The 57,671-nt window shown below is 71.6% G+C and carries 46 protein-coding genes and 4 pseudogenes (2 of these 50 cut by a window edge); 23 read left to right on the top strand and 27 right to left on the bottom strand.

Annotated features, from left to right (window positions below; all coding sequences use genetic code 11):
* Together A8W25_RS13280 and A8W25_RS13275 are read right to left on the bottom strand one after the other, a co-directional pair.
* Window positions 1-130, bottom strand: the start of a protein-coding gene (locus A8W25_RS13280) for an NUDIX hydrolase (RefSeq protein ID WP_067160185.1). 641 nt of this gene lie to the left of the window's left edge; only the first 130 of its 771 coding nucleotides appear in the window; the start codon lies at window positions 128-130; the stop codon falls past the left edge of the window.
* A 209-nt stretch (window positions 131-339) separates the two neighbouring features.
* Entirely contained in the window at window positions 340-2,256 is a 1,917-nt protein-coding gene (locus tag A8W25_RS13275; RefSeq protein ID WP_067161205.1) for a glycogen debranching N-terminal domain-containing protein, read from the bottom strand.
* A gap of 1,045 nt (window positions 2,257-3,301) precedes the next feature.
* Here A8W25_RS13275 and A8W25_RS13270 point away from each other — a divergent pair.
* The gene (locus A8W25_RS13270; RefSeq protein WP_067160182.1) at window positions 3,302-4,411 is read left to right on the top strand and encodes an ADP-ribosylglycohydrolase family protein; all 1,110 of its coding nucleotides are present in this window, start codon (window positions 3,302-3,304) and stop codon (window positions 4,409-4,411) included.
* Between the two features lie 7 nt (window positions 4,412-4,418).
* On the opposite strand, the gene A8W25_RS13265 is transcribed toward A8W25_RS13270, so the two are convergent.
* Together A8W25_RS13265 and A8W25_RS13260 are read right to left on the bottom strand one after the other, a co-directional pair.
* Window positions 4,419-5,993, bottom strand: coding sequence for a sodium:solute symporter family protein (locus tag A8W25_RS13265; RefSeq protein WP_067160179.1), 1,575 nt, complete (start codon window positions 5,991-5,993; stop codon window positions 4,419-4,421).
* A 344-nt stretch (window positions 5,994-6,337) separates the two neighbouring features.
* Window positions 6,338-7,120, bottom strand: a complete 783-nt coding sequence (locus A8W25_RS13260; protein WP_067160175.1) for an SDR family oxidoreductase — start codon at window positions 7,118-7,120, stop codon at window positions 6,338-6,340.
* Between the two features lie 81 nt (window positions 7,121-7,201).
* On the opposite strand from A8W25_RS13260, the gene A8W25_RS13255 reads away from it, so the two are divergent.
* Entirely contained in the window at window positions 7,202-8,044 is an 843-nt protein-coding gene (locus A8W25_RS13255; RefSeq protein WP_067160173.1) for a hypothetical protein, read from the top strand.
* Between the two features lie 97 nt (window positions 8,045-8,141).
* Here the strand turns inward: A8W25_RS13255 and A8W25_RS13250 are convergent, their stop codons facing one another.
* The 3 genes from A8W25_RS13250 to A8W25_RS13240 form a co-directional block, all read right to left on the bottom strand.
* Window positions 8,142-8,351, bottom strand: a complete 210-nt coding sequence (locus A8W25_RS13250; RefSeq protein ID WP_067160171.1) for a DUF397 domain-containing protein — start codon at window positions 8,349-8,351, stop codon at window positions 8,142-8,144.
* 203 nt (window positions 8,352-8,554) lie between these two features.
* Window positions 8,555-9,412 (bottom strand): helix-turn-helix domain-containing protein, encoded by an 858-nt coding sequence (locus A8W25_RS13245; RefSeq protein WP_067160168.1) that lies wholly within the window; start codon window positions 9,410-9,412, stop codon window positions 8,555-8,557.
* 315 nt (window positions 9,413-9,727) lie between these two features.
* Complete coding sequence (locus tag A8W25_RS13240; RefSeq protein ID WP_067160165.1) at window positions 9,728-10,480, bottom strand: GOLPH3/VPS74 family protein; 753 nt, start codon at window positions 10,478-10,480, stop codon at window positions 9,728-9,730.
* 144 nt (window positions 10,481-10,624) lie between these two features.
* Between A8W25_RS13240 and A8W25_RS13235 the strand changes: the two genes are divergently transcribed.
* Together A8W25_RS13235 and A8W25_RS13230 are read left to right on the top strand one after the other, a co-directional pair.
* A complete protein-coding gene (locus A8W25_RS13235; RefSeq protein ID WP_234386417.1) occupies window positions 10,625-13,264 on the top strand; it encodes a D-alanyl-D-alanine carboxypeptidase in 2,640 nt (879 codons plus the stop codon).
* A gap of 368 nt (window positions 13,265-13,632) precedes the next feature.
* On the top strand, window positions 13,633-15,360 hold the full coding sequence (locus tag A8W25_RS13230; RefSeq protein ID WP_420708460.1) for an MFS transporter: 1,728 nt from the start codon (window positions 13,633-13,635) through the stop codon (window positions 15,358-15,360).
* Window positions 15,361-15,582: 222 nt separating this feature from the next.
* On the opposite strand, the gene A8W25_RS13225 is transcribed toward A8W25_RS13230, so the two are convergent.
* The 5 genes from A8W25_RS13225 to A8W25_RS13205 form a co-directional block, all read right to left on the bottom strand.
* On the bottom strand, window positions 15,583-17,436 hold the full coding sequence (locus A8W25_RS13225) for an amidohydrolase (RefSeq protein ID WP_079125995.1): 1,854 nt from the start codon (window positions 17,434-17,436) through the stop codon (window positions 15,583-15,585).
* Window positions 17,433-18,416 (bottom strand): WxL protein peptidoglycan domain-containing protein, encoded by a 984-nt coding sequence (locus A8W25_RS13220; protein WP_234386416.1) that lies wholly within the window; start codon window positions 18,414-18,416, stop codon window positions 17,433-17,435. The genes A8W25_RS13225 and A8W25_RS13220 overlap by 4 nt, the downstream gene beginning before the upstream one ends.
* 59 nt (window positions 18,417-18,475) lie before the next feature.
* Entirely contained in the window at window positions 18,476-19,798 is a 1,323-nt protein-coding gene (locus tag A8W25_RS13215; RefSeq protein ID WP_067160159.1) for a beta-xylosidase, read from the bottom strand.
* Window positions 19,799-20,059: 261 nt separating this feature from the next.
* Window positions 20,060-20,536: a hypothetical protein gene (locus A8W25_RS13210; protein ID WP_067160156.1), complete on the bottom strand. Its 477-nt coding sequence runs from the start codon at window positions 20,534-20,536 to the stop codon at window positions 20,060-20,062.
* A gap of 603 nt (window positions 20,537-21,139) precedes the next feature.
* A complete protein-coding gene (locus tag A8W25_RS13205; protein WP_067161198.1) occupies window positions 21,140-22,450 on the bottom strand; it encodes a M6 family metalloprotease domain-containing protein in 1,311 nt (436 codons plus the stop codon).
* Between the two features lie 297 nt (window positions 22,451-22,747).
* Between A8W25_RS13205 and A8W25_RS13200 the strand changes: the two genes are divergently transcribed.
* Together A8W25_RS13200 and A8W25_RS13195 are read left to right on the top strand one after the other, a co-directional pair.
* Window positions 22,748-23,404 (top strand): TetR/AcrR family transcriptional regulator, encoded by a 657-nt coding sequence (locus tag A8W25_RS13200; protein ID WP_067160152.1) that lies wholly within the window; start codon window positions 22,748-22,750, stop codon window positions 23,402-23,404.
* A 68-nt stretch (window positions 23,405-23,472) separates the two neighbouring features.
* On the top strand, window positions 23,473-25,005 hold the full coding sequence (locus tag A8W25_RS13195; protein ID WP_067160149.1) for an MFS transporter: 1,533 nt from the start codon (window positions 23,473-23,475) through the stop codon (window positions 25,003-25,005).
* Between the two features lie 69 nt (window positions 25,006-25,074).
* Here the strand turns inward: A8W25_RS13195 and A8W25_RS13190 are convergent, their stop codons facing one another.
* Window positions 25,075-25,587, bottom strand: a complete 513-nt coding sequence (locus A8W25_RS13190; protein WP_420708448.1) for a MarR family winged helix-turn-helix transcriptional regulator — start codon at window positions 25,585-25,587, stop codon at window positions 25,075-25,077.
* A gap of 168 nt (window positions 25,588-25,755) precedes the next feature.
* Between A8W25_RS13190 and A8W25_RS13185 the strand changes: the two genes are divergently transcribed.
* Both A8W25_RS13185 and A8W25_RS13180 read left to right on the top strand, forming a co-directional pair.
* A complete protein-coding gene (locus A8W25_RS13185) occupies window positions 25,756-26,514 on the top strand; it encodes a dioxygenase (protein WP_067161196.1) in 759 nt (252 codons plus the stop codon).
* Window positions 26,515-26,884: 370 nt separating this feature from the next.
* The gene (locus A8W25_RS13180) at window positions 26,885-27,880 is read left to right on the top strand and encodes a sigma-70 family RNA polymerase sigma factor (RefSeq protein WP_067160143.1); all 996 of its coding nucleotides are present in this window, start codon (window positions 26,885-26,887) and stop codon (window positions 27,878-27,880) included.
* Window positions 27,881-27,952: 72 nt separating this feature from the next.
* On the opposite strand, the gene A8W25_RS13175 is transcribed toward A8W25_RS13180, so the two are convergent.
* Window positions 27,953-28,540 carry a class I SAM-dependent methyltransferase gene (locus A8W25_RS13175; RefSeq protein ID WP_067160140.1) on the bottom strand — a complete coding sequence of 196 codons (588 nt, stop codon included), beginning with the start codon at window positions 28,538-28,540 and terminating at the stop codon, window positions 27,953-27,955.
* 9 nt (window positions 28,541-28,549) lie between these two features.
* On the opposite strand from A8W25_RS13175, the pseudogene A8W25_RS33405 reads away from it, so the two are divergent.
* The 3 genes and pseudogenes from A8W25_RS33405 to A8W25_RS32295 all read left to right on the top strand — a co-directional run.
* A pseudogene (locus tag A8W25_RS33405) lies at window positions 28,550-28,966 on the top strand (pyruvate formate-lyase 1-activating enzyme); the annotation flags it as partial.
* A 119-nt stretch (window positions 28,967-29,085) separates the two neighbouring features.
* A complete protein-coding gene (locus tag A8W25_RS13165; RefSeq protein WP_067160137.1) occupies window positions 29,086-30,132 on the top strand; it encodes an MFS transporter in 1,047 nt (348 codons plus the stop codon).
* Window positions 30,129-31,862: pseudogene (locus A8W25_RS32295) on the top strand (molybdopterin oxidoreductase family protein); the annotation flags it as partial. The gene A8W25_RS13165 and the pseudogene A8W25_RS32295, both read left to right, overlap by 4 nt.
* Before the next feature lie 9 nt (window positions 31,863-31,871).
* On the opposite strand, the gene A8W25_RS13140 reads toward A8W25_RS32295, so the two are convergent.
* From A8W25_RS13140 to A8W25_RS13125, 4 genes are all read right to left on the bottom strand, one after another.
* The gene (locus A8W25_RS13140; RefSeq protein WP_067160122.1) at window positions 31,872-32,729 is read right to left on the bottom strand and encodes an S-methyl-5'-thioadenosine phosphorylase; all 858 of its coding nucleotides are present in this window, start codon (window positions 32,727-32,729) and stop codon (window positions 31,872-31,874) included.
* Window positions 32,730-32,870: 141 nt separating this feature from the next.
* Window positions 32,871-33,185, bottom strand: a complete 315-nt coding sequence (locus A8W25_RS13135) for an FmdB family zinc ribbon protein (RefSeq protein ID WP_067160119.1) — start codon at window positions 33,183-33,185, stop codon at window positions 32,871-32,873.
* Between the two features lie 68 nt (window positions 33,186-33,253).
* Window positions 33,254-34,531, bottom strand: a complete 1,278-nt coding sequence (locus A8W25_RS13130; protein ID WP_067160115.1) for an MFS transporter — start codon at window positions 34,529-34,531, stop codon at window positions 33,254-33,256.
* A 249-nt stretch (window positions 34,532-34,780) separates the two neighbouring features.
* A complete protein-coding gene (locus A8W25_RS13125) occupies window positions 34,781-36,349 on the bottom strand; it encodes a potassium/proton antiporter (protein WP_079125993.1) in 1,569 nt (522 codons plus the stop codon).
* A gap of 202 nt (window positions 36,350-36,551) precedes the next feature.
* Here A8W25_RS13125 and A8W25_RS13120 point away from each other — a divergent pair, with 202 nt between their 5' ends.
* Window positions 36,552-39,296: a penicillin acylase family protein gene (locus A8W25_RS13120; RefSeq protein WP_067160109.1), complete on the top strand. Its 2,745-nt coding sequence runs from the start codon at window positions 36,552-36,554 to the stop codon at window positions 39,294-39,296.
* Window positions 39,297-39,363: 67 nt separating this feature from the next.
* Here A8W25_RS13120 and A8W25_RS13115 read toward each other — a convergent pair whose 3' ends face one another.
* Entirely contained in the window at window positions 39,364-39,927 is a 564-nt protein-coding gene (locus A8W25_RS13115) for a 5-formyltetrahydrofolate cyclo-ligase (RefSeq protein WP_420708447.1), read from the bottom strand.
* A 123-nt stretch (window positions 39,928-40,050) separates the two neighbouring features.
* Here A8W25_RS13115 and galU point away from each other — a divergent pair, with 123 nt between their 5' ends.
* From galU to A8W25_RS34850, 5 genes and pseudogenes are all read left to right on the top strand, one after another.
* On the top strand, window positions 40,051-40,962 hold the full coding sequence (gene galU, locus A8W25_RS13110) for a UTP--glucose-1-phosphate uridylyltransferase GalU (RefSeq protein ID WP_067161191.1): 912 nt from the start codon (window positions 40,051-40,053) through the stop codon (window positions 40,960-40,962).
* Window positions 40,959-42,260 (top strand): gephyrin-like molybdotransferase Glp, encoded by a 1,302-nt coding sequence (glp, locus tag A8W25_RS13105; protein ID WP_067160103.1) that lies wholly within the window; start codon window positions 40,959-40,961, stop codon window positions 42,258-42,260. The genes galU and glp overlap by 4 nt, the downstream gene beginning before the upstream one ends.
* A 59-nt stretch (window positions 42,261-42,319) precedes the next feature.
* Entirely contained in the window at window positions 42,320-42,820 is a 501-nt protein-coding gene (moaC, locus tag A8W25_RS13100; RefSeq protein WP_067160100.1) for a cyclic pyranopterin monophosphate synthase MoaC, read from the top strand.
* 110 nt (window positions 42,821-42,930) lie between these two features.
* Window positions 42,931-43,437 carry a MogA/MoaB family molybdenum cofactor biosynthesis protein gene (locus A8W25_RS13095; RefSeq protein WP_067161189.1) on the top strand — a complete coding sequence of 169 codons (507 nt, stop codon included), beginning with the start codon at window positions 42,931-42,933 and terminating at the stop codon, window positions 43,435-43,437.
* Window positions 43,434-43,571 (top strand): annotated as a pseudogene (locus A8W25_RS34850) (GNAT family N-acetyltransferase); the annotation flags it as partial. The gene A8W25_RS13095 and the pseudogene A8W25_RS34850, both read left to right, overlap by 4 nt.
* A gap of 33 nt (window positions 43,572-43,604) precedes the next feature.
* On the opposite strand, the gene A8W25_RS13090 reads toward A8W25_RS34850, so the two are convergent.
* The gene (locus A8W25_RS13090; RefSeq protein ID WP_067160097.1) at window positions 43,605-45,179 is read right to left on the bottom strand and encodes a flavin-containing monooxygenase; all 1,575 of its coding nucleotides are present in this window, start codon (window positions 45,177-45,179) and stop codon (window positions 43,605-43,607) included.
* A 224-nt stretch (window positions 45,180-45,403) separates the two neighbouring features.
* Here A8W25_RS13090 and A8W25_RS13085 point away from each other — a divergent pair, with 224 nt between their 5' ends.
* Entirely contained in the window at window positions 45,404-46,033 is a 630-nt protein-coding gene (locus A8W25_RS13085; protein WP_067161187.1) for a MerR family transcriptional regulator, read from the top strand.
* 48 nt (window positions 46,034-46,081) lie between these two features.
* Here the strand turns inward: A8W25_RS13085 and A8W25_RS13080 are convergent, their stop codons facing one another.
* Window positions 46,082-49,369 (bottom strand): S41 family peptidase, encoded by a 3,288-nt coding sequence (locus tag A8W25_RS13080; protein WP_420708446.1) that lies wholly within the window; start codon window positions 49,367-49,369, stop codon window positions 46,082-46,084.
* Between the two features lie 255 nt (window positions 49,370-49,624).
* Here A8W25_RS13080 and A8W25_RS13075 point away from each other — a divergent pair, with 255 nt between their 5' ends.
* On the top strand, window positions 49,625-50,200 hold the full coding sequence (locus A8W25_RS13075; RefSeq protein ID WP_067160094.1) for a TetR/AcrR family transcriptional regulator: 576 nt from the start codon (window positions 49,625-49,627) through the stop codon (window positions 50,198-50,200).
* A 97-nt stretch (window positions 50,201-50,297) separates the two neighbouring features.
* Window positions 50,298-52,529, top strand: coding sequence for an MMPL family transporter (locus tag A8W25_RS13070; protein WP_067160091.1), 2,232 nt, complete (start codon window positions 50,298-50,300; stop codon window positions 52,527-52,529).
* A gap of 119 nt (window positions 52,530-52,648) precedes the next feature.
* Here the strand turns inward: A8W25_RS13070 and A8W25_RS13065 are convergent, their stop codons facing one another.
* A complete protein-coding gene (locus A8W25_RS13065; protein ID WP_067160088.1) occupies window positions 52,649-52,999 on the bottom strand; it encodes an SsgA family sporulation/cell division regulator in 351 nt (116 codons plus the stop codon).
* A 201-nt stretch (window positions 53,000-53,200) separates the two neighbouring features.
* On the opposite strand from A8W25_RS13065, the gene A8W25_RS13060 reads away from it, so the two are divergent.
* The 3 genes from A8W25_RS13060 to A8W25_RS13050 are packed head-to-tail and all read left to right on the top strand — an operon-like array spanning window position 53,201 to window position 55,810.
* On the top strand, window positions 53,201-54,262 hold the full coding sequence (locus A8W25_RS13060) for an energy-coupling factor ABC transporter permease (RefSeq protein WP_067160086.1): 1,062 nt from the start codon (window positions 53,201-53,203) through the stop codon (window positions 54,260-54,262).
* A 1-nt stretch (window position 54,263) separates the two neighbouring features.
* Window positions 54,264-55,025: a cobalt ECF transporter T component CbiQ gene (cbiQ, locus tag A8W25_RS13055; protein WP_067160083.1), complete on the top strand. Its 762-nt coding sequence runs from the start codon at window positions 54,264-54,266 to the stop codon at window positions 55,023-55,025.
* Window positions 55,001-55,810, top strand: coding sequence for an energy-coupling factor ABC transporter ATP-binding protein (locus A8W25_RS13050; protein ID WP_420708459.1), 810 nt, complete (start codon window positions 55,001-55,003; stop codon window positions 55,808-55,810). Before cbiQ ends, A8W25_RS13050 begins: the two co-directional genes overlap by 25 nt.
* 6 nt (window positions 55,811-55,816) lie before the next feature.
* Here the strand turns inward: A8W25_RS13050 and A8W25_RS13045 are convergent.
* The 5 genes and pseudogenes from A8W25_RS13045 to A8W25_RS13025 form a co-directional block, all read right to left on the bottom strand.
* Window positions 55,817-56,326: pseudogene (locus A8W25_RS13045) on the bottom strand (serine hydrolase); the annotation flags it as partial.
* Between the two features lie 33 nt (window positions 56,327-56,359).
* The gene (locus A8W25_RS13040; RefSeq protein ID WP_067160080.1) at window positions 56,360-56,833 is read right to left on the bottom strand and encodes a hypothetical protein; all 474 of its coding nucleotides are present in this window, start codon (window positions 56,831-56,833) and stop codon (window positions 56,360-56,362) included.
* Between the two features lie 17 nt (window positions 56,834-56,850).
* Window positions 56,851-57,033, bottom strand: coding sequence for a hypothetical protein (locus tag A8W25_RS13035; protein ID WP_067160077.1), 183 nt, complete (start codon window positions 57,031-57,033; stop codon window positions 56,851-56,853).
* A 3-nt stretch (window positions 57,034-57,036) separates the two neighbouring features.
* Window positions 57,037-57,330: a hypothetical protein gene (locus tag A8W25_RS13030; RefSeq protein ID WP_067160074.1), complete on the bottom strand. Its 294-nt coding sequence runs from the start codon at window positions 57,328-57,330 to the stop codon at window positions 57,037-57,039.
* A gap of 141 nt (window positions 57,331-57,471) precedes the next feature.
* On the bottom strand, window positions 57,472-57,671 hold the 3' portion of the coding sequence (locus A8W25_RS13025; RefSeq protein ID WP_079125992.1) for a cell division protein FtsK. Its footprint extends 2,035 nt past the window's final position; only the last 200 of its 2,235 coding nucleotides appear in the window; its start codon lies beyond the right edge, outside the window — the gene reads right to left on this strand; it ends in the stop codon at window positions 57,472-57,474.

Genomic DNA, 57,671 nt, shown 5'->3' with positions numbered 1-57,671 from the left:
ACCGCCCCTGGAAGGGCGGCTCCCCTCGGCGGACGACCAGTGCGCACAGGGCGTGGCGACGCACGGTGAGCACGACCAGGTCGACGGTCACGGCGAAGGGCGGGAAGGCCGACGGGTCGTAGGGAGACATGAAGCGATCATAGTCGTCTCCCTGACGATAAACACGCCCCCGGGCACGGCCGGTCGCACCGTCTTCACCAGCCGCCCCACGGGTTCCTGCCGAGGTGCCCCGCGCACGACTCCTCACCGCATCCGGCTCACCGCCTTCGGGACCCGCCGCCCGCGCCGTGACGACCGGCGCGATCTCTTCCTCGGTACCGGATTCACTCAGCACTCCGTTCAGCCTCCCAACTGGAGCCGGCCGGCGGCCTGCTCGACCATGCCGACGCCGAGCCTGCTGACCCGCACGGCGAACGGCTCCCCCGCGACGCTCAGCCCCGACAGCCGCACCGCGCCGAGCGGCGCCGACCGTACGGGGCAGAGGGCGACCGTGCCCGCCGGGGCGTCCGGGCGGATCCCGGCGAGCGTGGTGAGCAACTGGACCGCCGAGGCCGCGGCGACGGCGGCCGGGCGGCACGCGGTCGGGTGCGGCAGCGGGGCGCTGTCGGCGGTGCGCTGCTCGCCCGCGTACATCTCGGGCAGCCGGTAGCCGAACGCCTCGGCCGCGTCGAGCAGGCCGCGCAGCAGCGCGCTCGCCTCCTTCTCGTACCCGGCGGCCACCAGGCCCGTCACGGCGACGGCCGTGTCGTACACCCGCACCGCGCCCGCGCGGTGGCCGAACGGGTTGTAGCCCGCCTCCTTGGCGCCGAGACCGCGCAGGCCCCAGCCGGAGTCCATGGCCGGGCCGCCGAGGAGCCGGGCGAGCTGTTCTGTCTGCACCTTGTCGAGCAGCCCGGGGGCGAGCCGTCCCGCGCCGAGCAACCCGGTGTCCAGGAGGTGGGCGGCGCCCGCGCCGAGCGCCGGGAGACGGCGGCCGTCGGCGGTGCGGGCGACGGCGGGGCGCCCGCCCGCGAGGTCCTCGATCCAGAACTCCTCCCGGAACCGCTCGCGCAGCCCCGCCGCCCAGGACGCGCACTCCTCGGCGCCCGGTCGGCCGCACTCCCTCAGCAGCTCCGCGCCCAGGACGGCGGCGCGGTGGGCGTGGGCCTGGGTCTCGGCCCGCGCCAGGCCCGCCGCCGGGCCCGGCTCGCCCAGATAGCCGTCGTCACCGGCGCAGGTACGCAGCCAGCGCAGACACCGCTCGGCCGTCGGCAGCAGCTCGGCCACCTCGGACTCGGCCAGCCCCCAGCGACGGGCCTCGGCGAGCACCACCGGGAACGCGAGCGTGGCCTCCACTCCGGTGCAGCTGGGCGGCAGATGGGGTCCGGCGTCCCGCAGCGGCCCGGGGATGCGGCCGAAATCCCTTTCTCCACCGGACAGTTGGGTACGCGAAACGGCGCGCAGGGTCGCCGCCGCCAGCCGGGTGGAGAGCGGCAGGGCCATCCGCGCCGCCCACAGTGACTCGGCCGGGGCCGGACCGGTGCGCCAGGGGATGCCCGCCGCCGCGTACACGTCCACCGGGTGGGCCGGGTCCCGGACGAGCAGGGCCCGCAGGTCGTCGAGGCCGTTCCGGAGCAGTGGCCCGACCCGGGGGTCGTCGCCCTCCGCCTCGGCCTGCGGCAGCGGGTGGGTGGCGGCCTGGCCGGGCGGCCGGGTGGGACGGTCGGTGCGGATGTGGAGCTCGATCGTGTACGAACCGCCCGGGGGCAGCTCCACGTCCCAGCGCAGCACGCCCGCCGAGGCGAGCGCGTCGGCCGGGGGCGGGTGCGCGCTCACCACCGCGTGCGCGCCGGGGGCCGTCCAGCGCATGCCCGAGTCGTGGACGCTGCCCGGCAGTTCGGGTCCGGCCCGGCCCGCCGCGACGGCGCCCAGATCGGCGAGGTCGGTGCCGAGCGCGATCTCCACGGGCAGCCGCAGGGGGCGGGGCGCCGAGCTGCGCAGGGTGATCCGCTCGCTGCCGTCGGCCTGGCGCAGCCGCTCGATGGCGATCTCGGGGTCGGGGCCGCTGTCGGCCGGGGTGCGCACCACCGCGAAGAAGCGGGCGCGGTCGGCCGATATCGGTCTGCCCTGGAGGGCGATCGGCTCCCGCCCGGCCACCTTCAGCTGACAGCGCGCGAGCAGCCGGCGGCCGTGCCGGTAGAAGCCCTCCAGACCGTGGCCGGTGAGCTGCCCGTGCTCCGCCGAGACGACGAGGCCGGGCAGGGCGACGGAGATCAGCGCGGCGTGGAGCGGAGGGAGCGCGCCGAATCCGGGACCGGGTCCCGGGCCGGGTCCGCCGACCGGGCCGGAGGCCCGGGGCGCCGGCGCGGGCCGCCGCCCCGGCCTCGGGCCTGGCCCGGTTCCGGACCCCGCGCCGGGGAAGACCGGACCGCTTACGCCGGGGGCCCGAGGCGGGATGCGACCCCGGGACGGGGCGTCGGGCCGGGGTGACGTGTCTTCCCAGGAAGGAACTTCACCCCGGGACGAGGCATCCGGCCGGGGGGAGGCGCCTGTCTCGGGAAGGACGGCACCCCGGAGAGGAACGTCGGCCCGGGGCTGGGATTCGACCCGGGACGCCGGGTTGGCCCGGGACGAGGCATCGCCCCCGGGAAAGGGGTCCGCCTGGGAAAGGACACCTTGCCCGAGAGGGACGTCGGCCCTGGACGCGGGGTTGACCCAGGAGGAGATTTCGCCCCAGGAAGGGGTGTCCGCCTCGGGGAAGACGTCACCCCCGAGAGGAACATCGGCCCGAGACGGGGAGTTGGCCCGGGACTGGGCGTTGGCCCGGGGAGGGACATCGAACGTCATACCTTGCCTTCCGAGCACTCCGGCCGCATTCGCGGATCGGGCGGACCGCCCTCGCGCGGCGCCCCCCTCGTGAACGCGGCGGGCCGTGCACGGGTCACGGAGCGATACGGCGCGGCGTCGGCCCGGTGTCATCGGCCGCTCCCTTCCCGTCCGTCCGGCCGGCTCGACCGCCGGGCCCCGCGCCGGACCGGAGCGGTCGCCGAGGAGCCGCCCTCGACATCCTCGGGACGGGTGGAGGCCGAGACGTCATCCCTCCGGTTCGCCGGAGAGGCTGCGGCCGCGCTGTGCTTCCGGTTCGCCGGAGACCTGCGGCGGAGCTTGGGCCGACGTGCGGGCGCGGCTGCGGCGGACGCCTGCTCTTCCGCGGCCGCCGCGAACCGGGGCGGGGTGGGGAACAAAACTCGCCAAAGTGCGAACCGTTTCAAATCGATCGCGGTCTTATTCACCCGCACCCAATCAATTACAGTGCTGCGCCATGACCGCAGCAGCCACCGGACCCACCACGTCCATATGGGGCCGCACCGAGCAACAGGACTTCCGCAGCCGAGTCCGCGGCAGCCTCCTCGGCGGCGCGATCGGCGACGCGCTCGGCGCCCCCGTCGCCTCCCTCACCCTCGACGCCATCCGCACCCGGCACGGCGCGGAGGGCGTCACCGGCCCGGGCGCCCGGATCACCGCTGCCACCCAGCTCACCCTCTTCACCGTCGACGGCCTCATCCGCGCCCAGGTCCGCCGGGACACCGGCGCCTGGCACCCGCCGACCGATGTGCACCGGGCGTATCTGCGGTGGGGCGCCACCCAGCGGGACTGGGGGCCGGACGAGCGGCGCAAGGACAACGGGTGGCTCGCCGCGGAGGAGTGGCTCTACAGCAGACGCGACCCGGCCCGCCCCTGCCTGCTCGGGCTCGCCGACGACGTCATGGGCACCCTGGACCGTCCCAAGAACCCCGACGCCCGCGACCCCGCCGCCCTCACCCGCTCCGGCCCCTTCGGCCTGCTCGTCGGCTGGGAGCCGCAGCTCGTGCTGCAACTCGCCGTCGAGTGCGCGGCCCAGACCCACGGCGACCCGGCCGCGTACCTCTCGGCCGGCGCCTTCGCGGTGGTGGTGCACGGTCTTGCCCGGGGCGAGTCGCTGGACGCGGCCGTCCAGCGCACCCTCGGCCTGCTGGACCGGCGTCCCGGCCACCAGCCCGTCACGGACGCCCTCCAGCACGCGCTGGGCGCCGTACGCCAAGGCATGCCGAGCCCCGGCCTGGTGGCCTCGCTCGGCGAGGGGCACCTCGCCCAGGAGGCGCTGGCCATTGCCGTGTACTGCGCCCTGGTCGGCGAGGACGTCCGCCACGGCCTGCTGCTCGCCGTCCACCACGACGGCCCCTCCGGCGCCACCGGCACCCTCTGCGGCACGCTGCTGGGCGCCCTGCACGGCGAGACCGCCCTCCCGCCCGGCTGGCTGGCCGAGCTGGAAGGGCGGTCCACGGTCCTCGAACTCGCCGACGACTTCGCGATGGAGATGACCCAGGGCCCGGCCCTGCACGGCCCGGCCGTCAACGCCCCGGGGTGGCTGGCCCGTTACCCCCGGGCGTAACGGTCCTTCAGAGCTCCAGGGCCTTCGGCTCACCTGCCTGGCCCCGAGGCTGCGCCGGGACCGCCGCCGCCGAACCCGCACCCGGGCCGTCGTCGTCGGAGTTGATCCGGTCGAGCAGCGCGTCCCGCTCCGGGGTGTCCTCCGGCCTGACCAGGCCGATCACGATGTAGAGCACCAGCGAGATCGCCAGCGGCACCGACACCTGGTACTGGAGCGCCACACCCGTCCGGTCCGAGCCGTCCAGGTTGTAGTTGACCAGGAAGAACGCCACCAGGCCCACCGCCCAGCTGGTGAGCGCCGCCGTCGGCCCGGACCTGCGGAACGTACGCAGCATGCCCAGCATGAACGGGATCGCGATCGGGCCCATCAGACCCGCCACCCACTTGATCACCACGGTGATGATGTCCTTGAAGGCGGGCGAGTTGACCTGGGTGGCGATCGACATCGACAGGCCCAGGAACACCAGGGTCGACAGACGCGCCGCCAGCAGGCCGACCCGCGAGTCCCAGCCGCGCGCCCGCTTGGAGAGCGCCGGGGCGATGTCCCGGGTGAAGACGGCCGAGATGGCGTTGGCGTCCGAGGAGCACATCGCCATCGTGTGGGAGAAGAAGCCGACGATGACCAGGCCGAGCAGACCGTGCGGCAGCAGGCTCTCGGTCATCAGGGCGTACGAGTCGGAGGCGTCCGGCTTCTTGGCCTGCACCAGGAGCGGCGCGCACCACATGGGGAAGAACAGGACCACCGGCCACACCAGCCACAGGGCGGCGGAGAGCCGGGCCGAACGGGTCGCGGAGCGGGCCGAGTCGGTGGCCATGTACCGCTGGGCCTGGTTCCACATGCCGCCGTTGTACTCGAACGTCTTGATGAAGAGGAACGCGAGCAGGAACGTGACCGTGTAGGGCCCGGCGGTGGGGTCGGCGTGGCCGCTCGGCAGCTTGTCCCACACCGTCCACAGCGCGCTGAACCCGCCGAGCTTGCCCATCGTCGCGATCAGCATGGCGACACCGGCGCACAGCTGGATGACGAACTGGCCGAGCTCGGTCAGCGCGTCCGCCCACAGCCCGCCGACCGTGCAGTACACGGCGGTGATGCAGCCCGTGATGAAGATGCCCTGGGTGAGGGTGACCCCGGTGAAGACCGAGAGCAGGGTGGCGATGGCGGCCCACTTGGCGCCCACGTCCACGATCTTGAGCAGCATGCCCGACAGGGCGAGCGCCAGCTGCGTGGAGACGTTGTAGCGGTTCTTGAGGTATTCGAGCGGCGAGGCCACGTGCAGCTTGGAGCGCAGCCGGTTGAGCCGGGGCGCGAAGAGCTTGGCGCCGATGCCGATGCCGACCGCGATGGGGAAGGACCAGGTGACGAAGGACGTCACGCCGTAGCGGTACGCGATGCCCGCGTACCCCGTGAACATCACCGCGCTGTATCCGGACATGTGGTGCGAGATGCCCGAGAGCCACCACGGCATCTTGCCGCCGGCCGTGAAGAAGTCGGCGACGTCGTCGACCCGCTTGTGGGACCAGACGCCGATCGCGACCATCACGCCGAAGTAGCCGATGAGTACGGCCCAGTCGAGACTGTTCATTGCCCCCTCCGAGGGGTCCGCCTTGTGAACATCGAGGTGTCTGCCGGTGCTCTTCGTCAGTGCGGCCGGCTCAGCGGGCCCCGTGCGGGAGCGGGGACTTCCGGGGATTGAACAGCCTGTTCGGAGGGCTGGTCAAGGCTTTCAGTGGTCATGGATATGAACGCAGATCATAAAGCCGAACGATTTTACTTCTACTTTACCCAACGGGGTGTTGTCGCCCCCGTGGCGCCGACCACACGATGAACATGCCCTTCGTCGATGCGTACGGACGATGCGTACATACGTGAACGGCCGCACGGGATGCGGGTCCCGTGCGGCCGAGAGAGCGGGTCCGACTGGCGCGTCTAGCGCATGATCTCCCCGGCGTTCACCAGCAGCGACTGGCCGGTGATCGCCCTCGCCCGGTCGGAGGCGAGGAAGGTCACGGCCTCCGCCACGTCCGCGTCCGTCGCCAGCTCCGGCAGCGCCATCCGCTCGGTGAGCCGGCCGAGCACCTCGGCCTCGGGCACCTTCTCGGTGTGCGCGGTGAACCGGACGTACGCCTGCACCGGCGGCCCCCACATCCACCCCGGCAGGACCGTGTTCACCCGGATCCGGTGCGGCCCGAACTCCCGGGCCATGGAGTACATCGCCGAGGTCAGCGCCCCCTTGGATGCCGCGTACGCGGCCTGGCGCACCTGGGAGGGCGCGGCGATGGCCGACTGGGTGCCGATGACGACCACCGCGCCGCCGCGCTCCTTGAGGGCCGGCAGACATGCCCGGGTCATCCGCAGGGTGCCGAGCAGATTGACGTCGAGCACGCCCTGCCAGGTGGCGAGGTCCGCGTCCTCGACCCCGCCGAAGTAGCTGTCCCAGGCGGCGACATGGACCACCGCGTCGATCCGGCCGAACCGCCGGAGCGCCAGCGCGGCCAGCGCCTCGCAGTCGGCCTCGGAGGTGATGTCGGTGGCCAGATGGGCGGTGTGCGCGCCCTCCGGGTCGATCTCGTGGGCCGCCTTGACCAGGTTCTCCTCGGTGCGCGCGCCGAGCACCGCGTTGCCCCCGTCCCGGACGACGGTGGCGGCCACCTGGTGCCCGAGCCCCGCGCCGACGCCGGACACGACGACCGTCTTCCCGTTCAGCAACATCTGGGCGCCTCCCGGCTCTGGCAGTTCTTCTGACGGAGCGTCAGAGTAGGGCGGTCGGCAGCAGGAGGGAAGGGGAGCGCCGTGAGCGAGGAGACCAGGAGCGGGACGTACGCGGAGCTGGCGGCGGTCGGGCCGTACGGGGTGCACCCCGGCCACGCCCTGATCACCATGGTGGAGCCGCACCCGGGCCATGAGTACGCGTACAACCGCTGGTACGAGGACGACCACTACTACGCCGGGGCCATGGCGATGCCCTGGATGTTCGCCGGGCGGCGCTGGGTGGCCACCCGCGAGCTCCAGGAGCTGCGCTACCCGGAGAAGTCCGCGATCGCCCAGCCGGTCACCGCCGGGTGCTACCTCTCCACGTACTGGATCACCGAGGGCCGCTACGACGACCACATGAAGTGGACCGTCGGCATCAACAAGCGGCTCAACCGGGACGGCCGCGTCCACCAGGACCGTACACACGTCTTCACCGCCTTCCAGGACCACGAGGCGACCGTCTACCGCGACGGCGCGGCGGGCCCGCGCGACTACCACGCGTTGGACCACCCGTACGCGGGCCTGGTGCTCCAGGTGATCGACGCCGAGGCGCCGGAGCGGCGGGGTGAGCTGGTGGAGTGGCTGCGGTCGCGGCATCTGCCGCGCCGGCTCGCGGGCGGCCCGGCCGCGCTGGTGGCGGTCTTCCGGCCGACTCCGCTGCCCGGCGACCGGATGACGTACGTCAAGCAGGTCGAGGGGGTCGACACCCGTCTGACGCTGCTGTGGTTCCTGGAGCGGGACCCGGGTGAGGTGTGGGAGGAGCACTTCGCCGGGCTCGACACGGCGGTGGCCGAATCGGGTCTGGGCCACGTCGAGTTGGTCGCGCCCTTCATTCCGACGGTGCCGGGCACGGACCTCTATGTGGACCGGCTGCGCCGGTGAGCGCGGGCCCCCGGACAGCAACCAGCCCCCTCGGCCAGGACGGCGGACCAGTCGAGAGGGCCTTGCTCACTTTGCGGTGGAGCGGTGCCGGTGAAGGTCAGACTCCACGCGGCGAGGTGCGGTTGACGTCCTGGAGGAAGGCCGACCACGTCTCGGGGGCGAAGTCGAGCATTCCGTTGAGCGGGTTCTTGGAGTCGCGGACCGACACGGTCGAGTGATCTGCCGCCTTGACTTCCACACAGTCGCCGTTCACGGCGGAGTACGAGGACTTGGTCCACTCCGTCAGTGCATGCTGCTGAACGCGCATAATGACTCCGATGGTTGGTCCGGTTGCCCGGGTGATGTGCCCGTCCGCTGAGGTCCAGCGGCTCTGCGTGCGACGCTACGCCGTAACATCACCGCCGACAGGGGCCGTTCACCCATCCGGATGGCATATTCCATCGGGTCCTTCTCAGTTAAGGCGGCGCAGGTGTATGGTGCCCGCCCCACGGTGTCCCTCGTGTCACTCCCTCACGACGTGTAGCCGTCCACCACACGGTGGATGAAGTCCCGTGACTGCTCGGCGCTGAGCGCCTTGGCCCTCAGGTGCTCGTACATCACCGTGTAGCTCTGCACGTCGTTGGCCTTCTCCAGATACAGGTCGCTGGTCACGCCCTCCAGATAGACCACGCTCGCGTCCATGGCGTCGTGGAACTCCAGGATGGCGAACTTGCCGTACATCCCCGGGTGCGCACCCGCGTCGTACGGCAGCACCTGGAGGGTGACGTGCGGCTGCTCGCCCAGGTGCGCCAGATGCAGCAACTGGTCGCGCATGATCTGCTCGTTGCCGACCACACGGCGCAGCAGCGCCTCGTCGATCACCGCCCAGAACCGCAGCGGATTGGTCGGGTCGGTGAGCCGGTCCTGGCGTTTGAGCCGGATCTGGATCCGTTTGTCGATGTCGCTGGAGGTGGCCTCGGGCCACATGCCCTCGATGACCGCCTGCGCGTACTCCCGGGTCTGCAGCAGCCCCGGCACGATCAGCGACTCGTAGACGCGCAGACTGGCCGCGTCCGTCTCCAGACCGATGTAGACGCTGTACGGGATGTCGCCGAAGGCGTGCCACCAGCCCTGCTGCCGGGAGTCCTTGGCCATCTGCATCAGCGAGTCGACGATCCGGTGGTCCTCGACCTCGTACACCCCGCACAGATCGCGCACATCGCGCTGGCTGATGGAGCGGCGGCCGTTCTCCAGGCGGCTGATCTTCGACTGGGAGACCAGCAGGCGCTCGGCGACCTCCTCGGCCGTCATGCCCTTCAGCTCGCGAAGTCGACGGAGCTCCTGGCCCAGTCGGCGTCGCCTGACGGTGGGATTGACGTTGGACGCCACGGGAACTGCACCTCCGGCTGCGGCACTTCTGCTGCTGTTCTGCTCTTCCGCTCAGCAGACTGCCACCAATGTTCCTGGCCGCGCTGGGAAATGGCCACACACGGTGGGGTACCGGCTACCGGGGGTACGAACGCCGGGCCTCGGCAGACGCGAAGCGCGCGGGACCGGCGAAGGCCGGCCCCGCGCGCCCGTGACGCGACTCCCGAACCGGGTCGTGAGGGGGACGTCGGTGCGGCGGGTGGTGCGGGGTGGTGCCCTGGTGCTCGGTGGTACGGGTCGTGCCGTTGGTGCCTGAGGTGGTGCCGGAGCGGTCCGCTAGTGGGCCACGGCGCGCGCCATGCTGCCGCGGTGCGGCTGCATCGGAACGCCGGGCGCCGTCGCGGTCGCGCGGGTGCCCGCCGCTGCCGCGCCGGTGCCGTTGGCGCTGCTGCGGCGCGGTTGCGCGCCCACTCCGTTCTGGACGTCCATGACGGCGTGCGCCACCAGTCCGCCCATCGGGTCGTGCCTGATCAGGTCCCGGAGCCGGGAGCGGGATGAACGCCCCTCGTTGCCCGGGTACAGGTGCTTGCCGAGTCCGACCGCGTGGGCCAGTGCGGCGAGCGCCGCGGTCCGCGGGTCCGGCGGTACGCCGGTGCGGATCGCGCTGTCCAGCCGGGCCCTGATGTCCCGGCTGATCGCCGTGTCCGTCGCTTGGTAGCGAGTCGTCGGCAGCACCCCGCACATCTGGCCCGAGACGGCATGGACCATGCCGCACCGCTCCAGGTGCGCGAGGTAAATCTGGCGCAGCCCCAGCCGGGGCCCGCCGATCCAGTGGACGGCCCGGACCGGACTGCCGCGCCTGCGCAGCAGTTCCAGTGCGGAGTCCAGTGTCGGATCTCCTGTCGGCCGTGCCATCACCACGGCGATACGATCCCCGTCTGGGGCTATCCGTCCTGCCAGAGCCAGCTCCACTAGCTGGGCTCCGGCCAGGCCGAGGTCGAGCGACTGCGGCTGCGCTGTGGTACCCGTGGCCGGGTCCAGAGCGAGCAGCAGAAGCTCCTCCGGAATTGTTCTGCGGCTCCTGCCCATCCATGCCTCCCCGCGTGGATGAATGACAGGGTGACCCCTCTCACATTCATCTGTCGAGAGCGCCTGGGCGGTAAGTACGGGAACCGATAGGTATGTCGTTCTCGTCTAGCACGGGGGTCAACCCCGCACACAGGACACTGGTAGATGGTTCGGACAGGTTCGGACGGCGCCCCGGGGCGCCGGGAGGAGGCATCGGTGGCGGGCGAGTCCCCCGACAGGTCGAAGCAGCAGCAGTCGTCGGGGGAGACGACTCCGAGCGAACGCGATCCCCGTGTGGCGGTGTTCGGAACGGATGACGGCCCGAAGGCCGCGTCCGGTTCCGAGCCGAAGCGCAACGGCTCCGCGAACGGTTCCGCCCCCGCTCCCGCGAACGGCTCCGCGAAGGGTGCCGCGAACGGGTCCGTGAACGGCTCCGGCGACGCCTCCGGTGCCGACCGGCCCTCGGACGGCGGCTCGGCCCCCGTGGACCAGGCGACCGCCGTCTTCCGCGCCCCGCGCCAGGAGGACCACGAGTCCCGCGACACCCGGCTGCGGGCGGCCGTGGCGGCGTGGGTGGCCACGGACGACGAGGCCGTGGCGGACGCGGCCGAGGCCGCCGGGTCCGGCTCGGGCTCCGGCTCCGGCTCCGGTGCCGCGAAGGCGGACACCCCGGCCCCGGCCGACACCGACGAGCCCGCTGCCGCGGACGTGGACGAGGAGGGCCCGGACGAGGAGCCGGCCGCCGAGGCCACGCCCGTACGGGAGCCCGCGTCCGCGCCCGAGGTCTCTGACGAGGCCACTGACGCCTCCGAGGAGGAGCCTGCGGCCCCGGAGGCCGAGGACAAGGCCGCTCCCGCGTCCGGCGACGCGCCGGAGCCCGGCTCGGACGCCGGGACGGCGGAGGAGCCCGCCCGGGCCACCGCCACCGCGTCGGACGCGAAGCCGGAGCCCGCTGCCAAGCCGGAGCCCGCTGCCAAGCCGGAAGCCGCTGCCAAGCCGGAAGCCGTCGCGAAGGTGGAAGCCGACGCCAAGCCGGAAACCGACGCGAAGGCGGAAACCGACGCCAAGCCCGCTGCGAAGCCGGAAGCCGACCCCAAGCCCGAGGCTGCCGAGCCCGAGGCCGCCGCCGAGCCCGACTCCAACAAGCCCGCCCCCCAGGGCCGGGCCGCCTCCTGGGGTGCCGAGCCGAGCGTCGAGAGCGCGACCGGGGTCGACCAGCCCACCGCCGTCTTCAAGGCCGTCAAGCCGCCCGTCGTGGACCAGCCGACCACCGCCATCCGGCGGCCGGGCCCGGCCGAGTCGGCGTCGGAGCGGACCAGCACGTTCGTACCGCTGCGCTCCGACGACGTACGCCCGGCGGCCCCCAAGGCCGAGCCGGACGCCGCGAAGCCGGAGGCCGAGGCTCCGAAGGCCGCGGCGCCGGTCGCGCCCGCCGCGCCGAAGCCCCCCGCCTCGCCCCGCATCTCCGTGCCGGACGCCGACGCCGCCGAGCGGACCCGGCAGCAGCCGCTGCCGCCGAAGCCCCCGCTCGACCTGCTCGCGGAGCTCACCAACACCCCGCCCCCGGCGCAGACCCCGGTCCGCAACGTGGTGCGGCGGTTCAAGATCTGGACCCCGCTGGTCCTTCTGCTGCTGATCGTCTTTGCGGTCGTACAGCTCATGCGCCCGCTTCCGGACCCCGAGCTGACGATGACGTCGGCGCCGGAGTTCACCTTCGACGGCGCGGCTCCCCAGCTGCCGTGGCCCCACGAGGGCCAGGGCATGATCACCGTGTCCGGCCTCGGCACGGTGGGGCGGTTCGGCGAGGAGAAGCCGGTCCCGATCGCCAGCGTGACCAAGTCGATGACCGCGTACATCATCATGCGCGACCACCCGATGAAGCTGGGCTCCAAGGGCGCCTCCATCCCCGTCGACGAGCTGGCGGAGAAGGAGGGCGGCTACAACAAGTCCGGCAAGGACGAGTCGACCGTCGACACCATCAAGGCGGGTCAGACGCTCACCCAGAAGGACGCGCTCAGCGCGGTCATGATCCCGTCCGCGAACAACGTGGCGCGGCTGCTCGCGCGCTGGGACGCGGGCTCGGAGGCGGCGTTCGTCAAGAAGATGAACGACACCGCCAAGCAGCTCGGGATGACGAACACCACGTACACCGACCCGTCCGGTCTGACCGCCACCACCGTCTCGACCGCCGTCGACCAGGTGAAGCTGGCCACCGAGCTGGTGAAGGACCCGGCGCTCGTCGACATCACCCGGCAGCCGTACTGGATCGACTCGACCGGCCACAAGTGGCTCAACTACAACAAGCTGGTGCCGTACAACGGCGCGATCGGCATCAAGACCGGCTCCACCTCCAAGGCGGGCGGCAATCTGCTCTTCGCCGCCGTCAAGGAGGTCGGCGGGACCAAGCAGACGATCGTCGGCGCGGTCTTCGGCCAGCACAAGGCCGTCTCGATCCTCGATCTGGTCAACAAGGTGAGCAAGGACGTCCTGCTCGCCACTCGCAAGTCGCTGACCTCGCAGACCGTGATCAAGAAGGGCGACGTCGTCGGGTACGTGGACGACGGCCTCGGCGGCAAGGGCCCGGTCGTCGCCACCAAGGACCTGACCATCGCCGGATGGGCGAGTCTGAAGACGGCGATCTCGCTCACGCCCAGCAGTGCCGAGCTGCCGCACTCCGCGAAGGCGGGCACGGTGGTCGGCAAGCTGACCGTGGGCTCCGGCCCTGGCCAGATCTCCGCCCCGGTGGCCCTCCAGAAGGATCTGGCGGAGCCCGGCCTCGGGTCCAAGCTGACCCGTCTGGGCTGATCGCGGGCCGATGCCGACGAGGGCGCCCCGGTCTCCGGTGGCGCCCTCGTGCTAGCTTCGGTCAACTGGAGGACGCGGGGCGGCGTCCCTATGAACGATGGGGCGAGAGACGTCCTGAGAATGTGTGAGGCGGGAGAGCCGCAGTGACCACCGCTGAGCCGACGCCCACCCGCGCCGACGGCAGCAGTCCTTCTCGGCCGGGCGGACGAATACAGGACGAGAGCAGGGACCCGGTGCGGGACCAGAACCTGACCGGGCCGGTCGAAGAGGCCCCGGTCCCGGACGTGAGCCCGGCCGACGCGCCGGACACGGACACGGTCACGGCCGGGGCGCCGGACGAGGACAAGGCCCCGGGCCGGATCCGGAACGTGCTGTCCCGGGTGCGGGACCTCACCGTCCGCCACCCCGTGGTCGCCCTCACGGCCGCCGGCGCCGTCGGGCACATCCTCTGGTTCATCTTCTTCGCCAACAGCGGCGGCGACCTCGCCGCGCAGGACGCCTGGGCCGAGTTCGTCGGCCGCCACCCCGCCTCCGCGTACAACCTGGCGTGGTACGGCGGTATGCACCCCGTCTCGTACAGCGTCGTCTCGCCGTATCTGATGTCGATCCTCGGCGTCCGTACGACGATGATGATCGCCGGGACCGTGTCGGCCGGGCTGATCACGCTGATCCTGGTGCGGGTGAAGGCCGTCCGCAATCCGCTGCCGTGCGCGTTCGCGGCCCTCTTCGCCTTCCTGTGCAACGCCACGTCGGGCCGGGTGACCTTCGGGCTCGGCACGATGTTCGCGCTCGGCGCGGTCGCGGCGGTCTTCTGCTGGCCGCACCGCTGGCGCACCGAGCGGTGGGCCAAGGGTGTGGTCGCCGCGCCGCTGGCCGGCCTCGCCACGGCGAGCAGCCCGGTCGCGGGCCTCTTCCTCGGGGTGATCGCCGCCGCGCTGTTCCTGAACCGGCGCCGCCCGGGCGCGTACGCCCTCGGTCTGCCGCCGGTCGCGGTCGTGGCGCTGTCCGCGCTGCTGTTCCCGTTCTCCGGCACCCAGCCGATGTCGATCGCCTCGGTCTCGCTGCCGTTCCTCTTCGCGGTGATCATCCTCTTCCTGGTGCCCCAGGAGTGGAAGACGGTCCGCACGGGCGCCGCGGTGTACGGGGTGGGCGTGCTGCTCACCTGGATCATCGACTCGCAGATCGGGTCCAATGTGACCCGGCTCGCGATGCTCTTCGCCGGCGCGGTGATGCTGGCCGCGCTGCCGTACGCGGTGCCGCGCTCGCGCAAGTGGTATGTGCTGGTCGTCGCCTTCGTGGGGATGAACGTCTGGATCGGCGTCAAGGCCGTCGACGACATCGTCAGCACCGCCCCCGCCGCGTCCTGGGCGCGTGCGCTCGCGCCGCTGGTGGACCAGCTCCAGCAGGTCGGCGCCGAGCGCGGGCGCGTCGAGGTCGTGCCCGCCTCCAGCCACCGGGAGGCCTCGGCGGTGGCGCCGTACGTCAACCTCGCCCGGGGCTGGAACCGCCAGGCGGACATGGAGCGCAACCCGCTCTTCTACGACGACACGCTGGACTCGGCGAGCTACCGGGGCTGGCTGGACCGCTGGGCCGTCCACTACGTGGTGCTGCCGATGGGCCCGCCGGACTCCAACGGCGCCGAGCAGGAGGCCAAGCTCATCCAGAAGGGCCAGCCCTATCTGAAGGAGCTGTGGCGCAACCCCGACTGGCGGCTGTTCGCGGTCGACAACCCGGTCCCCCTCGCCGATCCGCCCGCGACGGTGGAGCACGCGGGGGAGGGCGAGTGGACGCTGAAGGTGAGCGCGCCCGGCCGGGTCCTGGTCCGTATCCCGTACTCGCCGTGGCTGAAGCTGGTCGACGAGAAGGGGAAGGGCGTGGAGCCGCCGCAGGAGACCTCCGAGTCCAAGCGGCGGGGGCACGGTGTGCCGAAGTCCTTCACGAATCCGAACGGGTGCCTGTGGAAGGCGGCGGAGGACGCGGCGGGGGACGAGTGGACGGAGCTGCTCGCTCCGCGGGCCGGTACGTATCGGCTGGCGTCCCCGTACAGCCTTCGCCGCGGCACGGCCTGCCCCACGGAGCTCCGCCCCGACCACTGACCCCGGCCCCGGGACACGGTTCGCCCCGGACCGTGTTTCCCCGCGGGCCGGTGGAGGGTTGCTCGCGCAGTTCCCCGCGCCCCTGAAGGCAGCCTGTGGCTGAGCCAAGCTTTCCGGCTGCGGCGGAGTACCCAAGGGGCGCGGGGAACTGCGCGGCCGGCCCCCACCGGGCCGCGGGTGACGAACCGCCTAGGAGCGCGTGGCCCCACCGGCCCCGCGGATTCAGCCGCAGCCACACCCCCCGTGGACCCCCGTGAGGGACGCCGGGCGGGACAGGAGCGGCCGGGCGGCCGCGGGGGGCGCGCCCTCGTGGACGGGCTTGCCGTTCACCAGGGTGAGGCGGACCTCCGTGCCCGACACCTCCGGGACCGGGACCCGGGTGACGTCACGGTCCAGGACCACCAGATCCGCCGCCAGCCCCGCCCGCACACGCCCGCTCACGTGCTCCATCCGCAACTGGTGCGCCGTCCCGGCCGTGTGCATACGCAGTGAGGACGCCCGCGAAAGCCCCTCCAGCTCTGGATACAGCGCACCCTCGCCCGCCTCCGACCCCTCCCGGTCGACCGCCGTACGGATCTGGTTCCAGGTCTGGAGCGGGTCCACCGGCCAGTCGGAGCCGCCCGCGAGCGCCGCCCCGTGGCGCTCCAGGCTCCGCGCGGGGTACAGCAGCCGGTGCCGCGCCGCCCCGATGTACGGCAGCAGCGCCTCCATCGTCCAGATGTCCCGCATCGCCCACTGGAGCTGCATGCACGCCACCACCCCGAGGGGCGCGAAGCGACCGTAGTCGGAGGGGTGGACGAGCTGGAGGTGGGCGACGGTGTGCCGGTTGCCCCGCCGCCCGTTCGCCCGCACCGCCACCTCGTACCCGTCGAGCGCCGTCCGTACCGCCCGGTCCCCGATCGCGTGCGCGTGCAGCTGCCAGTCCGCCCGGTCGAAGGCCGTGGCGAGGCGGCCGTAGTCGGCGGCGGAGACATACAGGTCGCCCCGGTGGTCCGTCGGCCTCCCCTCCGCGTCGAGGTAGGGGGCGAGCAGCGCCGCCGTCTGCGAGGGGTACTCGATCACCCCGTCCAGGAACACCTTGGCCGTGCCGAACCGCAGCCCGGGCACCTGCCCGTACCGCGCCCGCAGGTCCCGTACGTGACGCAGCGCCCCGGCCGGATCCCTGGCCAGGTCCGGGCCGATCAGGAGCGCGGGCACGATCCGCTGGGGCAGCCGCCCGGCGGCGGCGAGCGCGGCGTACGTGTCGAGCTCGTGCGCGCCCACCGACGCGTCCATGAACGTGGTGATGCCCGACGCCGCCGCCCGCGCGAGCGCCTTGGCGCAGGCGTCAAGCAGCTGCGCCCGCGTGGGCGGCGGGATGACCCGGGTCAGGAGGTCCTGCGCGGTGTCCTTCAGGAGGCCGCCCGGCGTCCCGTCCGGGTCGCGCACGATCTGGCCGCCCGAGGGGTCGGGGGTCGCGGCGGTGATCCCGGCGAGGTCGAGCGCCCGCTGGTTGGCCCAGGCGTTGTGCCCGTCGTTGCCGATGAGCGCGACGGGGCGGCGGGTCGGCAGCGCGTCGAGCATCCGGTGGTGCGGGACGGTCCCGGCGGGGAGCAGCCCGACCGGGTTCCAGTCCTCGACCACGAGCCAGCCGTCGGGCTCGTGCGCCTGGTCGGCGGAGAGGAACTCCTTCAGCCTGTCCTGGAGTTGAGGAACCGTCACAGACGCCCCCTCCAGCGTCGGGTGGAGGGAGCGCTCTCCCGCGCCGAGCGGATGGGCGTGCCCGTCGTGGATGCCGCTCATGACCGTCGCCCCGCGCGCGTCCACCACCTCGGTGTCCCGCCCGACGAACCGCCGGAGCGAGGCACTGCTCCCGGTCGCGAGCACTTTCCCGTCCCGTCCGACCGCGACGGCCTCCTCGACCGGTGCGTGCGCCTCGCCGGTGAGGACCCGTGCCCGGTGCACCACAAGGGCGGCCGAGCGGCGCTTGGAGGAAGCGGCGGACGCGGTGCCGGGCGCCGCGAGCGACACGGCGGCGGCCGCGCCCAGGCCGGTCGCGAGGAGCCGGCGGCGGGAGGGTGCGGAGCTGGGGTTCACGGTGACTCCTGGAGTGAAGAGTGGCTCGTCCGCGCCGCACCCTTCGCGATTAATCCCTTAACCACCAGCGCCCCGCCGCCCACGGCCGCGACCAGCGCCGCGAGGCCGAGCCAGGGCAGGGCGAGGAAGGACGCGCCGCCCGACCCGGTGACGCCCTTGGCGCTCGCGGTGAGACGTACGTCGCCCCGGTCCAGCTGCGGCGAGCCCGCCCACGGCTCGGTGAGGCGGACCTTCTGGCCGGGCAGCAGCTCGGCCGGGACCTTGGTGAGCGCGCGGCTCAGCAGCGTACGGCCGAACAGGCCCGTGGCCTTCAGCTCCACCTTCGGGTCGAGCGTGACGTTGCCCCGGTTGTGGAGGGTGTACGAGATCGTGGTCCGGCTCTTCCCGGTGCCCGGCACCAGCGGCCGGTGCTGGGCGAGCGAGACGTCCTCGACGGCGAGCGCGGGCACGGTGGGCCCGGTGACCCGCAGATAGACCCGCGCGCCGACGGCCTGCCGCACCCCGATGGCCAGCTGCCCCTGCCCGGCCGCGACCTTCTCGTCCAGGGCGACCAGCGCCCCGGGGTGGTCGCCGGGCTCCGCGTCGGCCGGGACGGTGACGGTGAACGGCACGGTGACCGAGGCGTGCGCGGGGACGGTGACCGCCGTCCGGCCGGGCCTGGTCCAGGCGCCCACGCCGTGCTGCGGCTCGCGCTGGGTGCGCACGGCGAACCCGCCGTCGCGTTCGGTGTTGTACGCGTCGGCCCCGTACAGCCGGAAGGCCATCGGCGCGGCCGTCTTGTTGGTGACGGTGACCTTGTCGGTGAGGGTGGCGCCGGGTCCGGCGGAGAGGTAGAAGTACGGGCGCCGGTCCGCGCCTGTGGCGGAGGGGAAGACAGCCCAGTTGCCGTTGTCGGCGGCGCGCGCGGGCGTGCCCGGCGCCATCGGGACGGCGGCGGTCAGGACTGCGGCGATCAGGAGCGGGACGGACAGCTTGCGCACGGTGCACTACCCCCGGGGACGGGTGGGCCGGCCGGGTGCGCGCCCGGCCCACGGGTGGATCAGGCCAGCGTGAGCGTCAGCACACCGGAGTAGGCGCCGGGGGCGGAGAACGCCGGAACGTTCAGCGAGACCCGGGCGTCGACGGTGAACTCACCGCCGGTGAGCGCCGCGTTGGGCGTGGTCGCCAGCGTCGCGCCCGCGCTGCCCACGGGGCCGGGCGAGCCCGCCGCGCAGGTCGACGGGGAACCGGCCTTGGTGGCGCAGACCGGGGTCCAGCCGAGCTTGGCGGCGTCGATCCTGACCCCGCCGGGGCCGGTGAAGTCGGTGACCTTGCCGGTCAGGGACCAGCCCGCGGGGCCGCCGCGGAAGTCCTGGACCGTCACCGTCTGGAGCGAGCCGCGGGAGAAGCCGCCCTTGCCGAAGTCGACGGCGTCCATGGTGACGGCGTCGCCGGCCTGGGCCATGGAGAGCGTGCCCGCCTTGACCGAGGAGTTGAGCTTCTGGCTGTTCGGCGGCGTGGGGGTGTCGTCGACGACGCTGTACGCCGCCGGTCCCGCACCCTTCTCGTCGCTCCAGGTCGCTCCCTCGTAGGCGACGATGCCGCTGGTCGCCTTGTCGTTGACCGTGAGGGTGGTGGAGAACGCGCCCTGCGCGTCCGCCGTCGCGGTCGCCTTGTCGGCGGTCTCGGCGGCCCCGGCCCGGCCGACGACCGTCACGGTCGCGCCCGCGGTGAACTTGGACCCGGTGACCGTGACACCGGCGCCGGGCTTGCCGGAGGCGGTGCCCAGCTGGACGGCCCGCTGGTTGGTCTGGCCGCCGCCGGTCGCGGTGACCGTCTCGGAGACGGGCGCGGGCGGGTTGGTGACCGTGCAGGGGGTGTCCAGCTCCATGAGGTAGCTGGTGTGGATGTTGTAGTCGCCGGGCGACAGGGTGATCGCGCCGGGTGCGGTGACGGTGAACGTACCGGTCATGGAGAACGGCGGGAACGCGCCCTTCCCCGGCACCGGGTCGTTCTTCTTGGGTCCGGCGACCGTGACGTCGCCGCTCTGGGCGCCGCCCAGGGTGACCTTTCCGGTGGGGGTCATGATGTCGGCGGGCAGCGCCAGGTCCACCGGGTTGCCGGCGGCGGGCTTGGTGACCGTGTAGGTGACGGTGACCGTGTCGCCGACCTTGGGCGCCGCCTTGTCGACGGTGATCTGCGCGGACGTGGTGCCGTCGATCGGCGGGATGTTCGCGATCGGCGGCGGTACGCAGTGTGTGGCGAAGTCGACGGGCGTCGCGGCCAGGGCCTGCGCGGGCGCGATGAGCGCCCCCGTCCCGGCCATGAGCGCCGCGGCTCCCAGTACGGCGGCCCAGCGGCGCCGTCTTCGTGCTGAAGGCATGACTGCCCCCCTCTGCGGTTGTGGCGCAGCAGCGGCTCGGCTGCGCCGGCAGGGAGCCATTGACCTGGGGGCGCGAAAAGAAGTCAATGGAATCGAAATCCCTTGACTGATGGGCCATCAGATACTGTCAAGATCCGCGTTCTCGCAGGTCAACCGGTGATTGAAGCGGTGGATCACCGTCCGGTCGAGGCAGCGGAAACCGGCGCCGCGGGCTGCGGCGCCGGTTCCGTGGGGCGTGGGGGGCCGACTGCTTCCCGAGGGTCAGCTGAACACGAACGGCCCGGGCGCCTGGGCCGCCGTGGAGTTGCAGGTCACCGTGACTCCGAAGACCAGCATCTTGACCGAGCCGGGGTGGGCGTTGGCGGAGAGCCCGGGCGAGACGGTCCCGCTGAGCGGGCCGACCGTGACCCCGCTGCCCGCCGACATCGCGGGGTTGCGTTTCCCGCTGAAGACCACGGTGCCGCCCCCGGCCTTGGCCATGGTCAGCGTCGTGGTGATGGTGTCCTTGCCCACCCCGAGCGGGGTGGTGATCTCGGAGGAGGTGAGGGTCATGGTGGCGGCCGTGCCGTTCTGGGTGGCCGTCAGCGTCGCCTCACCGCCGCCGTAGAAACCGCAGTCGTAGACCTCGGTGGCCGACCCCGGGGAGACGGCCGCGGCCGTCGGGGCCAGTACCAGTGCACCGGTGGCCAGGCCGCCCGCGGCGAGCGCCGCGAGCGCCAGTGGCCTCTTGCGTAACATCGTTTCCCCTTCCCGTGCTTCCCGTACGTCGCGTACTTCCCGCTTCCCGTACGGGGAGATGGCGAGTGCCGCGCTGAAGCGCGCATGCGCATGCGCGTGAAACCGTCCGCGGGCGGGGTGCGCACGCCGCGCGGGAGGAGGGCGGCCGACTCGGCGCGGGGGCCGCGGCTCGCGCCCCCTGCCCGGCCGCCGTATCTGACGGTCCGTCGGATGAACTGCTGTTCATTGATGCGCGGGGGGCGCCGGGGCGCAAGGGGGGGTTCTGGGTTTCTTCGGCCCCGGCCCCGGACGGCCGGAAACGACCGCCGCGGGGGGCCGGAACCGGCCAGGGGTGAGGTGTGCCATCCGCAGACCGGCGGGCGGCCACGCCCCCTTTTGGGCCCGGACTTCACCTGCGGGCCGGTGGGTGGTTGCTCGCGCAGTTCCCCGCGCCCCTGGGTGGTTCGTTGACCGCGGGCCGGTGGGGGCTGGTCGCGCAGTTCCCCGCGCCCCTTGGGTAGTCCGCCGCAGCCGGAGAACCCAGCTCAGCCACAGGCCTTCAGGGGCGCGGGGAACTGCGCGAGCAACCCACCACCGGCCCGCAGGTGAACCGCGGGCACGCCCTCACGCGCCCCGCGTGACCCGTACCCGGTAGTTGCCCGCGTCGTCCGCGCCCAGGACAGCAACCCGTACTCCCCGCTCCCGATCCGTAAACGTCTCCCCCGCCGCGAACGGCGCATCGGACAGCTCCGCGTGCACGTTGGGGCGACGCGTGCACCCCCCGCTGTCCTTCGCGCTGTCGGCGACGGCGATCGGCCCCCGCCCGGTGTCCACATCCGTACTGACCCGGTACACCAGCACCCCCGGCTTGCACACGGCCTCGTCGTTGCCGGTCCGGGTCCGCACTTCGAGGGCGTACCCGCTCTCGTCCGACAGCGGTACGAAGACCAGCTTGCGGCCCGCTCCCGTCGCCGACAGCGGACTCAGTACGTACTCGCTCACCCCGGCCCGCGCCGAGCACCCCACCTGCGTGTTGTCGAGCCAGCCCAGCTTCCACTTGTGCCAGCCGAGCATGTCGTTGTTGGCGCCCCAGTCCTCGGACATGATGTCCCAGTGGCCGACCGCGCCCCCGCCCTCGGGCGTGTACAGGTCGGGCAGACCGAAGACATGGCCGTTCTCGTGCGGCAGCACCCGGTAGCCCGTCTCGCGGTACGAGCCGGAGCCGTCGTCCTGGCGGCTGTAGACGAAGGACGTGTTGGAGAGCGGGACGCCGTCCGCGAGCGGCGCGTCCTCGTTCCCGGAGAACGTCACCGAGAGCACCGTGTCCAGCGCGGACGGCCCCGCGTTCGGCGACATCAGGATGTTGACCAGGTCGTACGCCGCGAAGTTCACCCGTGAGTCGGCCGCCGTCACGATGTCCTTGACCAGCCGCCGGTAGCCCGGCTCGTACGGCGAGCCGCGTTCTATGCCGTACGCCGAGAACGCCTGCGGCATCCGCAGCCACTGCGGGACGGGGATGTCGGGCCGGTAGGCGAGGCGCCCGTACGACGCGGTGCTGAACCACTGGGTGGTCTGCGGGAAGAACTCCGCGTACCGGCTCAGCGCGGACTCGGTGCCCTGCGCGTCCGGGAAGTCGACCATCAGGGTGAGGGCGCGGACAGTGCCCGTGGAGTGGGCGTAGCCGGGCGGGGTGGGCAGGCCCTCCGACATCTGCACGCCGAGCGTCGCGGTGATCCGGCAGGGGCCGAGCGCCGTCTCGCCGCCGGTGGCCACCGGGCCGGCCGAGGCCCGCAAGGGGGGCGCCAGGGTGGTGCTGCCCGAGGTCATCGAGGCGAGCACCACGGCGGCGAGGGCCGCGCCCGCGAGGGTGCGGCGGCGGCGCGGGTCGCGCGGCCCGCCGGATATCCGAAGGCGCGGTCTGCCGGACTCCTCCATACGCGCACGCTCGCCTTCGCCCACCGGCAGCAGGCGGTTCCTGACTGCGCTCGTGCGATCACCCTGTGTCGGGCGTGTCGCGGGCGCGCGCTGGGTGGGCCGCGCGTGTGGTTTCCGATCCGGAAGGTGTGACTCAGGTCACATAAAACAGGCCGGTCGACCGGAAATAACCGGGGAGCGTTTCCCCGTTTGCACCTGTGTCCCGCCGAAACGGGGAGAGCTTCCCCGGTTCCGGTTCGGACGACGACTCAGTCCACAGGAGTCGTACGACGTCGTACGCAGCAGAAGGAGAACGCCGTGTCCACCGCCACCCCGACCACCGCAGCGGAGCCCCGTCGCGCCCCGCGGCCGCGGGCCGACGCCCTGCGCAACCGGGAGCGGATCATCGCGGCCGCGCGCGAGATGTTCGTCGAGGAGGGCGCCATGGTGCCGCTCGACGAGATCGCGCGGCGCGCGGGCATCGGCAACGCCACGCTCTACCGGCACTTCAAGGACCGCGCCGAGCTGATCACCAGCGTGGTGCTCGCGGTCATGGAGCGGGTCTCGACGGCCGCGGAGACCGCGACCGCCGAGGAGCCCGACGCCTTCGCCGCGCTGCGGCGGTTCGTGTTCGCGGCGGCCGACGAGCGCATCGGAGCCCTGTGCCCGATGCTCTCCGAGGGCTTCGACAAGGACCTGCCGGAGCTCAACGCCTCCCGCGAGCGACTGGACGAGGCCGTCCGTGACCTCATGGCGCGGGCCCGGCGCAGCGGCCAGTTGCGCGACGACGTCGACGTGGGCGATCTGATGGTCGCCCTCACGCAGCTCACCCGGCCGCTGCCGGGCACCGCGTGCCCGAACATGGACCGGTTCGTCCACCGCCATCTCCAGCTCTTCCTCGACGGGCTCATGGCCCCGGCGCGGTCCGGGCTGCCCGGGACGGCGGCGACCCTGCAGGACCTCAGCCAGCCGTAACTCCGCTTTCGGTACCCCGCTTTCCGCACATCGTTTTCCGCACTTCGCGTCCCAAGGTGGCTACACCCATGTCGAAAACAGTCCAGGCCCCGGCCCGGGACCTCGCTCCTGACCCCAGTCGCTGGAAGGCCCTCGCCTTCATCGCGCTCGCCCAGCTCATGGTCGTGCTCGACGCGACGATCGTGAACATCGCCCTGCCCTCGGCCCAGAAGGCCCTCGACATCTCCGACGGCAACAAGCAGTGGGTCATCACGGCCTACGCCCTCGCCTTCGGCGGTCTGCTGCTGTTCGGCGGCCGCATAGCCGACCTGTGGGGACGCAAGCGCACCTTCGTCGTCGGTCTGCTCGGCTTCGCCGCGGCCTCCGCGCTCGGCGGCGCGGCCACCGGCGAGGCCATGCTGCTCGGCTCCCGCGCGCTCCAGGGCGCGTTCGGCGCGCTCCTCGCGCCCGCCGCGCTCTCCCTGCTCGCGGTGATGTTCACCGACGCCAAGGAGCGCGCCAAGGCGTTCGGCATCTACGGCGCGATCGCCGGTGGCGGCGGCGCCGTCGGTCTGATCCTCGGCGGCTTCCTCACCGAGTACCTGAACTGGCGCTGGACCTTCTTCGTCAACATCCCGTTCGCGATCGTCGCGGCCGCCGGCGCCTACTTCGTCATCCGCGAGCCCTCCGGCACCCGCAACCGCTCGCCGCTGGACGTCCCGGGCGTGGTCCTGTCCACCCTCGGCCTGGTCACCCTGGTGTACGGCTTCACCCGCGCCGAGTCGGCCGGCTGGTCCGACACGCTGACCGTCTCGATGTTCGTCGCCGCGGCCGTGCTGCTGTTCGCGTTCGTCGCCACCGAGGCCAAGGTCAAGCACCCGCTGCTGCCGCTGCGCGTCGTCACCAACCGCAACCGGGGCGGGGTCTACCTCTCCCTCGGCCTCGCGATCATCGCGATGTTCGGCCTCTTCCTCTTCCTGACGTACTACCTCCAGGTCGTGAAGGGCTACTCGCCGGTCAAGACCGGCTTCGCGTTCCTGCCGATGATCGCGGGCATGATCACCGGCTCCACCCAGATCGGTGCCCGGCTGATGACCCGGGTGCCGCCGCGCCTGCTGATGGGCCCCGGCTTCCTGACCGCCGGCATCGGCATGCTGATCCTCACCCAGCTCCAGATCGACACCTCGTACGCCGGGCTGATCCTGCCGGCGCAGATCCTGCTCGGCCTCGGCATGGGCACCGCCTTCATGCCGGCCATGTCGCTGGCCACCATCGGGGTCGAGCCGCGTGACGCGGGTGTCGCCTCCGCCATGGTCAACACCTCGCAGCAGGTCGGCGGCGCCATCGGCACGGCCCTGCTGAACACCATCGCCGCCTCGGCCACCACGGCGTACGCCACCTCGCACGCCGCCGGGGCCAAGAGCCTGGAGCTGCTGAAGCTCCAGGCGATGGTGCACGGCTTCACCAGCGCCATCTGGTGGGCGGTCGGCATCCTGCTCGTCGCCTCGGCGATCGCGGTCACCTTCATCAACACCGGCCGCCCGGACACCGGTTCGCTCTCCGGTTCCGGCGACGGCGAGGGCGTCGAGGACGAGATCCGGGTCCCGGTGGTCGCCCACTGACGCCCGCCGCCTACGTGGGGGACGCGTAAGCGGGAAGCACAGCGAGAAGAAGACGCGGACCTGTCCGGCTCAGCGGAGCCAGGGCAGGTCCGCGTTCGCGTCCTTGGGCTGAAGGCCCTCGGCGAGCACCCGCATGATCTGCCCGAGCTGCTCGGCCTGCTCGGGGGTGAGCCGGTCGAACATCGCCTGGCGCACGGCGGCCACATGGCCGGGCGCGGTGCGCTCCAGGACGGCGAAGCCCTCGTCGGTGAGCGCCGCGAACTGACCGCGCTTGTCGGAGGGACACTCCTCGCGCCGCACCCAGCCGTTCTTCTCCAGACGCGCGATCGCGTGCGAGAGCCGGGACCGGGTGATCTTGGCGCCGATGGCCAGCTCGGTCATCCGCAGCCGCCGCCGGGGCGCCTCGGAGAGCTGGATGAGCAGCCCGTAGTAGATGTGCGGCATCCCGGCGTCACGCTGGAGCTGGCGGTCCAGATGGTCTTCCAGGAGCGTGGTGGCATGGAGGTAGGCGCGCCAGGTGCGCTGCTCGTCGTCGCTGAGCCAGCGCGGCTCCTCGGCGGGGGTGGTGGTCATGGGCTCCACTGTACGGCCACTCCTTGAAAGTTGAACAAGATGTCGGTAATCTCGGCGAAGAGGAAAGCTTTAGAGTTCAAGTAGATTCTGGGTCCAGTAGACAGGGAGTCCGCCATGACCGCCACTTCCGCAGTCGCCGCCGACGCTGCCGGTGCCTCCGGTTCCGGTGCGGGGCGGATGCCCGCCCTCTATCTCTCGCACGGCGCCCCGCCGCTCGCCGACGACCCCCTCTGGCCGGGCGAGCTGGCCGCGTGGTCGGCCGGGCTGCCCCGCCCCAGGGCGATCCTGATGGTCTCCGCCCACTGGGAGGAGGCCCCGCTCGCCCTCGGCGCCGTGGAGACGGTCCCGCTGGTGTACGACTTCTGGGGCTTCCCCGAGCACTACTACCAGGTGCGGTACGCGGCTCCCGGTGCCCCCGAACTCGCCGACAGTGTACGGAAGTTGCTGCGTGGCGCAGGAACGCCGGTCCAGGACATCCCGGACCGGGGCCTGGACCACGGCGCGTACGTCCCGCTGGTGGAGATGTACCCGGACGCGGACGTCCCGGTCCTCCAGATATCCCTGCCCACGCTGGACCCCCGGAAGCTGATGGACATCGGGCGCAAACTCGCGCCCCTGCGCGACGAGGGCGTCCTGATCGTCGGCAGCGGCTTCTTCACCCACAACCTGGCGGCGCTGCGCCATACGGGCGGGGTGCCGGGCTGGTCGGCCGAGTTCGACGACTGGGGGGCGCGGGCCCTGGCCGCCGCCGATGTGGACGCCCTCCTCGACTTCACGCACAAGTCCCCGGCGGGCCGCCTCGCCCATCCGCGCACCGAGCACTTCGCCCCGCTGTTCGTGACCCTGGGCGCCTCGGAGGGCGAGCTGGGGGCGGCCCGGAGCGTCATCGACGGCTTCTGGATGGGGCTGGCGAAGAGGTCGGTGCAGTTCGGCTGAGACGGGTACCCGGGAACTCGGGCAGTTTGGACATCCTGAGCAACCAGAAGGCGGTGCGGGTCGTCTTCAGGGTGGGAGAGAGTGAAACGGGGATGGGGCTCTTCCGAGGTGAAGGCAACTGTTTCGGGTGTGACGCCGGTCTCATTCGAGCGGAGGTCGCGGTCGTGGACGGAGCGTCCCGACACCGGGCCTGACCTGCACTTCTGTACATGCCCGCAGCATCCGTCCGCCCCTGTCGGCGGCACAGGGTACTGCATGATCCGGAAAATCGATGGGCGGGACGGGAATTCTGTCCGGATTCCAGCCGTTGTTTCCATCGGATGCAGGGCACCCGGGAGGGTGTCGCGACCTACACAGCAAGGGAGCACGCATGGCAACCCGCGCCGTCGCCCGTCGGACCGCGAGCAGCGGATCCGGGTCGGGGAGCAGTGTTCGCGCCGTCAGCGGGGAGATCGCCGACCGCGACCTGGTCGGAATGTACCTCGACGAGATCGCGCGCACGCCGCTGCTCGACGCCGCCAAGGAGGTCGAGCTCTCCCAGACCATCGAGGCGGGTGTGTACGCACGCCAGATCCTCGGCAAAGAGGTGGAGAGCAAGGCGGGCGGCGCCTCTCACGAGGAGCTGGAAGCCCTGGTCGCCGCCGGTGACCGGGCCAAGGACCTCTTCATCCGCTCCAACCTCCGCCTCGTCGTCGCCGTCGCCCGGCGCTACCCGAGGGCGGGTCTGCCCCTGCTCGACCTGATCCAGGAGGGCAACGCGGGCCTGGTCCGCGCGGTGGAGAAGTTCGACTACGCCAAGGGCTTCAAGTTCTCGACGTACGCGACGTGGTGGATCCGCCAGGCCATCACGCGCTCGATAGCCGACCAGTCCCGCACCATCCGCCTCCCCGTCCACCTGGTGGAGGAGCTGGGCCGCATCCGCCGCGTCCAGCGCGAGTTCAACCGGGAGAACGGCAGGGAGCCGGAGGCCACCGAGGTGGCCGCGGAGCTGGGCTCCACGCCGGAGCGGGTCATCGACGTGCTGGACTGGGCCCGCGACCCGGTCTCGCTCAACATGGCGGTCGACGACCAGGGCGAGACCCAGTTCGGTGACCTCCTGGAGGACACCTCGGCGATCTCCCCCGAGCAGTCCGTGCTCACGCTGCTGCGCAGCGAGGAGCTCGACGACCTGATCGGCAAGCTCGACCAGCGCACCGCCTCCATCATCAAGATGCGGTACGGAATCGACGACGGCCGCGAGCGCACGCTGACGGAGGTCGGCAAGGAGCACGGCCTGACCCGCGAGCGCATCCGCCAGATCGAGAAGCACGCGCTGCTGGAACTGAAGAAGATGGCACGGGACACCGGCTTCGACGCGGCGGCGTGACGAAGCACCCCCGTCCCCCCGAGACGAGCCCCCGGCACCAGGGGGGGGGTGGGGGCAGGGCATAGGCTCAGTTCACACGGTGGCGCGCACGATCAGCGTGCCGATGTGACCGGGCTCAGGGGCATCGACAACCGTCGCGTCGACGTCGGTGAAGCCAGCCTTCAGCAACAGGTTCTGCCACTTACGAGGCGTGTAGCTGTACCGGTATGTGTACGTGGCCTTCCCCGCGAAGCCGCCCTTGTACATGCCTTGCGGCCCGTACGCGCCAGGGATGGCCGGGGGATGGGAGAACGCCAGGACCCCGCCGGGATTCACCCGCTCGGCGATCAGCGGGAGCAGCTTTGCCGGGTCGGTGAACCACACGGCCCCGAAGATCGAGTAAATGGCGTCGTACGTGTCCGTGGCGGTGCTCAGGTGGTCCAGCACTTCGGCACAGACAAACCGCGCCCCCAACGGGCCCCACCGTTCCGTGGTGTTCGCGACCATGACGGGCGAGAGGTCCACCCCCGTTGCCTTCACTCCCCGCTGCGCGAGGTAGGTGAGCGCTCGGCCTGTTCCGCATCCGATTTCCAGGGCGGTTGCTGGGTCTCCCAGGAGTTCGGGGCCGGGCCCGTGTCCGGCGTACTGCGTCCAGCAGAAGACGGGTTCGGCTTCGAACACCTTGTCCTTGACGCGCTGCTGAGGGACGTCGACCTGGTGCTCCTGGACATCAAGTCGTGGGACCGGGACACCTCCACGGGGGACACCTACCAGCGGGACACCTACAAGAAGGCGACCGGCCGCCCCCTGCGGCCCACCCTGGACTTCGCCCACCGCCTCGCCGACCTCGGCCAGGACGTCTGGGTACGGTTCGTGCTCGTCCCCGGTCTCACCGACGACCCCGCCAACATCGAGGGTGTCGCCGCCTTCGCCGCCTCCCTCGGCAATGTCTCGCGCGTCGACGTCCTGCCCTTCCATAAACTCGGCGAGGCCAAGTGGCAGGCGCTCGGCATGCCCTTCACCCTGCACGACACGCCGTCCCCGTCCCCGGACCAGGTCGCCGCCGCCCGCGCGGTCTTCACCGCCCACGGTCTGCACGCGGTCTGACGGCCGCCCGGTGATTCCTGACCGACTCGCCCGCCTCCTGAGTGCCATCTGACTGAAGGCTTCACCCCGCCGACCGTCAAAACAGGTGATAAACGGTCAGATGCCCCTACGGTGGCCGGGTGACCGAGCCTCCCGCAGCGAAGCCCGCCGTCGCGCTGCGCGCGACCGCCGCCGGTACCGCCGTCTCCCTCCTGCTGATCCTCGCCATCGTCTTCGGCAGCCGCCGGCTGAAGGACTTCGACTCGGCCCTGCTGCCCTACGCCTGCGCGACGGTCTTCCTCGCCTTCGGCGTCGCCTACCGCTACACCGTGTGGCTCTCCTCCCCGGGCGCCCGCCGCCTCTTCAGACAGGGCTGGCGCAGCCTGTTCTCCGGCGCCAACTTCCGCAAGGCACCCACCGCCCTGCCGAAGATGGCCGCCACCTACCTCGGCCTCCAGAAGTTCCTGGGCGCCCGCTCGCACGCCCGCTGGGCCGCCCACCAGCTGATCTTCTGGGGCTGTCTGCTGGCCGCCGCGATCACCTTCCCCCTCACCTGGGGCTGGTTCACCTTCACCTCGTCGACCGGTTCCGGACCCGGCTACGAGATGCGGATCTGGGGGGTGAAGATCCTCGGCTTCGACTCGCTGAACATCCTCGGCTGGCTGATGTTCCACGGCCTGGACATCGCCGCTGTCCTGGTCATCCCCGGCGCCTCGTACTTCCTGTGGCGCCGGATGAAGGACCGCGGCGCGATCACCGGCCAGCGGTTCGCCTACGACCTGGTCCCGCTGCTCCTGCTGATCGTCATCTCCGTGACGGGCCTCCTCCTCACCTTCTCGTCGATCTTTCTGCACGGCGGGGGCTACGAGTTCCTGGCGGTGCTGCACATGGTGTCGGTGGTGCTGACCCTGATCTACATCCCGTTCGGGAAGTTCTTCCACATCGTCCAGCGGCCGGCCGCCGTCGGGATGCAGCTGTTCAAGTACACCGCCCGCCAGGACGAGCAGGTCTTCCACTGCCGCCGCTGCGGCCAGCCCGTCGACACCGCCCCCTATGTCGAGAACCTGCGGGGGACCATGCGCGACCTGGACCTCGGCTTCGACGCCTGGGCCGAGTACTGCCCGCGCTGCAAGCGGGTGCTGCGCGGCACCGCCTACCTCGCGCACGTCAAGAAGGGCTACAAGTGAACCGGCTCCCGCTGGACCCCTCCCTCGCCCCGCCCGGCACCCGCAACTTCCGTGACGCGGGCGGCATCCCGGCCGACCAGTGGCGCGCGGACCAGGACGGCGAGACCCTCGTCCCCACCCACTGCTGCTTCTGCGGAGTGCAGTGCGGGATGTATCTGCGCGTCGACCGCGGAGGCAAGGTCTTCGGCGTCGAACCCCGCAACCACGACATCAACCGGATGCGCCTGTGCCCCAAGGGCATCAACGCGTACCAGCAGATCAACCACCCCGACCGGCTCACCGCGCCGCTGCTGCGCCGCTCCCGTGACGAGCCCTTCCGGGAGGTCTCCTGGGAGGAGGCCCTGGACCACACGGCCGACGAGGTCCGACGCATCCAGGCCGCCCACGGCAACGACGCCTTCGGACTGCTCGGCGGGGCCAGCCTCTTCTCCGAGAAGACCTATCTGGTCGGCAAGTTCGCCCGTGTCGCGCTCAAGTCGCGGCACGTCGACTACAACGGCCGGCTGTGCATGGTCTCCGCGGCCGGCGCCAACAAGCTCGCCTTCGGCATCGACCGGGCCGCCAACCCCTTCTCCGACATCCTCCTCACCGACTGCCTGCTCATCGCCGGGTCCAACGTCGGCGAGTGCTTCCCCGTCATGACCCAGTACGTGTGGGGGGCACGCGACCGGGGCGCCACCCTGATCGTGATCGACCCGCGCGAGACGGCGGTCGCCCGTACCGCCGACATCCACGTGGCCCTCAAGCCCGGCACCGACTCGGCGTTCTTCAACGCGCTCCTCCACGTGGTGATCAAGGAGGAGCTCGACGACGAGGCCTATGTCGGGGCCCACACCACGGGCTGGGAGGAGGTCCGGGACAAGGCCGCCGAGTATCCCCCCGAGCGGGCCGCCGAGATCTGCGGGGTCCCGGCCGCCCAGATCGTCGAGGTGGCCCGCACCTTCGCCCGCGCCCCCAAGGCCATGGCCTGGCACGCCCGGGGCATCGAGCACCACTCGCAGGGCGTCGAGAACTGCCTCTCCGTGATCAACCTCTGCGTCGCCACCGGCAACCTCGGCAAGCCCGGCGCCGGCTACGGCACCATCACCGGCCAGGGCAACGGCCAGGGCGGCCGCGAGCACGGCCAGAAGGCCGATCTGCTGCCCGGCGGACGCTCCATCATGAACGCCGAGCACCGTCGGCAGATCTGTGAGATCTGGGGCATCGAGGAGTCCGAACTCCCGCCCGCCGGAACCTCGATGATGGAGATGGTCCATCAGATGCGCCGCCAGGAGATCCGCGGTCTGATCGGCATCTGCAACAACCCCTTCGTCTCCCTCCCGAACTACGGGACCGTCAAGGAGGGCTACGACGCCCTCGAATTCCACGCCCAATTCGACTTCTTCCTCTCCGAGACCGCGACCAACGCGCACGTGGTCTTCCCCGTCACCACCTGGGCCGAGGACGAAGGCGTGATGGCCAACGCCGAGGCCCGGGTCGTCAAGCACAACAAGGCCCAGGAGCCACCCGCCGGGGTCCGCACCGACACCTGGGTGATCTGCCAGCTCGCCCAGCGCCTGGGCGCGGGCGACAAGTTCGCCTTCCCCGGCTCGCGCGAGGTCTTCGACGAGCTGCGCATCGCCTCCGCCGGAACGGTCAACGACTACTACGGCATCACCTACGAGCGACTGGAGGAGACCGGCGGGATCGCCTGGCCCTGCCCCTCCACCGGCCCCGACGCAGCCCCTCGCCGCGTCCTCCTACGGCAGCCGGATCCCCGTGTCCAACCCGTCCAGCGCCCGCGTGCACAGGCAGTCGCGCTCGCCCGTCGGCAGGCCCGCCACCGCGTCGAAGAGGACCGAGCGGAGCCGGTCCACATTGGCCGCGAAGACCCGCAGCACCTCCTCGTGGGAGACGCCCTCGCCGGTCTCCGCGCCCGCGTCCAGGTCGGTGACCAGGGTCATCGTGGTGTAGCAGAGCCCCAGTTCGCGGGCGAGCACCGCCTCGGGGTGCCCGGTCATGCCCACCACCGACCAGCCCATCGCCGCGTGCCACTGCGACTCCGCGCGCGTGGAGAAGCGCGGGCCCTCTATGACCACCAGCGTGCCGCCGTCCACCGGCTCCCAGTTCCGGCCCCGTGCGGCCGTGAGCGCGGCCTTGCGGCCCTCGGGGCAGTACGGGTCGGCCAGTGCCACGTGCACGACGTTCGGGACCGAGCCGTCGGGCAGCGGGTAGCCGTCGTAGTACGTCTGGACGCGCGACTTCGTACGGTCCACCAGCTGGTCCGGCACGAGCAGCGTCCCCGGTCCGTACTCGGGCCGCAGCCCGCCCACCGCGCACGGGCCGAGCACCTGGCGCACGCCCACCGAGCGCAGGGCCCACAGGTTGGCGCGGTAGTTGATGCGGTGCGGCGGGAGGTGGTGGCCGCGGCCGTGCCGGGGCAGGAAGGCGACCCGGCGCCCGGCGATCTCGCCCAGGAACAGGGAGTCGCTGGGGCTTCCGTAAGGAGTGTCGACCTGGATCTCGGTCACGTCGTCCAGGAACGAGTAGAAGCCCGAGCCACCGATGACGCCGATCTCCGCGTTGCCTGCGTTCACTGCGCTCTCTGCGTTAGCCATGCGCAGCACCCTAGTCGGGGCACTCGGCGGCCAGAACGGGCGCCGCCACAAGGGTGCGGGCAGAACGGGTGCGGGCATGCCGAAGACCCCGCCGTCCGGGACGGCGGGGTCTTGGGTGTCTCCCGTGTGTGTGCGGCCGGGTCAGGCGGCCGACGACGAGCTGCTGGAGCTCGACGAAGAGGAGGACGTCGAGGACGTCGAGGCGGCAGGCTTCGCATCGGAGCTCGACGACGTCGACGGCTTGGCGGCCGAGGACGCGGGCGTGCTGCTCGACGAGGCGCCGCGGCTGTCGTTGCGGTAGAAGCCGGAGCCCTTGAAGACGATGCCGACGGCCGAGAACACCTTCTTGAGGCGTCCGTCGCAGTTCGGGCAGACGGTCAGGGCGTCGTCGGTGAACTTCTGCACCGCCTCGAGGCCTTCGCCGCACTCGGTGCACTGGTACTGGTAGGTCGGCACTTGTCTTCCTCCTGGCACTCTCACTCGATGAGTGCTAACGACGGTCCATAGTGACGTATTCCGCTGGATCAGTCCACCGTCACGGGAACTCGGTGACCGACGCCACTACGGGCGACGGTCCGTCCCGAGGAGCGCGGAGCGAGTCGCGAGCGCAGGGAGAGCAGCGTGACCAGGGCCAGCGCGGTGCCCACCAGGGGCACCAGGAAGCCCGCGCTGGAGCCGTGGGCGTCGGCGAGGCGGCCGGCCACGGTGACCGCTCCGGCCTGGCCCAGGGCCACCGCGCCGGTCAGCCAGGTGAAGGCCTCGGTCCGGGCGGAGGCCGGGACCAGGGACTCGACCAGCGTGTAGCCGGTGATCAGGGCCGGGGCGATGCAGAGGCCGACGATCAGCCCGAGGCCGCCGAGCAGCACCGCGGAGTGCATGGCCCACAGGCCCGAGGCGGCCAGGGTCAGACCGGTGTAGCCGGCGATCAGCCGGGTACGGGGAGCGGACTTCCAGGCGATGGCGCCGCACGCGATGCCCGCCAGCATGTTGCCCGCGGCGAAGACCCCGTACAGCAGGCCGTTGGCGCCGGGGTTGCCGATCTCCTCGGAGAACGCGGTCAGCGAGACCTGCATACCGCCGAAGACGGCGCCGATGCCGAGGAAGGACACGGCCAGGACGCGCACACCGGGGATGGAGAGCGCGGAGACGTGCTCCACGCGCGCGTGGTCCGCGCCGGCCCGGCTGGGCTGCGGCTGGGTGCGGTGCTGGGAGGCGAAGAGCAAGCCGCCGACCAGGGTCAGCGCGGCTTCGGTGATCAGTCCGGCGGCCGGGTGGACACCGGTGCACAGCGCGGTGGCGAGCACCGGGCCGATCACGAAGGTGAACTCGTCGGTCACCGACTCGAAGGCGGCGGCCGTGGACATCAGGGGCGAGCCGTCGAGCTTGGCGGCCCAGCGGGCCCGGACCATCGGCCCGATCTGCGGCACCGAGGCGCCGGTCGGGACGGCGGCGATGAACAGCGCCCACAGGGGGGCACCGGCCAGCGCCAGCGCGATCAGCACGGAGCCCGAGGCGGTGTGCACGAGGACGCCGGGGAGCAGCACGGCGCGCTGGCCGAAGCGGTCGGCGAGCTTGCCGCTCTGCGGCGCGAAGAGGGCCATGGAGACGCCGGTGACGGCGGCCACGGCGCCGGCGCTGCCGTACGAGCCGGTGGTGTGCTGGACGAGGAGCACGATGCCGATGGTGAGCATCGCGAAGGGCTGCCGGGCGGCGAAGCCGGGCAGGAGGAACGAGAGTGCGCCGGGAGTGCGCAGGAGCTGCCCGTAGCCGGGGCGACGCTCGGAAGCGACCGTGGATGCCACGGCCCTTGCCTTTCTGCCGCCTGGTAGCGCGCCCCTCGTACGGGTGGGTACGGGCGTTGCCGAGAGCTGTCCTCTTGCGCGGAACTGCGGTAGATGCCGGGGCTCACTGCGAGAGCCTCCGACCGCCATACGGGTCGCGCCAGCTCTGCGTCAGGCAGAGTTGGTCGATCAGTGGTGTGCCTTCATGGTACAGGGGGATTCGGCCCCGCGCCTGTGAAAGCGCGCGGATGGCCAAGATCACACCTGCGATTAACCGGATCTTCTTCCGGTTGTTCCCTGATTCGACGGCCCGGGCCCCGGCCCGCCGGTCCCCAGCCACCCGGCCAGCTTTCCGCCCTGGCCGACCGCCCGCAGCCGCGCCTCGGCCGCGTCCCGTACCGGATCGGTGGCCACCACGAGCAGCTCGTCGCCGCGCCGCAGCACAGTCGTCGGCCCCGGTACGAAGCTTGTGCCGTCCCGGACGACCAGGGTGACCGCGGCTCCCGGCGGCAGGCGCAGCTCGTGCACCTCGACGCCGTGCATCCGCGACTCGGGCGGGATCGCCACCGACAGCAGATGGCCGCGCAGCCGCTCCAGGGGCGCCGACTCGATGCCCAGGTCGGAGGCGGTCTCGGTGTCCGAGATCCGCAGCTTGCGGGCGAGCCAGGGCAGTGTCGGGCCCTGGACGAGGGTGTAGACGACGACCAGTACGAAGACGATGTTGAAGACCCGCTCGCTGCCGTCGATCCCGGAGACCATGGGGATGGTGGCCAGGATGATGGGCACGGCGCCGCGCAGCCCCGCCCAGGACATCAGGGCCTTCTCCCGCCAGGGCATCCTGAACGGCGCCAGGCTGACCAGCACCGCCAGCGGCCGGGCCACCATCGTCAGGGCCAGGCCGATGATCACGGCGGGCCAGAAGTCGCCGGGCAGCTCGTGCGGGGTGACGAGCAGGCCGAGCAGGACGAACATGCCGATCTGGGCGATCCAGCCGAGGCCGTCCGCGAAGCCCCGGGTGGCGGGCCAGTGCGGCAGCTTGGCGTTGCCGAGGACCATCGCGGCCAGATAGACGGCGAGGAAGCCGGAGCCGTGGGCCATGGCGCCCGCCGCGTACGCGGTCACCGCGATCGCCATCACGGCGATCGGGTAGAGGCCGGACGCGGGCAGCGCCACGTGCCGCAGGCCCCAGGAGCCGAGCCAGCCGACCGCGAGGCCCGTCCCGGCGCCGATCGCCAGCTCAAGAGCGATCTTGCCGGCCAGCAGGTACCAGGAGTCCACCGGGCCCGGGGTGGAGAAGGCGACGACCAGGATGACGACCGGGGCGTCGTTGAAGCCCGACTCGGCCTCCAGGACGCCGGTGATCCGGGACGGCAGCGGGACCCTGCGCAGGACGGAGAAGACGGCCGCGGCGTCCGTCGAGGACACCACCGCGCCGATGATCAGTGACTGCCGCCATTCGAGCCCGACCAGATAGTGCGCACCGGCCGCGGTGACCCCCACGCTCACCGCGACACCGACGATCGAGAGCACGACCGCCGCCGGCAGCGCCGGGCGGATCTCCTTCCACTTGGTGCCCAGACCGCCCTCGGCCAGGATCACCACCAGGGCGGCATAGCCGATGACCTGGGTCATCTCGGCGTTGTCGAACTGGACGTCGAAGATCCCGTCCTGCCCTATCGCGATCCCGATGCCGAGATACAGGAGCAGGCTCGGGAGCCCGCTGCGCGAGGAGATACGCACCGCCGCGACGGCGATGAGCAGGACGAGCGAGCAGATGAGCAGGAGCTCGTTGAGATGGTGGACAGTCAGTGGCCGATCCTTCCCCTCACGCGCCGTCAGGCGCCCTCACGCACGGGTGCCGGAACGTTCCTCCGGCCACCGGTACTTCGTTACCTTACCTAATCTTTGACGAGTTCTTTACGCAAGAACGTGTCAGTAGGACGGGCTGACGCTCATAAAAGACACCGCGTCCGGGGCTGTCAGTCGCTGCGCCTATGGTTGCTCCAGCACCTAGGACCACCCTGCCCCTCGAAGGACAGCGATGCCCGCCAACACAACCGCCCCTTCCGCCAAGACGAAGGTCAGGAAGAAGGGACGCCGTGCCCGGCTGTTCCTGATCGTCCTGGTGCTGGCGCTCGTAGCGGGTGTCGGATACGGCGCGTACTGGGGCGTCAGCACCGTGCGCGCCTCCTTCCCGCAGACCACGGGGTCGATCCAGCTCAAGGGCCTCACCGGCGGCCCGGTGGAGGTCAAGCGCGACGACTACGGGGTGCCGCAGGTCTACGCGGACAACGACACCGACCTCTTCATGGCCCAGGGCTTCGTCCAGGCCCAGGACCGCTTCTGGGAGATGGACGTCCGCCGCCACGTGACCTCCGGCCGGCTGTCGGAGATGTTCGGCAAGGACCAGGTCGAGACCGACGCCTTCCTGCGCACTCTCGGCTGGCGCCGGGTCGCGCAGCAGGAGTACGACACCAAGCTGTCACCGCAGACGAAGAAGTACCTCCAGGCGTACGCCGCCGGTGTCAACGCCTATCTGGAGGGCAAGGGCCCCAAGGACATCTCCGTCGAGTACGCGGCGCTGGACTTCGTCCACGACTACAAGGCCGAGAAGTGGACTCCGGTCGACTCGGTGGCCTGGCTCAAGGCGATGGCCTGGGACCTGCGCGGCAACATGCAGGACGAGATCGACCGGTCCCTGATGACCAGCCGACTCACGCCCAAGCAGATCAAGGACCTGTACCCGCCGTATCCGACCGCCACCCACCGGCCGATCGTCGACGGGGGCTCGGTCAACAAGATCACCGGCAAGTACGACCCGAACCGTGAGCCGAGCACCGGCACCGGGGCCGGGTCGAGCGTCCAGGGCGCCACCCAGGGCGCGCAGGCGCAGCTCGCGCGCCTCTCCAGGAGCCTCGAAAAGATCCCGGCGCTGCTCGGCCCCAACGGCAGCGGCATCGGCTCCAACTCCTGGGTCGTCTCCGGCAAGTACACGACGACCGGCATGCCGCTGCTCGCCAACGACCCGCACCTCGCGCCGATGATGCCGTCGCTCTGGTACCAGATGGGCCTGCACTGCCGAAAGGTCTCCGCGACCTGCGGCTTCGACGTGGCGGGCTACACGTTCTCCGGGATGCCCGGTGTGGTCATCGGCCACAACCAGGACATCTCCTGGGGGTTCACCAACCTGGGCGCCGACGTGACCGACCTCTACCTGGAGAAGATCGCTCCCGGCGGCACCTACCTGTACGACAACCAGCAGAAGGCCCTTCGCACCCGCGAGGAGGTCATCAAGGTCGCGGGCGGCAAGAGCAAGACGATCACCGTGCGCGAGACCAACAACGGCCCGCTGGTCTCCGACCGTGACGACGAGCTGGAGAAGGTCGGCAAGAAGGCCCCCGTGGCCACCTCCGCCCCGGACCGGGGCGAGGGGTACGCGGTGGCCCTGAAGTGGACCGCCCTGGAGGCCGGCAAGTCCATGGACGCCGTCTTCGAGCTCGACCGGGCCAAGGACTTCAAGTCCTTCCGGGCGGCGGCGAAGGACTTCGAGGTCCCCTCGCAGAACCTGATCTACGCCGACACCAAGGGCCACATCGGCTACCAGGCGCCGGGGAAGATCCCGGTCCGCGCCAAGGGCTTCGACGGGTCCGTGCCCGCCCCCGGCTGGGACTCCCGGTACGACTGGAAGAAGTACATCCCCTTCGACCAGCTCCCGTACGAGTTCGACCCCAAGCGCGGCTACATCGTCACCGCCAACCAGGCCGTGATCGACGAGAAGAAGTACCCGTACCTGCTGACCAAGGACTGGGGCTACGGCACCCGCAGCCAGCGGATCAACGACCTCATCGAGTCGAAGACCAAGGACGGCGGCAAGGTCTCCACCGAGGACATGCAGAAGATGCAGATGGACAACAGCAGCGAGATCGCCGCGCTGCTGACGCCCGCGCTGCTGAAGATCGACGTCCCCGACCCGGCCGTACGGGAGGCGCAGAAGCTGCTGGAGGGCTGGGACTACACCCAGGAGTCGGACTCCGGAGGGGCCGCCTACTTCAACGCGGTGTGGCGCAACGTCCTCAAGCTGGCCTTCGGCAACAAGCTCCCCAAGGAGCTCCGGGTCGAGGGCGAGTGCCTGAACGTGCGGCCGCCGGACAGCTCCGGCCCGGTGGACGACCTCAACGGGCTGGTGCGCGAGTGCGGCCAGCGCGACGCGGACTCGGCGCAGCCCGACGGCGGCGACCGCTGGTTCGAGGTGGTCCGGCGGATCTTCAACGACGAGAAGAACGAGTGGTGGCAGACGCCCAAGAGCCGTCTGGACCCGGCCACCAAGACCCGTGACCAGCTGCTGGCGCGCGCGATGAAGGACGCCCGCTGGGAGCTGACGGCCAAGCTCGGCAAGGACGTCACCACCTGGAGCTGGGGTCAGCTGCACCAGCTGACGCTGAAGAACCAGACCCTGGGCACCGACGGCCCCGGCATCGTGCGCTACCTCCTCAACCGCGGCCCGTGGAACCTGGGCGGCGGCGAGGCGGCGGTCAACGCGACGGGCTGGAACGCGGGAGGCGGCGACTACTCGGTCACCTGGGTGCCGTCGATGCGGATGGTGGTGAACCTGAAGGACTTCGACAAGTCGAAGTGGATCAACCTCACCGGCGCCTCCGGCCACGCCTACAGCGCGCACTACTCGGACCAGACCGGGAAGTGGGCCAGGGGCGAGCAGCTGGAGTGGTCCTTCGGCGCCAAGGCGGTCGACGCGTCGACGGTCGACACGCTGACGCTCAAGCCGTGAGCCTCAAGCCGTGAGCTTCTTCTGAAGCCGAGGCTCAGGCAGTGAGCTTCTGGCCGTGAGCCGAGGCTCAGGCCTTGAAGCGGGTCACGCCCTTCGGGGTGACCACCGCGTGTACGGGGTGGTCGTGCGGTTCCTCCGGGACCCGGGCGACCACCTCGTTCTCGTACAGGAGCACCACGCGCGCGGGATCGTGGCCCGCCGCCGCGATCCGGGCCAGCACCCGGTCGTACGAGCCGCCGCCCCGGCCCAGGCGCATCCCGCGCGCGTCGACCGCGAGGCCGGGCAGCAGCACCGTGTCGGCGCCCACCACGGCGGCCGGGCCGAGCCGGGGCCCCGACGGCTCCAGGAGCCCCCGCCCGGCCGGTTCGAGCCGGTCCGCGCCCTCGTACTCCGCCCAGTCCAGGTCATTGTCCGATTGCAGTACGGGCAGCAGGATGCGTACCCCACGCGCGCGCAGCGCGTCGAGGAGCGCACGCGTCCCGGGCTCGCGCCCCACCGAGACGTACGCGGCGACGGTTCCGGCCGCCGCGAGCTCGGGAAGTCCGAGCGCACGGCGGGCCAGCTCCTCGGCCGCCCGGTGGACGTCGTCCTCCGCCAGGAGGCGCCGGGCACCCAGGAGTTCCCCGCGCAAGAGGGCCTTTTCGGCTGCACCATCACTCACAGTGTTTTCACAATCCCCTCAAATGCCGGTTTATGAGGCTGAATTAACCGGAGGATAATCTTCCGCCCATACGCAGCGGTTAGTGTGCTGCGCATGACTCAGTCGTCACCACGGATCACCAAGGCTGTCATTCCGGCGGCAGGCCTCGGCACCCGGTTCCTGCCGGCCACCAAGGCCACGCCCAAGGAGATGCTGCCGGTCGTCGACAAGCCCGCGATCCAGTACGTGGTCGAAGAGGCGGTCGCCGCCGGCCTCTCGGACGTGCTGATGATCACCGGGCGCAACAAGCGCCCCCTGGAGGACCACTTCGACCGCAACTACGAGCTGGAGGAGGCCCTCTCCCGCAAGGGCGACGAGGCCCGGCTCGCCAAGGTCCGCGAGTCCAGCGACCTCGCCGCCATGCACTACGTGCGCCAGGGCGACCCCAGGGGCCTGGGCCACGCCGTGCTGTGCGCCGCGCCCCACGTGGGCGAGCAGCCCTTCGCGGTGCTCCTCGGCGACGACCTCATCGACGCGCGCGACCCGCTGCTCTCCCGGATGGTGGAGATCCAGGAGCGCGAGGGCGGCAGTGTGATCGCCCTGATGGAGGTCGACCCCTCCCAGATCCACCTGTACGGCTGCGCGGCCGTCGAGCCCACCGGTCACGGCGACGTCGTACGGATCACCGGCCTGGTGGAGAAGCCCGACCCGTCCGACGCGCCCAGCAACCTCGCCATCATCGGCCGGTACGTGCTGGACCCCGCGGTCTTCGCGATACTGCGCCAGACCGAGCCGGGCCGCGGCGGCGAGATCCAGCTCACCGACGCGCTCCAGCAGCTGGCCGCGGACGAGAAGGTCGGCGGCCCGGTGCACGGCGTGGTCTTCAAGGGCCGCCGCTACGACACCGGCGACCGCGGCGACTATCTGCGTGCCATTGTCAGACTCGCGTGCGAACGTGAAGACCTGGGCCCCGACTTCAAGGCCTGGCTTCGCAGTTACGTGACCGAGGAGATGCAGGCACCTTGAGCAACACGATCTGGTCGGTCGACGAGCACCTGGAGGACGTCCTCGCCACCGTGGAGCCGCTCGAACCCATCGAGCTGCAACTGCCCGACGCCCAGGGCTGCGTGCTGGTCGAGGACGTCACGGTGCCGCTCGCGCTGCCGCCCTTCGACAACAGCTCGATGGACGGGTACGCGGTGCGCGTCGCGGACGTGGCGGGCGCCAGCGAGGAGTTCCCCGCGGTGCTGACCGTGATCGGCGACGTCGCCGCGGGCAGCGGTGAGCTCCCGGCCGTCGGTCCCGGCGAGGCCGCCCGGATCATGACCGGTGCCCCGCTGCCGCCCGGCGCCGAGGCCGTCGTCCCGGTCGAGTGGACCGACGGCGGCACCGGCGGCGGCGCGGCCACCGGGATGCGTGCCGCCAGCGACGCGCCCGAGGGCGCCGGCGGCGAGGTCCGGGTCCACCGGCCCGCCGAGGCCCGCGCCCACGTCCGCGCGCGCGGCAGCGACGTGCAGGCGGGCGATCTCGCCCTGGCCGCCGGGACCGTGCTCGGCCCGCCCCAGATCGGCCTGCTCGCGGCGATCGGCCGGGGCACCGTGAAGGTCCGCCCGCGCCCGCGCGTGGTCGTCGTCTCGACCGGCAGCGAACTCGTCCAGCCCGGCGAGAAGTTGGCCGAGGGCCAGATCTACGACTCCAACAGCTTCGCGCTGGCCGCCGCCGCGCGCGACGCGGGAGCGATCGCGTACCGGGTGGGCGCGGTCACCGACGACGCCGAGACGCTGCGCGCGACCATCGAGGACCAGCTGATCCGCGCCGATCTGCTGGTGACCACCGGCGGTGTGAGCGTGGGGGCGTACGACGTCGTCAAGGAGGCGCTGTCCTCGGTGGGCGACGAGGACGAGCCGGGCAGCGGCATCGACTTCCGCAAGCTCGCCATGCAGCCCGGCAAGCCCCAGGGCTTCGGCTCGATCGGCCCCGACCACACCCCGCTGCTCGCCCTGCCGGGCAACCCGGTGTCGTCGTACGTCTCGTTCGAGCTGTTCGTCCGGCCGGCCATCCGCACCCTGATGGGCCTGCCGGACGTGCACCGGCCACGCGCGCGTGCCGCGCTCAGGGCCGACAAGGCGCTCACCTCCCCGGCGGCCCGGCGCCAGTTCCTGCGCGGGACCTACGACGCGCGCGAGTCGGCCGTCACCCCGGTCGGAGGCTCCGGATCGCATCTGATCGCGGCCCTCGCCCAGGCGGACTGCCTGATCGTCGTTCCCGAGGACGTCACCTCGGTGGAGCCCGGCTCCGAAGTGGAGGTGGTCCTGCTCGGCTGACCGGGCCGGGGTGGCGGTAGCGTGTCTGCCCACACAGGCCGGACCGGGAGCGCCACACGATGAGTACGCAAGGCAGGCTGACGCACATCGACGAGGCGGGCGCGGCCCGTATGGTCGATGTCTCCGAGAAGGACGTGACGGCCCGCACCGCGCGCGCGAGCGGCCGTGTACGCGTCTCGCCGCGCGTGATCGAGCTGCTGCGCGGCGAGGGCGTGCCCAAGGGCGACGCCCTGGCGACCGCCCGGATCGCCGGGATCATGGGCGCCAAGCGCACCCCGGACCTGATCCCGCTCTGCCACCCGCTCGCGGTGTCCGGGGTGAAGCTGGACCTCACGGTCGCCGACGACGCCGTGGAGATCCTGGCGACGGTGAAGACGACCGACCGCACGGGCGTCGAGATGGAGGCGCTGACCGCCGTCTCGGTGGCCGCGCTGACCGTCGTCGACATGGTGAAGGCCGTGGACAAGGCGGCCGTCATCACGGACGTGCGGGTCGAGACGAAGACCGGCGGCAAGTCGGGCGACTGGTCCCGCCCCGAGCCGGAAGGGGCCACGCCGTGACGGCGCCGGGTGCGCCGGACGGCGCGGCGGCCCCGGGCGGCACTCCGCAGCGCCCCGGCGTGGAGAACCCCCCGCCCTTCCCCGGCGACTCGGCGGGCCTCGGCGCCGCGCTGCTCGCCCCGTACGCGGCGCTCGTCGTCACGGCCTCCAACCGCGCGTCGGCCGGTGTGTACGCGGACCGGGGCGGCCCGATCCTCGCCGAGGGCCTGGCCGGGCTCGGCTTCGCCGTGGACGGGCCGCTGGTCGTGCCCGACGGCGACCCCGTCGAACAGGCGCTGCGCGCGGGCACGGCCGCCGGGTACGACGTCATCGTCACCACCGGCGGCACCGGCATCTCGCCGACCGACCGCACCCCCGACGCCACCCGCCGTGTCCTCGACTACGAGGTCCCCGGCATCCCGGAGGCGATCCGCGCGGAGGGCCTCGCCAAGGTCCCGACCGCCGCGCTCTCGCGGGGGCTCGCCGGGGTCGCGGGCAAAGGCACCCTGATCGTCAACCTGCCGGGCTCCACCGGCGGCGTCCGTGACGGACTGGCCGTCCTGGAGCGGCTGTTGCTGCACGCCGTCGACCAGATCCGGGGCGGAGACCACCCCAGACCCGCGGGGAGCCCAAGCTGAACGTCCCATCATGGCCGGTCGAGCTGGCGGACGGCGAGGTGCTGCTGCGCCCCATAAAGCTGCGCGACCAGCGGGTCTGGCGCGAGGTGAACCGGCGCAACCGTGAGTGGCTGCGGCCCTGGGAGGCGACCATCCGAAGGGGCCGGAGGTGACGTGCGCGGGGCGCTTCACGAGGCCACCGCCTCGGGGGTCGTCGGGTTCGGTCCCGGCTTCCTGGACCTGCGGGGCCCGGCCGCCGCGGGGGCGGGCTCGGCGGCCTTGGCGCGGACCACCTCGTACTCCCCGAGGTCGACCTCGCGGGTCGCCCTGCGGAACTCGCCGGTGGTGCCCGGCCAGATGGTGGTGTTGCGGCCGCTCGCGTCCAGGTACCAGCTGGTGCAGCCGCCGGTGTTCCACACGGTCCGCTTCATGCGCTCCTGGACGCGCCGGTTCCAGGCGCCCACGGCGGACGGCCGGGCGGCGAGGGCGACGCGCCCTCCGAGGACGTCCAACTGGCGCAGATAGTCAGCCATATAGCTGAGCTGCGACTCGATCATGAGGATCATCGAGGAGTTCCCGAGGCCGGTGTTGGGCCCGATGATCGTCATCCAGTTGGGGAACCCGGCGGCGGTGGCGCCGCGCAGCGACTCCATGCCGCCCTTCCACGCCTGGGCGAGGGTGTGCCCCTCGGCGCCCACCACGCGGTCGGCGATCGGCATGTCCGTGACGTGGAACCCGGTGCCGAAGATGATCGCGTCGACCTCGGTCTCGGTGCCGTCGGCCGCGACCAGCGTGGAGCCGCGCACCTCGCTGAGCCCCGAGGCGACCAGGTCGACATTGGGCTTGGCGAGCGTCGGGTAGTACTCGCTGGACAGCAGGATGCGCTTGCAGCCGATGCGGTAGTCCGGAGTGAGCTTGGCGCGCAGGGCCGGGTCCTTGATGGCCCGCGCCATGTTCCGCTTGGCCAGCGACTCGACCAGGCCCAGCTCGTTCGGCCGCTTGGTGAACGCGCTGACCTGCAACTCCCGGATGCCCCACAGCAGTCCGCGGCGCGCGGCCCCGGTGAACGGCAGCTGCCGGTGCAGCCAGCGCTCGGGCGCGGTGATCGCCCGGTCCACACGCGGCATCACCCAGGGCGGGGTGCGCTGGAAGAGCGTGAGGGTGCGGACCTCGGGCTGGATGGCCGGGACGATCTGGATCGCTGAGGCGCCGGTCCCGATCATGGCGACGCGCTTGCCGCGCAGGTCGTAGTCGTGGTCCCAGCGGGCGGAGTGGAAGACCTTGCCGGGGAAGGTGTCCAGGCCGGGGATCTCGGGCATCTTCGGGTCCGAGAGCGGCCCGGTGGCGGAGACGACGACATCCGCGTGGAGGACGGACCCGTTGGCGCACTCGATCACCCAGTACAGCTGCTCGCCGTCCCATCGCATCATCGTCACTTCGTGGTCGAAGCGGATGTGCGAGCGCAGCCGGAAGGTGTCGGCGACGTGCTCCAGATAGGCCCGGATGTGCTGCTGCCCGGAGAAGGTGCGCGGCCACTCCGGGTTGGGCGCGAAGGAGAACGAGTACAGGTGCGACGGTACGTCGCAGGCGCATCCGGGATAGCTGTTGTCCCGCCAGGTCCCGCCGACCGAATCGGCCCGCTCAAGGACGACGAAGTCGGTGATCCCCTCGCGCCGCAGCCGGACCGTGGCCCCGAGCCCGCCGAATCCGGACCCGATCACCGCCACCCGTACGTGCTCGGGCTCGCGCTCGTGCTGGACCATGCCACCGCCTCCATGCAGGACGTCTGTGCGGAGAGTCTGTATGACGCGCGACTCTGCCAGTAATCACTGGCACAGTTGGGAGAGTAGAGCAGCGGCATACCGAGCGGTAGGGGTCCGGCCGGGGAAAGTTACTGGCGGTACAACATAGGCTGGCGGATGTGGCAGACGGAGGAGTGGGCAGCGGGCCCGGGGGCGGCGTCCCGGCGGCGTCCCGTGAGTACCGCATGGAGGAGCTGGCCGCCAAGGCCGGCATCACCGTACGCACGCTGCGGTTCTACCGTGAGCGCGGCCTCATCCCGCCACCGCGCCGTGAGGGCCGGATCGCCTGGTACGACGAGCGCCATCTGGCCCGGCTGCACACCATCGCCGCCCTTCTGGAGCGCGGCCACACCCTCTCCGGCATCGCCGACCTGACCGCGGCGTTCGAGTCGGGCCGCGACGCGGGCGAGGCGCTCGGCCTGGTCGAGCCGACCGAGGAGACGCCGGTCCGGCTCACCCCCGAGGCCCTCGCGGACCACTTCGCGGGCGAGGTGACCCCGGAGAACCTGGCGGCGGCGCTCGACCTCGGCTATCTCGCGGTCGACGGCGAGGAGATCGTCCACATCAGCCGCCGGCTGCTCGACGTCTCGGCCGCGCTGGTGCGCGAGGGCGTCCCGCTCGCCGCGGTCCTGGCGGCGGGCCGCGAGGTCCGCTCCCACGCGGACGCGCTGGCCCGGCTGTTCGTCGACCTGCTCCACACCCACACCTCGGACCAGGACCTGGCCCGGCTGCGCCCGCTGGCCAAGCACGTGGTCGAGGCGGAACTGTCCTTGGCGATGGACCGCCGCCTGGCGGAGGGCGCGGCGGGGCCCTGAGCGGTGCGGTGTTGGTCTGCGACCAGCCACAGACCAGCCGCAGACGAATCACCGCGGCGGGAGCTCCGGCCGTCGCCGGTCCGGGGCGTCGGCGTATCCGGGCGGCGTGGCCGCGGGCCTACCGGACAGCAGATCCAGCGCCAGCTGCACCGCGTCGTCGAGCTGGGCGTGGCGGCCCTCCGCCCAGTCCAGCGGGGTGCGCAGGATCTCCAGGTCCGGCTCGACCCCGTGGTTCTCGACGGACCACTGGTAGCCGTCGAACCAGGCCGCGTTCATCGGCACCGTGATCACCGTGCCGTCGCCCAGGGTGTGGCGGCCGGTCATGCCGACCACACCGCCCCAGGTGCGCTGGCCGACCACCGGGCCCAGGTGCAGCAGCCGGAAGGCCGCCGTGATCATGTCGCCGTCGGAGGAGGTCGCCTCGTCGGCGAGGGCCACCACCGGGCCCCTGGGGGCGTTCGAGGCGTACGAGACCGGCTGGGCGTCGCGGGTCAGGTCCCAGCCGATGATCTTGCGGGTGAGCTTCTCGATCACCAGCTCGCTGATGTGGCCGCCCGCGTTGCCGCGTACGTCGACGATCAGGGCCGGGCGGGACATCTCCAGGCGCAGGTCCCGGTTGAACTGGGCCCAGCCCGAGCCGCCCATGTCCGGGATGTGGAGATAGCCGCACTTCTCGCCGCTCAGCTCCCGTACCACCGCCCGGCGCTTGGCCACCCAGTCCTGGTAGCGCAGCGGGCGCTCGTCCACCAGGGGCACGACCGCCACCCGCCTCGATCTGCCCTCGCCCTCGGCGGGCTGGAAGGTCAGCTCGACGGTCGTGCCGCCCGCGCCCGCGAGCAGCGGGTACGGGCCCGCCACCGGGTCCACCGGGCGGCCGTCGACGTGGGTGAGCACCGCGCCCTCGCGGATGCCGGTGCCGGCCAGCGGGGAGCGGGCCTTGGAGTCGGAGGAGTCGCCGGGCAGGATGCGCCGCACCATCCAGCCCTCCTCGCGGTGGACGAAGTCGGCGCCGAGCAGCCCCTGGGGGCGCTGGTAGTGGGGCGGGCCCTCGTTCCTGCGCGCGGCCGAGACATAGGCGTGCGAGGTGCCCAGCTCGCCGAGCACCTCGCGCAGCAGGTCCGCGAACTCGTCGGGGGAGGCGACCCGCTCGACCAGCGGGCGGTACTGGTCGAGGACGGCCTTCCAGTCGATGCCGCACATCTGCGGCTCCCAGAAGTACGCGCGGATGATCCGGCCCGCCTCGTCGTAGGCCTGGCGCCACTCCAGGGGCGGGTCGGCCTCGTGCAGGATGCGGCGCAGGTCGAGGTAGATGGTGGAGTCGGTGTCGCCGGACTCGGTGGCGGGCACGGCCCGCAGGTCGCCCTCGTCCACGACCACCAGCCGGCTGCCGTCGCCGCTCACCGCGAACCAGTCCAGGTGGTCGACGAGTTCGGTCTTGCGCGCCTTGGTGATGTCGAAGTGCTCCAGGGTCGGGCGGCCCGAGGTGTCCGCCGGATTGGCGAAGGTCTCGCCCAGCGCGCCCGAGATCGGCCAGCGCAGCCACACCAGACCGCCGCCGGAGACCGGGTGCAGCGCCGAGTACTTGGAGGCCGCCACCGGGAACGGCGTCACCCTGCTCTCCAGGCCCTCCACCTCGACGGTGACCGTGCCGTCGCCGGACTCCTCCAGCGGGTCGAGTCCGCCCGCGGCCGGGCGCCCGTCGGGCAGCAGCGCGAAGGGCGAGGGGGTGGCCGAGGAGAGCGGGACCAGATACGGGCGGCAGCCCAGCGGGAAGGAGAGGTCGCCGGTGTGGACGTCGTAGACCGGGTCGAAGCCGCGCCAGGACAGGAAGGCGAGATAGCGGCCGTCCCTGGTGAACACCGGGTTCTCGTCCTCGAAGCGGCCGTTGGTGACGTCCACGATCACCCGGGCGCCGGGACCCGCGATCCGGGCCATCTTGATCTGGCGCAGTGAGCGGCCGATGCCAGGGTGGGACCAGGTCAGCCAGTTGCCGTCGGGGGAGAACGCCAGATCGCGGACGGGCCCGTTGATCGAGCGGATCAGTTCGGTGACCTCGCCGTTGGACTCCTCGGTGGCGTCGATGAGCAGCAGCCGCCCGTCGTGCGAGGCGATCGCCAGGCGCTCGCCCTCCGGGTCGGAGAGCAGCTCCTGGACCCGGCCGACCTCGCCGGAGGCCAGCCGCCTCGGCTCGCGGTCGCCGCTGGCCCGGGGCAGATAGGCGATCTCGACCGCGTCCTCGCCGTCCGCGTCGGTCACATACGCCACCTGGCCGCCGGTGCCGAGCATCTCGGGGAGGCGGACCCGTACCCCCGCGGTGTCGGTGATCGTGCGGGCCGGGCCGTCGCGGTGGGTGAGCCAGTAGAGGCTGCCGCGCACCACGACCGCGCTGGCCCGGCCGGTGGTGTCGACCGAGAGCGCGTCCACATGGCTGGCGGCGGGCACCTGGTACGTACGCCGCCCGGCGCGCGGGCCGCCCAGGCGCACGTCCAGGCGGCGCGGGGCCGAGTCGGGGGTGAGCGCGTCCACGATCCACAGATCGCCCGCGCACTGGTAGACCACCCGGCGCCCGTCCGAGGAGGCGTGCCGGGCGTAGTACGCGTCGTGGTCGGTGTGGCGGCGCAGATCGGAGCCGTCGGGCAGACAGGAGTAGAGGTTGCCGACGCCCTCGTGGTCGGAGAGGAAGGCGATGCGGTCCGCCACGAACATCACCGAGTCGAGGTGGCCGCCGATGTCCGGGAGCAGGCGCTTGCCGTGCAGCCACAGGCGGCCCATGGCGCCGCCCCGGTAGCGCTTCCAGGCCGCGGGCTCGTGCGGCGGCTTGCCGGTGAGCAGCAGGGTGCGACGCTCGCCGTCGAGGTCGTTGACCGCGATGTCGGAGACCGGGCCCCAGGGCAGCCGCCCGCCGGGGGAGCCGTCGGCGGGGACGCTGTAGGCCCAGGAGAAGTACGAGAAGGGCTGGCCGTGCGAGGAGACGGCCAGGATGTGGCCGTCCGGGGTCCAGCCGCAGACTCGGGTGTCGGTCGAGCCCCAGTAGGTCAGCCGCCGGGCCGGGCCGCCGCCGACCGGGGCCAGATGGATCTCCGGGTCCAGGCTGCGCCAGGTCGTGTACGCGATCTGGCCGCCGTCGGGGGAGAACCGGGGATGGCTGACCTTGGTGCGGTCGACGGTGACCCGCCAGGCCCGCGAGGGGCTGTGGCCGGCCGGGACGAGCGGGGCGACCCACAGGTCGTCCTCGGCGGCGAAGCAGATCAAGTCGTCGTGCAGATGCGGGAAGCGGAGGTATGCGCCCTCGGTCACGGGCGCCGGCTGCTGGTCGTCCTCGCGTGCGTCGCTCACTCGTCAATGCTTTCCGCGGGACGGGGGTGCGGCAACTTATGGACCCTGGACAGTTGTGGCACAGAACACAAGCGAAACGGTTTCGTTTCGCTCGTCGCTCACTCGTCAATGCTTTCCGCGGGACGGGGGTGCGGCAACTTATGGACCCTGGACAGTTGTGGCACAGAACACAAGCGAAACGGTTTCGTTTCGCTCGCTCGGAGCGATATCGTCGTACGAGTACGAAACCGTTTCGTTCGGATGGGAGGTCGAGACATGGCAAGCAGGCTCACGCCCGCACGTGAGGCAGAGCTGTACGAGTCGGTGCTCGACCTGCTGCGCGAGGTCGGCTACGACGCCCTGACGATGGACGCCGTCGCCGCCCGTACCCGCTCCAGCAAGGCAACCCTCTACCGTCAGTGGGGGAACAAGCCGGAGCTGGTCGCCCGTGCGCTGCGGCACAACAAGCCGTCGAGTCTCCACGAGATCGACACCGGCTCGCTGCGCCGCGACTTCCACGAGCTGGTCGGTCTTGAGGACGACTGCAAGCTGGAGAAGGACTCCGCGCTGATGCGGGGCCTGATGCGCGCCGTCCACGACAACCCGGACCTCCACCAGGCGCTGCGCGAGGTGCTGATCGAGCCGGAGATCACCGGCCTCGACCAGGTGCTGCGGCGCGCGGTGGAACGCGGCGAGGTCCGCGCGGACTGTCCCGCGATCCCCTACGTCGTACACATGCTGGTCGGCGCCTTCGTCGCCCGGCAGCTCGTCGAGGACAAGCCGGTGGACAAGGCCTTCCTCGGAAACTACATCGACGCCGTGGTCCTCCCCGCCCTCGGCGATCCCGTCTAGCTCCCCACCAACCTGCCCCACCTGACGTACGCCGCTCTCGTCGTCGGGCTGGTTATCCACGCCCTGTAAGCCAACGACCGACCGGGAGTACGCCCTCGTGGCCACGTTCCTCTACCGACTCGGCAGGTTCGCCTTCCGGCGCCGCCGCTATGTCGCCCTGGTGTGGGTGGCGCTGCTGTTCCTCGCCGGATTCGGCGCCGCGTCCGCCTCCACTCCTTCCGCCAGCTCCTTCTCCATGCCCGGCACCGAGGCCCAGAAGGCCTTCGACCTGCTGGAGCAGCGCTTCCCGGGGGGCAGCGCCGACGGCGCCACCGCCCGTATCGTCTTCAAGGCCCCGGCCGGCCAGACCATGAACGACCCGGCCGGCAAGGCTCAGGTCGCCAAGGTCGTCGCCGACCTGCCCAAGGGCTCGAAGCAGGTCTCCTCGGTGACCGACCCGTACGAGGCGAACGCCGTCTCCAAGGACGGCTCGACCGCGTACATATCCGTGAAGTACAAGGTCAACGGCATGGCCCTGGAGGACAGCGACCGCAAGTCGCTGGAGAACTCCGGCAAGGCCGCCGAGAAGGCCGGGCTCACCGTCGAGATCGGCGGTGACGCGCTCCAGGCCCAGCCCGAGACGGGCTCCGGCGAGATCATCGGTGTGGTGATCGCCGGTATCGTCCTGATGATCACCTTCGGCTCGCTGATCGCGGCCGGGCTTCCGCTGATCACCGCCATCATCGGCGTCGGCATCGGCGTCTCCACCATCACCGCGCTCGCCAACGTCCTGGACCTCGGCAACACCACCTCGACGCTGGCCTCGATGATCGGCCTCGCCGTCGGCATCGACTACGCGCTCTTCATCGTCTCGCGCTACCGGGCCGAGCTCCGCGAGGGCCGGGACCGCGAGGAAGCCATCGGCCGGGCCGTCGGAACGGCCGGTTCCGCGGTCGTCTTCGCCGGTCTCACCGTCGTCATCGCGCTGTGCGGCCTCGCGGTCGTCAACATCCCGATGCTCACCAAGATGGGCGTGGCCGCGGCCGGTACGGTCGTGATCGCGGTCCTGATCGCGCTCACCCTCATCCCGGCGGTGCTCGGGTTCGCGGGCAAGCGCGTCTTCGGCCGCCGCACCCGCAAGAAGATGGAGGCCGGCGAGGCCGGCACGGTCGAGGCCCCCAGCGAGGCCAAGCCGAACATGGGCACCCGCTGGTCCAGCTTCGTCCTGCGCAAGCCGATCTGGGTGCTGCTCGCCGGTGTGATCGGGCTCGGCGCCATCGCCATCCCGGCCGCCTCGCTGGAGATGGGTCTGCCGGACGACGGCTCGCAGCCGACCTCGACGACCCAGCGCCGCGCCTACGACACGCTCTCCGACGGCTTCGGCCCGGGCTTCAACGGCCCGCTGATGATCGTCGTGGACGGCGCCAAGGCGTCCGGCGGTGCCAAGGCCGCGGCCGACCGCACCTCGGACACCATCAAGAAGCTGCCCGACGTCGCCGAGGTCATGGCGCCCGCCCTCAACAAGGAGGGCGACACCGCGACCATCACGGTGGTCCCGAAGTCCAAGCCGTCCTCCAAGGACACCGAGGACCTGGTCCACTCGATCCGTGACGCGGGCAAGGACATCAAGTCCGAGACCAAGGCCGAGGTCCTGGTCACCGGTGCGACTGCGATGAACATCGACTTCTCGCAGCGCATGAACGACGCGCTGGTGCCCTACCTCGGGCTCGTGGTCGGTCTCGCCTTCCTGCTCCTGATGGTGGTCTTCCGCTCGATCCTGGTTCCGCTGAAGGCGGCCCTCGGCTTCCTGCTCTCGGTGGTCGCCGCCCTCGGCGCGGTCGTCGCGGTCTTCCAGTGGGGCTGGCTCAGCGGGCTCTTCGGGGTGGAGAACCCCGGCCCGATCATGTCGATGATGCCGATCTTCATGGTCGGTGTGGTCTTCGGTCTGGCCATGGACTACGAGGTCTTCCTCGTCACCCGGATGCGCGAGGCGTTCGTCCACGGCGAGCGTCCCGGCCAGGCGGTCGTGACCGGCTTCCGGCACGGCGCCCGGGTGGTCTCCGCCGCCGCGGTGATCATGATCGCGGTGTTCTCCGGCTTCATCGGCGCCAGCGACCAGATGATCAAGATGATCGGCTTCGCCCTGGCGATCGCGGTCTTCTTCGACGCCTTCGTGGTCCGTATGGCCATCGTCCCGGCGGTGCTCGCGCTGCTCGGTTCGAAGGCCTGGTGGCTGCCGGGCTGGCTCGACAAGATCCTGCCCAACGTCGACGTCGAGGGCGAGGGCCTGAAGGCCCTTGAGGCCAAGGCGTCGGACGGCGACGACGACCGCGAGCTCGCGCGCGTCTGACCCGTCACCCCGTAACGCCCACGGCCTGTGGGGACGGGACCGTGCGGCCGAGCCGGCCCCTACGCATCACGCGTAGGGGCCGGCTCTCTTGCTGCGTACGTCCGGCTACGCCGGGGCGACTAGGCCCGTCCGCTGGACGCGGGCGTCACGCTGTACGTATGCCGCAGAAAGCGGACCAGGGGGGAGCTGTCGAACTGGACCACCGCGACTCCGTCCGGCGAGTGGAACTCCAGGACGGTCTGGGCCCGCCCGCACGGCCAGACCACGATGTCGCCGCGGCGGGCCGGGCCGCGCAGCCCGGCCTCCAGGAGCGCGCGCGGGAAGACCCACTCATTGCCGCCGGGGAACGCGAAGCGCACGGTCAACGGGTCCTCGGCGGGGTCGTAGCGCAGGGCGACCGGAACGGGGCGGTGGTGCGGGGCGTCCGAGACGATCCTCGCGCGGGCGTGTTCCTCGACGGCGGGGGACATCAGTCGCTCCTCACACTCACACTGCGCAGCTCTACATGCTCTTTGTCATTAAATGTCGCATATTTTCGGGGGCGCGCCGGGCGCGAGAACGGTTGGTAAATCTCACGCATGCGCTCTTGCGACCCGTTCGCAAGTGCACGACTATCATCGAGCGGTTCATTCGAATGGTTCCAGCCATCCCGGCCCCAGCGGAGACCACCCATGCATGTCCCGGACGGATTCATCAACGCCCCCGTCTCCGCGATAGCCGGAGTCGGCGCGGCCGCCGCCATCGCGGTCAGCCTGCGCGGGGCACGACGTGAACTCGATGAGAAGACGGCCCCGCTCGCGGGTCTGGTCGCGGCGTTCATCTTCGCCGTGCAGATGCTGAACTTCCCCGTGGCGGCCGGCACCAGCGGCCATCTGCTCGGCGGGGCGCTCGCGGCGATACTCGTCGGTCCGTACACCGGCGTCCTCTGTGTCTCCGTCGTGCTCCTCATGCAGGGCATCCTCTTCGCCGACGGCGGCCTCACCGCGCTCGGCGTCAACATCACCGACATGGCGATCGTGACGACGGTCGTGGCGTACACCGTCTTCCGCGGCCTGGTGAAGATGCTGCCCCGCAGGCGCAGCTCCATCACCGCGGCCACCTTCGTCGCCGCCCTCCTCTCCGTCCCGGCCGCCGCCCTGGCCTTCACCGCGATCTACGCGGCCGGCGGCACCACCGACGTCCCGCTCGGCAAGGTGCTCACCGCCATGGTCGGCGTGCACGTCCTCATCGGCATCGGCGAGGCGGCGATCACCGCGCTCACCGTGGGCGCGGTCATCGCCGTACGGCCCGACCTCGTCCACGGCGCCCGCGGTCTGCACGCCCCGCTGAAGCTGCGCGTGGGCGGCGAACTGGTCGACGCCCCCGCTCCCGAGCCCGTACCCGCCGCGGCCCGCTCCACGCACAAGGTCCGCGCCGTGTTCGTCGTCGCCGCCCTGCTACTGGCCGGTTTCTTCTCCTTCTACGCCTCCGCCTCCCCCGACGGCCTGGAGAAGGTCGCCCACGACAAGGGCATCGACACCCAGGAGAAGAAGCACGCCACCGAGGACTCGCCGCTCGCCGGCTACTCGGTCAAGGACATCGGCGACGACCGGGTCGCCACCGGCCTCGCGGGCATGATCGGCGTCGCGGTGACCGTCGGCGTGGGCAGCGGGGTCTTCTGGGTGGTGCGCCGCCGCCGCGGCAGCGCCGCCGAGGCCACACCCACGGCCGTGCCCCAGACGGAGAAGGTCTGACATGGGCGCGGGACACACGCACAAGCTCTACCGGCAGGCCGCGTCACCCGTCCACGACCTCCCCCCGCACTGCAAGATCGCGGCCGTCTTCCTCTTCGTGATCGTGGTCGTCTCGACCCCGCGCGAGGCGGTCTGGGCCTTCGGTCTGTACGCGGTGCTGATCGGCGTGGTGGCGGGCTCGGCCCGGATCCCGGCGGGCTTCCTGCTCAAGCGGCTGCTGATCGAGATCCCGTTCGTGGCGTTCGCCGTGCTGATGCCGTTCGTGGTGCCGGGCGAGCAGGTGCATGTGCTCGGCCTGTCGATGAGCGAGAACGGGCTGTGGGGCGCGTGGAACGTGCTGGCCAAGGGCACGCTCGGGGTCGCCGCCTCGGTGATCCTGGCGTCCACCACGGACCTGCGGGCCCTGCTCCTGGGCCTTGAGCGGCTCAGGCTTCCCTCGCTCCTGGTCCAGATCGCGTCCTTCATGATCCGCTACGGCGACGTCATCACGGACGAGATGCGCCGGATGTCGATCGCCCGCCGCTCGCGCGGCTTCGAGGCGAAGGGCCTGAAGGCCTGGAGCGTCCTCGCCAAGTCGGCGGGCGCGCTGTTCATCCGCTCCTACGAGCGCGGTGAGCGGGTACATCTGGCCATGGTCAGCCGTGGTTACGCGGGTTCGATGCCGGTCATCGACGATGTGACGGCGACCGGTGCGCAATGGCGTTACGCGGCGGTGCTCCCCGCGTCGGCTCTGGTCATCTGTCTGTTGGGGTGGACTCTGTGAACACGTCTGTGACTTCTTCCGCGGCTTCTTCGGCTCCCCCCGCCTCCCTTGAGGTGAGCGGGCTGGCCTTCGCCTATCCCGACGGCCACCAGGCCCTGTTCGGGGTCGACCTGACGGTGGCCCGGGGCGAGCGGGTCGCGCTGCTCGGCCCCAACGGCGCGGGCAAGACCACGCTGGTCCTGCACCTCAACGGCATCCTGACGGGCGGCGCGGGCTCGGTGACGGTGGCCGGGCTCCCGGTCGAGAAGCGGAACCTGGCCGAGATCCGCCGCCGGGTCGGCATCGTCTTCCAGGACCCCGACGACCAGCTGTTCATGCCCACCGTCCGCGAGGACGTGGCGTTCGGCCCGGCCGCGTCCGGGATGCGCGGGGCGGAGCTGGAGGCGCGGGTGCGCACGGCGCTGGAGCGGGTGGGGATGGCGGAGTTCGCGGACCGGCCCCCGCACCACCTCTCCTTCGGCCAGCGCCGCCGGGTCGCGGTGGCGACCGTGCTCGCGATGGAGCCGGAGATCCTGGTCCTGGACGAGCCGTCGTCCAACCTGGACCCCGCCTCCCGCCGCGAACTGGCCGACATCCTGCGGGCGCTGGACGTCACCGTGCTGATGGTCACGCACGACCTGCCGTACGCGATGGAGCTGTGCGGCCGTTCGGTGATCCTCAGCGGCGGGACGATCGCGGCGGACGGCAAGACGGTGGACGTCCTGTCGGACGAGGAGCTGATGGGTACCCACCGTCTGGAGCTGCCGTTCGGCTTCGACCCGAGGGCGGCGGCGGCCAAGGCGTGACCCGGCTTACGGGGTGATGGCCTCCCGGACCGCGCGCACCAGGGCCTGGGCGCGCGGGTCGGCGGTGACGCCCTTCTGGAGGCCGTTGGTGACGTAGCCGAAGGCGATGCCCGACTCCGGGTCGGCGAAGCCGAGGGAGCCGCCGCGGCCCGGGTGGCCGAAGGAGCCGGGGCCCAGGAGCGGGGACGCGGGGCCGTGCAGCATGAAGCCGAGGCCGAAGCGGGTGTTGACGACGAGGACGCGGTCGGCCCCGGCGGACTCCTCGGTACGCGCGAGGGCGACGGTCGCCGGGGCGAAGAGCCGCCGCCCGTCGACCTCCCCGATGGTGGCCGCGTAGAACCGGGCGAGACCGCGGGCGGTCGATATCCCTCCCGACGCGGGGAGTTCGGCGGCGCGGTAGGCGGGGTCGTTCTCGTCCGGGAGCGGGTCGATGGCGCCGAAGGCGCGGCGGGTGAGGGAGCCGGGGTCGGCGTAGGCCGCGGCGACGGCGGGCTTGGGGCGCAGGGTGATGCCGCCGGCGACGCGGGACGGCGCCCGCCTCGGGCGTAGCTAGCTGTAGAAGTGGTTGCGCTTGATCACGGCCTTGCGGATGTTGACCGTGCCGCCCTTACCGCCGCTGATGGCGCGGGCGGGGGTACGCAGGGCGACGACGATGACCGCGACCCACACGAGAGCCCCGCCACTGATTCCCGCTGCGGCACTGATGACCTCTCCGACGCCGTAGCCGACGCCAGCCGCGAGGGCCCCGCCCCCAAGTCCGGCACCCATGAACCGCTGGGCGATGGGGTCCAGAAGCGGCATCGGGGTGAGGTCGCGCGGCTCGCTCGGGGCGATGGGGGCGGGCGCGAGGTGTTTGGGCATGGGGACCATGCGTCCGTAGGCGTCGGGGACCCACACCACCGGCTGCCGCTCGCCGTACGGGGCCACCGTCATCGCCGGGCCCGGCGTGTACAGGTCCAGGGGCTGGGGGTGGTGGACGGCCACGGCGCCCTTGGCAGGGTCGTGGGTGAGGCGTTCGTTCACGGTCGTTCCCCTCCAAGTCAGTTGGGCAGTGCCTGGACGATGGCGGTCATGAGGCTGTTGACGGTCCCGGCGGCGCCGGTGCTGGCGCCGTAGAAGCCGAAGAGCGCGGCCACGAGCGCGGTGCCGTAGCTCTTGTTGGACCGCAGGATCAGCGCCAGGAAGATGCCGAAGAGCAGAACGAGCGAGATGGTGACAGCCATGGGTCAGCCCTTCTTCGCGAACGGACGGGCGGCGGGGGTGGGGGTGTCGCTCTGGCCCTCGCGGTAGGTGCGCAGCCAAAGGTTGTAGAGGCGGCGGCCGACGCGGACGCGCTTGCCGTGGCCGTGGCAGCGGCGGCAGTCCTTGGCGCGTTTGGCGTGGCCCTTGCGGTCGTGCTTGATGGCGTGGCCCATGCCGTGGCAGCGGCGGCAGTCGCCGTACGGGCTGCCCGCACACACGCTCACGTAACCGAGCGTGACTATGAGCAGGCAGGCGCTAGCAAGGAGGAAGGGGGTCATGGGGAGCCCTCCAGGGCAGTTTTCGGGGATTCCCGCAGGTGGGGTGCTAGATGCGAGTTCCCTGATCAGATGGGAAATCCGGTGCTAGCGGGGCTGCTAGGTCTAGCAGCGGTGGGGTGCTAGACCTAGCAGTGGTCCGCGTCAGCCCTTGCCGGGCTTTCCGTCACGCTCGGTGATGGCGGCGACGATGTCGGCGCGGGCGATGCCGCGCCGGGTGGTGCCCTTGCCCTTGTCGCTGGTGGCCCATACGTCCTGCACCGTGATGCCGTGCGGGCGCAGGTTCTTGGCGACCGTCTCCGCCTTCCAGCCCGTGTAGACGTCGGGGCGCAGGTCGGCGAGAC

It is taken from the genome of Streptomyces sp. ERV7 (assembly GCF_001653515.1).
GTDB lineage: Bacteria > Actinomycetota > Actinomycetes > Streptomycetales > Streptomycetaceae > Streptomyces.
This window is presented reverse-complemented; position numbering and strand designations above follow the sequence as displayed.

What these genes read in the sequence shown, in the direction of transcription:
- A8W25_RS13140 (WP_067160122.1), bottom strand. Translation starts at nt 32,729, where the DNA reads ATGGCTAACGCAGAGAGCGCAGTGAACGCAGGCAACGCGGAGATCGGC.
- A8W25_RS13205 (WP_067161198.1), bottom strand. Translation starts at nt 22,450, where the DNA reads ATGGAGGAGTCCGGCAGACCGCGCCTTCGGATATCCGGCGGGCCGCGC.
- A8W25_RS13250 (WP_067160171.1), bottom strand. Translation starts at nt 8,351, where the DNA reads ATGCGCGTTCAGCAGCATGCACTGACGGAGTGGACCAAGTCCTCGTAC.
- A8W25_RS13270 (WP_067160182.1), top strand. Translation starts at nt 3,302, where the DNA reads ATGACCGCAGCAGCCACCGGACCCACCACGTCCATATGGGGCCGCACC.
- A8W25_RS13120 (WP_067160109.1), top strand. Translation starts at nt 36,552, where the DNA reads ATGCCCGCCAACACAACCGCCCCTTCCGCCAAGACGAAGGTCAGGAAG.
- galU (WP_067161191.1), top strand. Translation starts at nt 40,051, where the DNA reads ATGACTCAGTCGTCACCACGGATCACCAAGGCTGTCATTCCGGCGGCA.
- A8W25_RS13060 (WP_067160086.1), top strand. Translation starts at nt 53,201, where the DNA reads ATGCATGTCCCGGACGGATTCATCAACGCCCCCGTCTCCGCGATAGCC.
- A8W25_RS13265 (WP_067160179.1), bottom strand. Translation starts at nt 5,993, where the DNA reads ATGAACAGTCTCGACTGGGCCGTACTCATCGGCTACTTCGGCGTGATG.
- A8W25_RS13210 (WP_067160156.1), bottom strand. Translation starts at nt 20,536, where the DNA reads ATGTTACGCAAGAGGCCACTGGCGCTCGCGGCGCTCGCCGCGGGCGGC.
- A8W25_RS13180 (WP_067160143.1), top strand. Translation starts at nt 26,885, where the DNA reads ATGGCAACCCGCGCCGTCGCCCGTCGGACCGCGAGCAGCGGATCCGGG.
- A8W25_RS13215 (WP_067160159.1), bottom strand. Translation starts at nt 19,798, where the DNA reads ATGCCTTCAGCACGAAGACGGCGCCGCTGGGCCGCCGTACTGGGAGCC.
- A8W25_RS13260 (WP_067160175.1), bottom strand. Translation starts at nt 7,120, where the DNA reads ATGTTGCTGAACGGGAAGACGGTCGTCGTGTCCGGCGTCGGCGCGGGG.
- A8W25_RS13185 (WP_067161196.1), top strand. Translation starts at nt 25,756, where the DNA reads ATGCCCGCCCTCTATCTCTCGCACGGCGCCCCGCCGCTCGCCGACGAC.
- A8W25_RS13090 (WP_067160097.1), bottom strand. Translation starts at nt 45,179, where the DNA reads ATGGTCCAGCACGAGCGCGAGCCCGAGCACGTACGGGTGGCGGTGATC.
- A8W25_RS13065 (WP_067160088.1), bottom strand. Translation starts at nt 52,999, where the DNA reads ATGTCCCCCGCCGTCGAGGAACACGCCCGCGCGAGGATCGTCTCGGAC.
- A8W25_RS13085 (WP_067161187.1), top strand. Translation starts at nt 45,404, where the DNA reads ATGGAGGAGCTGGCCGCCAAGGCCGGCATCACCGTACGCACGCTGCGG.
- A8W25_RS13075 (WP_067160094.1), top strand. Translation starts at nt 49,625, where the DNA reads ATGGCAAGCAGGCTCACGCCCGCACGTGAGGCAGAGCTGTACGAGTCG.
- A8W25_RS13240 (WP_067160165.1), bottom strand. Translation starts at nt 10,480, where the DNA reads ATGGGCAGGAGCCGCAGAACAATTCCGGAGGAGCTTCTGCTGCTCGCT.
- A8W25_RS13030 (WP_067160074.1), bottom strand. Translation starts at nt 57,330, where the DNA reads ATGACCCCCTTCCTCCTTGCTAGCGCCTGCCTGCTCATAGTCACGCTC.
- moaC (WP_067160100.1), top strand. Translation starts at nt 42,320, where the DNA reads ATGAGTACGCAAGGCAGGCTGACGCACATCGACGAGGCGGGCGCGGCC.
- A8W25_RS13235 (WP_234386417.1), top strand. Translation starts at nt 10,625, where the DNA reads ATGGTTCGGACAGGTTCGGACGGCGCCCCGGGGCGCCGGGAGGAGGCA.
- A8W25_RS13035 (WP_067160077.1), bottom strand. Translation starts at nt 57,033, where the DNA reads ATGGCTGTCACCATCTCGCTCGTTCTGCTCTTCGGCATCTTCCTGGCG.
- cbiQ (WP_067160083.1), top strand. Translation starts at nt 54,264, where the DNA reads ATGGGCGCGGGACACACGCACAAGCTCTACCGGCAGGCCGCGTCACCC.
- A8W25_RS13195 (WP_067160149.1), top strand. Translation starts at nt 23,473, where the DNA reads ATGTCGAAAACAGTCCAGGCCCCGGCCCGGGACCTCGCTCCTGACCCC.